The organism is Streptomyces sp. NPDC047042 (genome assembly GCF_040644035.1).
Taxonomy (GTDB): Bacteria; Actinomycetota; Actinomycetes; order Streptomycetales; family Streptomycetaceae; genus Streptomyces.
Genome location: NZ_JBEYVP010000038.1, coordinates 43,544 through 100,687, shown reverse-complemented (window position 1 = coordinate 100,687; position 57,144 = coordinate 43,544). Strand labels below are relative to the sequence as shown.

Annotated in this window: 48 protein-coding genes and 3 pseudogenes (1 of these 51 running past the window's edge); 21 read left to right on the top strand and 30 right to left on the bottom strand. The window is 70.8% G+C overall.

Features of this window, described 5'->3' with window-relative positions; genetic code table 11:
• The 3 genes in view from ABZ855_RS36610 to ABZ855_RS36600 are tightly spaced (at most 51 nt apart) and all read right to left on the bottom strand, a layout consistent with a single transcriptional unit that may run on beyond the window.
• Positions 1-323 carry the 5' portion of an SRPBCC family protein gene (locus ABZ855_RS36610; RefSeq protein WP_360814333.1) on the bottom strand. It extends 169 nt beyond the left edge of the window, so 323 of the gene's 492 nt are visible here — the first part of the coding sequence; it begins with the start codon at positions 321-323; its stop codon lies beyond the left edge, outside the window.
• 51 nt (positions 324-374) lie between these two features.
• Positions 375-1,376 carry a DUF2156 domain-containing protein gene (locus ABZ855_RS36605; RefSeq protein ID WP_360814331.1) on the bottom strand — a complete coding sequence of 334 codons (1,002 nt, stop codon included), beginning with the start codon at positions 1,374-1,376 and terminating at the stop codon, positions 375-377.
• Positions 1,360-1,824, bottom strand: coding sequence for a hypothetical protein (locus ABZ855_RS36600; protein ID WP_360814329.1), 465 nt, complete (start codon positions 1,822-1,824; stop codon positions 1,360-1,362). The genes ABZ855_RS36605 and ABZ855_RS36600 overlap by 17 nt, the downstream gene beginning before the upstream one ends.
• A gap of 131 nt (positions 1,825-1,955) precedes the next feature.
• On the opposite strand from ABZ855_RS36600, the gene ABZ855_RS36595 reads away from it, so the two are divergent.
• Entirely contained in the window at positions 1,956-2,360 is a 405-nt protein-coding gene (locus ABZ855_RS36595) for a type II toxin-antitoxin system PemK/MazF family toxin (RefSeq protein WP_360814327.1), read from the top strand.
• A gap of 9 nt (positions 2,361-2,369) precedes the next feature.
• Here ABZ855_RS36595 and ABZ855_RS36590 read toward each other — a convergent pair.
• Together ABZ855_RS36590 and ABZ855_RS36585 are read right to left on the bottom strand one after the other, a co-directional pair.
• Positions 2,370-2,591: pseudogene (locus tag ABZ855_RS36590) on the bottom strand (DUF397 domain-containing protein).
• 89 nt (positions 2,592-2,680) lie between these two features.
• Positions 2,681-2,908: pseudogene (locus tag ABZ855_RS36585) on the bottom strand (ADP-ribosylglycohydrolase family protein); the annotation flags it as partial.
• 225 nt (positions 2,909-3,133) lie between these two features.
• Here ABZ855_RS36585 and ABZ855_RS36580 point away from each other — a divergent pair.
• Positions 3,134-3,880: a class I SAM-dependent methyltransferase gene (locus tag ABZ855_RS36580; protein WP_360814325.1), complete on the top strand. Its 747-nt coding sequence runs from the start codon at positions 3,134-3,136 to the stop codon at positions 3,878-3,880.
• Positions 3,881-3,964: 84 nt separating this feature from the next.
• A complete protein-coding gene (locus ABZ855_RS36575) occupies positions 3,965-4,612 on the top strand; it encodes a dihydrofolate reductase family protein (protein WP_360814323.1) in 648 nt (215 codons plus the stop codon).
• A 31-nt stretch (positions 4,613-4,643) separates the two neighbouring features.
• Here the strand turns inward: ABZ855_RS36575 and rbsD are convergent, their stop codons facing one another.
• The 5 genes from rbsD to ABZ855_RS36550 form a co-directional block, all read right to left on the bottom strand.
• Positions 4,644-5,039, bottom strand: a complete 396-nt coding sequence (rbsD, locus tag ABZ855_RS36570; RefSeq protein ID WP_360814321.1) for a D-ribose pyranase — start codon at positions 5,037-5,039, stop codon at positions 4,644-4,646.
• Positions 5,036-5,944, bottom strand: a complete 909-nt coding sequence (locus tag ABZ855_RS36565) for a ribokinase (protein WP_360814364.1) — start codon at positions 5,942-5,944, stop codon at positions 5,036-5,038. Before ABZ855_RS36565 ends, rbsD begins: the two co-directional genes overlap by 4 nt.
• A 187-nt stretch (positions 5,945-6,131) precedes the next feature.
• The gene (locus ABZ855_RS36560; protein WP_360814319.1) at positions 6,132-8,087 is read right to left on the bottom strand and encodes a substrate-binding domain-containing protein; all 1,956 of its coding nucleotides are present in this window, start codon (positions 8,085-8,087) and stop codon (positions 6,132-6,134) included.
• Complete coding sequence (locus ABZ855_RS36555; protein ID WP_360814317.1) at positions 8,077-9,618, bottom strand: sugar ABC transporter ATP-binding protein; 1,542 nt, start codon at positions 9,616-9,618, stop codon at positions 8,077-8,079. The genes ABZ855_RS36560 and ABZ855_RS36555 overlap by 11 nt, the downstream gene beginning before the upstream one ends.
• A complete protein-coding gene (locus ABZ855_RS36550) occupies positions 9,615-10,670 on the bottom strand; it encodes a LacI family DNA-binding transcriptional regulator (RefSeq protein WP_360814315.1) in 1,056 nt (351 codons plus the stop codon). The genes ABZ855_RS36555 and ABZ855_RS36550 overlap by 4 nt, the downstream gene beginning before the upstream one ends.
• A gap of 216 nt (positions 10,671-10,886) precedes the next feature.
• Between ABZ855_RS36550 and ABZ855_RS36545 the strand changes: the two genes are divergently transcribed.
• Positions 10,887-13,166, top strand: coding sequence for an ATP-dependent RecD-like DNA helicase (locus ABZ855_RS36545; RefSeq protein WP_360814313.1), 2,280 nt, complete (start codon positions 10,887-10,889; stop codon positions 13,164-13,166).
• 236 nt (positions 13,167-13,402) lie between these two features.
• On the top strand, positions 13,403-14,701 hold the full coding sequence (locus ABZ855_RS36540) for a citrate synthase (RefSeq protein WP_360814310.1): 1,299 nt from the start codon (positions 13,403-13,405) through the stop codon (positions 14,699-14,701).
• 928 nt (positions 14,702-15,629) lie between these two features.
• Here ABZ855_RS36540 and ABZ855_RS36535 read toward each other — a convergent pair.
• Both ABZ855_RS36535 and ABZ855_RS36530 read right to left on the bottom strand, forming a co-directional pair.
• The gene (locus ABZ855_RS36535) at positions 15,630-17,936 is read right to left on the bottom strand and encodes a heavy metal translocating P-type ATPase (protein ID WP_360814308.1); all 2,307 of its coding nucleotides are present in this window, start codon (positions 17,934-17,936) and stop codon (positions 15,630-15,632) included.
• Between the two features lie 20 nt (positions 17,937-17,956).
• Positions 17,957-18,196, bottom strand: coding sequence for a heavy-metal-associated domain-containing protein (locus tag ABZ855_RS36530; RefSeq protein WP_360814306.1), 240 nt, complete (start codon positions 18,194-18,196; stop codon positions 17,957-17,959).
• A 154-nt stretch (positions 18,197-18,350) separates the two neighbouring features.
• Here ABZ855_RS36530 and ABZ855_RS36525 point away from each other — a divergent pair, with 154 nt between their 5' ends.
• Entirely contained in the window at positions 18,351-19,394 is a 1,044-nt protein-coding gene (locus ABZ855_RS36525) for a zinc-dependent alcohol dehydrogenase family protein (RefSeq protein WP_360814304.1), read from the top strand.
• Here the strand turns inward: ABZ855_RS36525 and ABZ855_RS36520 are convergent.
• The 3 genes from ABZ855_RS36520 to ABZ855_RS36510 form a co-directional block, all read right to left on the bottom strand.
• Positions 19,375-19,962, bottom strand: a complete 588-nt coding sequence (locus tag ABZ855_RS36520) for a GNAT family protein (RefSeq protein ID WP_360814302.1) — start codon at positions 19,960-19,962, stop codon at positions 19,375-19,377. The genes ABZ855_RS36525 and ABZ855_RS36520 overlap by 20 nt on opposite strands.
• Before the next feature lie 61 nt (positions 19,963-20,023).
• A complete protein-coding gene (locus tag ABZ855_RS36515) occupies positions 20,024-20,224 on the bottom strand; it encodes a MerR family transcriptional regulator (RefSeq protein ID WP_319207261.1) in 201 nt (66 codons plus the stop codon).
• 341 nt (positions 20,225-20,565) lie between these two features.
• Positions 20,566-21,492, bottom strand: coding sequence for a sugar phosphate isomerase/epimerase (locus ABZ855_RS36510; RefSeq protein ID WP_360814299.1), 927 nt, complete (start codon positions 21,490-21,492; stop codon positions 20,566-20,568).
• A 183-nt stretch (positions 21,493-21,675) separates the two neighbouring features.
• Between ABZ855_RS36510 and iolC the strand changes: the two genes are divergently transcribed.
• The 5 genes and pseudogenes from iolC to mmsA all read left to right on the top strand — a co-directional run bounded on the left by iolC (position 21,676) and on the right by mmsA (position 27,323).
• Positions 21,676-22,626, top strand: a complete 951-nt coding sequence (gene iolC, locus ABZ855_RS36505; protein ID WP_360814297.1) for a 5-dehydro-2-deoxygluconokinase — start codon at positions 21,676-21,678, stop codon at positions 22,624-22,626.
• Positions 22,623-23,606 (top strand): deoxyribose-phosphate aldolase, encoded by a 984-nt coding sequence (locus tag ABZ855_RS36500; protein WP_360814295.1) that lies wholly within the window; start codon positions 22,623-22,625, stop codon positions 23,604-23,606. The genes iolC and ABZ855_RS36500 overlap by 4 nt, the downstream gene beginning before the upstream one ends.
• A gap of 89 nt (positions 23,607-23,695) precedes the next feature.
• Positions 23,696-23,872, top strand: a pseudogene (locus tag ABZ855_RS36495) (5-deoxy-glucuronate isomerase); the annotation flags it as partial.
• A gap of 35 nt (positions 23,873-23,907) precedes the next feature.
• On the top strand, positions 23,908-25,806 hold the full coding sequence (gene iolD, locus ABZ855_RS36490; protein ID WP_360814293.1) for a 3D-(3,5/4)-trihydroxycyclohexane-1,2-dione acylhydrolase (decyclizing): 1,899 nt from the start codon (positions 23,908-23,910) through the stop codon (positions 25,804-25,806).
• A gap of 14 nt (positions 25,807-25,820) precedes the next feature.
• Complete coding sequence (mmsA, locus tag ABZ855_RS36485; protein WP_360814291.1) at positions 25,821-27,323, top strand: CoA-acylating methylmalonate-semialdehyde dehydrogenase; 1,503 nt, start codon at positions 25,821-25,823, stop codon at positions 27,321-27,323.
• Positions 27,324-27,393: 70 nt separating this feature from the next.
• Here mmsA and ABZ855_RS36480 read toward each other — a convergent pair whose 3' ends face one another.
• Positions 27,394-28,170 carry a polysaccharide deacetylase family protein gene (locus ABZ855_RS36480; RefSeq protein WP_360814289.1) on the bottom strand — a complete coding sequence of 259 codons (777 nt, stop codon included), beginning with the start codon at positions 28,168-28,170 and terminating at the stop codon, positions 27,394-27,396.
• Between the two features lie 195 nt (positions 28,171-28,365).
• Between ABZ855_RS36480 and ABZ855_RS36475 the strand changes: the two genes are divergently transcribed.
• From ABZ855_RS36475 to ABZ855_RS36460, 4 genes are all read left to right on the top strand, one after another.
• The gene (locus ABZ855_RS36475; protein ID WP_360814287.1) at positions 28,366-31,032 is read left to right on the top strand and encodes an alpha/beta fold hydrolase; all 2,667 of its coding nucleotides are present in this window, start codon (positions 28,366-28,368) and stop codon (positions 31,030-31,032) included.
• A complete protein-coding gene (locus tag ABZ855_RS36470) occupies positions 31,029-31,910 on the top strand; it encodes an ABC transporter permease (RefSeq protein WP_360814285.1) in 882 nt (293 codons plus the stop codon). Before ABZ855_RS36475 ends, ABZ855_RS36470 begins: the two co-directional genes overlap by 4 nt.
• Positions 31,911-32,067: 157 nt before the next feature.
• Complete coding sequence (locus ABZ855_RS36465; RefSeq protein ID WP_360814283.1) at positions 32,068-33,672, top strand: von Willebrand factor type A domain-containing protein; 1,605 nt, start codon at positions 32,068-32,070, stop codon at positions 33,670-33,672.
• 179 nt (positions 33,673-33,851) lie between these two features.
• Entirely contained in the window at positions 33,852-35,798 is a 1,947-nt protein-coding gene (locus ABZ855_RS36460; RefSeq protein ID WP_360814281.1) for an AMP-dependent synthetase/ligase, read from the top strand.
• Between the two features lie 64 nt (positions 35,799-35,862).
• On the opposite strand, the gene ABZ855_RS36455 is transcribed toward ABZ855_RS36460, so the two are convergent.
• The 3 genes from ABZ855_RS36455 to ABZ855_RS36445 all read right to left on the bottom strand — a co-directional run bounded on the left by ABZ855_RS36455 (position 35,863) and on the right by ABZ855_RS36445 (position 37,975).
• The gene (locus tag ABZ855_RS36455) at positions 35,863-36,270 is read right to left on the bottom strand and encodes a rodlin (RefSeq protein WP_360814279.1); all 408 of its coding nucleotides are present in this window, start codon (positions 36,268-36,270) and stop codon (positions 35,863-35,865) included.
• 122 nt (positions 36,271-36,392) lie between these two features.
• A complete protein-coding gene (locus ABZ855_RS36450; RefSeq protein WP_360814277.1) occupies positions 36,393-37,463 on the bottom strand; it encodes an LCP family protein in 1,071 nt (356 codons plus the stop codon).
• Between the two features lie 113 nt (positions 37,464-37,576).
• The gene (locus ABZ855_RS36445; RefSeq protein ID WP_360814275.1) at positions 37,577-37,975 is read right to left on the bottom strand and encodes a rodlin; all 399 of its coding nucleotides are present in this window, start codon (positions 37,973-37,975) and stop codon (positions 37,577-37,579) included.
• A 261-nt stretch (positions 37,976-38,236) separates the two neighbouring features.
• On the opposite strand from ABZ855_RS36445, the gene ABZ855_RS36440 reads away from it, so the two are divergent.
• The 3 genes from ABZ855_RS36440 (at position 38,237) to ABZ855_RS36430 (ending at position 40,332) form a co-directional block, all read left to right on the top strand.
• Positions 38,237-38,635 carry a rodlin gene (locus tag ABZ855_RS36440; protein ID WP_360814273.1) on the top strand — a complete coding sequence of 133 codons (399 nt, stop codon included), beginning with the start codon at positions 38,237-38,239 and terminating at the stop codon, positions 38,633-38,635.
• Between the two features lie 268 nt (positions 38,636-38,903).
• The gene (gene chpD, locus ABZ855_RS36435) at positions 38,904-39,131 is read left to right on the top strand and encodes a chaplin ChpD (protein ID WP_360814362.1); all 228 of its coding nucleotides are present in this window, start codon (positions 38,904-38,906) and stop codon (positions 39,129-39,131) included.
• Positions 39,132-39,234: 103 nt separating this feature from the next.
• Positions 39,235-40,332, top strand: a complete 1,098-nt coding sequence (locus tag ABZ855_RS36430; RefSeq protein WP_360814271.1) for an LPXTG cell wall anchor domain-containing protein — start codon at positions 39,235-39,237, stop codon at positions 40,330-40,332.
• Between the two features lie 123 nt (positions 40,333-40,455).
• Here the strand turns inward: ABZ855_RS36430 and ABZ855_RS36425 are convergent, their stop codons facing one another.
• Both ABZ855_RS36425 and ABZ855_RS36420 read right to left on the bottom strand, forming a co-directional pair.
• The gene (locus tag ABZ855_RS36425) at positions 40,456-41,742 is read right to left on the bottom strand and encodes an NAD(P)-binding domain-containing protein (RefSeq protein ID WP_360814269.1); all 1,287 of its coding nucleotides are present in this window, start codon (positions 41,740-41,742) and stop codon (positions 40,456-40,458) included.
• Entirely contained in the window at positions 41,742-43,094 is a 1,353-nt protein-coding gene (locus ABZ855_RS36420; RefSeq protein WP_360814267.1) for an ATP-grasp domain-containing protein, read from the bottom strand. The genes ABZ855_RS36425 and ABZ855_RS36420 overlap by 1 nt, the downstream gene beginning before the upstream one ends.
• Before the next feature lie 207 nt (positions 43,095-43,301).
• On the opposite strand from ABZ855_RS36420, the gene ABZ855_RS36415 reads away from it, so the two are divergent.
• Positions 43,302-44,660 (top strand): glycosyl hydrolase, encoded by a 1,359-nt coding sequence (locus tag ABZ855_RS36415; protein ID WP_360814265.1) that lies wholly within the window; start codon positions 43,302-43,304, stop codon positions 44,658-44,660.
• 22 nt (positions 44,661-44,682) lie between these two features.
• Here the strand turns inward: ABZ855_RS36415 and ABZ855_RS36410 are convergent, their stop codons facing one another.
• Genes ABZ855_RS36410 through ABZ855_RS36370 form a run of 9 tightly spaced genes read right to left on the bottom strand, consistent with a single transcriptional unit; the run spans position 44,683 to position 55,477 of the window.
• On the bottom strand, positions 44,683-45,921 hold the full coding sequence (locus tag ABZ855_RS36410) for a GNAT family N-acetyltransferase (protein ID WP_360814263.1): 1,239 nt from the start codon (positions 45,919-45,921) through the stop codon (positions 44,683-44,685).
• Complete coding sequence (locus ABZ855_RS36405; protein WP_360814261.1) at positions 45,918-46,562, bottom strand: lipopolysaccharide biosynthesis protein; 645 nt, start codon at positions 46,560-46,562, stop codon at positions 45,918-45,920. The genes ABZ855_RS36410 and ABZ855_RS36405 overlap by 4 nt, the downstream gene beginning before the upstream one ends.
• On the bottom strand, positions 46,559-47,743 hold the full coding sequence (locus tag ABZ855_RS36400) for a glycosyltransferase (RefSeq protein WP_360814259.1): 1,185 nt from the start codon (positions 47,741-47,743) through the stop codon (positions 46,559-46,561). Before ABZ855_RS36400 ends, ABZ855_RS36405 begins: the two co-directional genes overlap by 4 nt.
• Before the next feature lie 5 nt (positions 47,744-47,748).
• Entirely contained in the window at positions 47,749-48,438 is a 690-nt protein-coding gene (locus ABZ855_RS36395) for a polysaccharide deacetylase family protein (protein WP_360814257.1), read from the bottom strand.
• 58 nt (positions 48,439-48,496) lie between these two features.
• Positions 48,497-50,281, bottom strand: coding sequence for a lipid II flippase MurJ (locus ABZ855_RS36390; RefSeq protein ID WP_360814255.1), 1,785 nt, complete (start codon positions 50,279-50,281; stop codon positions 48,497-48,499).
• A gap of 44 nt (positions 50,282-50,325) precedes the next feature.
• The gene (locus ABZ855_RS36385; RefSeq protein WP_360814360.1) at positions 50,326-51,648 is read right to left on the bottom strand and encodes an O-antigen ligase family protein; all 1,323 of its coding nucleotides are present in this window, start codon (positions 51,646-51,648) and stop codon (positions 50,326-50,328) included.
• 23 nt (positions 51,649-51,671) lie between these two features.
• Complete coding sequence (locus ABZ855_RS36380; protein ID WP_360814253.1) at positions 51,672-53,138, bottom strand: exopolysaccharide biosynthesis polyprenyl glycosylphosphotransferase; 1,467 nt, start codon at positions 53,136-53,138, stop codon at positions 51,672-51,674.
• Positions 53,135-54,316 carry a glycosyltransferase gene (locus tag ABZ855_RS36375; RefSeq protein ID WP_360814251.1) on the bottom strand — a complete coding sequence of 394 codons (1,182 nt, stop codon included), beginning with the start codon at positions 54,314-54,316 and terminating at the stop codon, positions 53,135-53,137. The genes ABZ855_RS36380 and ABZ855_RS36375 overlap by 4 nt, the downstream gene beginning before the upstream one ends.
• Positions 54,317-54,361: 45 nt before the next feature.
• Positions 54,362-55,477, bottom strand: coding sequence for a DUF3344 domain-containing protein (locus tag ABZ855_RS36370; protein ID WP_360814249.1), 1,116 nt, complete (start codon positions 55,475-55,477; stop codon positions 54,362-54,364).
• 252 nt (positions 55,478-55,729) lie between these two features.
• Between ABZ855_RS36370 and chpG the strand changes: the two genes are divergently transcribed.
• A complete protein-coding gene (gene chpG / locus ABZ855_RS36365) occupies positions 55,730-55,969 on the top strand; it encodes a chaplin ChpG (RefSeq protein ID WP_360814247.1) in 240 nt (79 codons plus the stop codon).
• Positions 55,970-56,242: 273 nt separating this feature from the next.
• The gene (locus ABZ855_RS36360) at positions 56,243-57,043 is read left to right on the top strand and encodes a hypothetical protein (RefSeq protein WP_360814245.1); all 801 of its coding nucleotides are present in this window, start codon (positions 56,243-56,245) and stop codon (positions 57,041-57,043) included.
• The last annotated feature ends 101 nt before the right edge of the window (positions 57,044-57,144 follow it).

Below are 57,144 nucleotides of genomic sequence, written 5' to 3'. Positions count from 1 at the left end.
AGAGTGACAGATCCCTCTCCCTCCTCCTCCCGCTCCTCGCACGCCCAGGAGCCGCGGAACACCTCGAAGTCGCCCTTGATCTGCTCGAACTCGACGGTCAGCGTCTCGGGGACGAACCGGTCGAGCTCGCTCCACCGCATCATCCCGTTGCGGAAGATGACACTCCAGTCCGACCGCAGCGACCCGTCGGCTTCCGGCGGATGTACCACGACCTCGTTCACCTTGTCGGTCAGCTCGGGGTAGCGGCGGAAGTCGCAGATCAGGTCGTACGCCTGACGGGCCGTGCGTTCCTCGGCGACCACCTGGACGATTACTTCACGCATGTGCGGTGTACTCCTTTTCCGATGTCTGCTTTTCCGATGTCTGCCGGGATGTCAGAAAGCGTTGGTTTCCCGCCCGAGCCGCCACAACGCGCCCGGCCGGACTCGTTTTCCCTGGAAGGCGATGTACTCGGGCAGCACGACATGTGGAGCCCATTTCTCCTTGTATTCGAGCTGGGCGGCGGCGGGATAGACCCGCTCACCGTGCTGAGAGAGAAAACGCAGGACACGCGCCACGGTTCCACTGGCGCCGGGAACTTCGAGAGCGGGATCGAGCCCGACGAAGGGCGTGAACCCGAAGTGCAGCCATTTGTCACCCTCCCCGGTCATCCGCTCGATCGCCGTCGAGTTGATGAGTTCCATCGTGCCGGGTGGGGCGTCGGTGCGACGCCGACTGAGATCGTGCAGCCACCCCGGACGACAGCCGAAGGCGGGGGAGTAGCAGACGTACCCCACCATGCGCCCGTCGACGGAACCGCAGAAAACACGCTGATGCTTCTGCTCGGGCCCGCCCCGCTCCCCGACGAGAAAGCGAAGCTCTTTCGTGTGCTTCCCTTTCCCACGCAGCCACTCACGATCAATGAGATCGAGCTCACCCGAGCCACCCGAAGCACCCGAAGCACCCGAAGCGCCTGCGGGGTCGACCTCGGCGACCTCGACCCCCGCCCGCCGAGCCCGGGAGATCTTGTTGCGCAGCCGCACGAACGGCGACCCGCGCAACGTGAACCGCGCCAGATCGACGGCGTACGAGGCCCCGATCTGATTCACGGTGAACCCGCGAGACGCGTACAACTGCGCATCAGCAGCCTGCAGTTGTACGGCGATGACGCGCCGTTTCGTAACTGCGGCCCGCTCGAGAAAGGCATCCAGCAGCCCGGCACGGTCGCCGTCGGAGGCGAACGGACCGCCGAGCTGGAGGAGGTGCCGCCCCGCCGGCCGAAAGGCGCAGACGCCGTCATGACGTTCGTCGAGAAAGAACTCGTTGCCGCTGTTGAGGGCGAGAAAGGCACTGGGATTGTCGGCGTGGGCGGACACCAGCTCAAACGCGGACGGCATCGCGCTCCTCCCCCTCGTAGCCCCGCTGGAATGCAGCGAAGGCCGGATGGGCGGCGGGTTCGAAGGACACCCCAAAGGGTTTGAGAGAGTTCCCGAAGAGGGCCCGGTCGCCCATGAGGTGAATAGGCAGCGCGAGCAGCGCCCATTCGAGCCCGACCAGCCAGCTCCACAACCCCGCGAAGGCAGCCCAGGTGACCAGCGAGTGCATGAGGTTGTAGGCGACGTAGTAACCGCGCCCGATGCGCCCGTCAGGACTCCGCCGAAACGCGATGGCCCCCGGTATGTACCCGACGAGATCGATGACGAGAAAAAGAGAAGCGAAAAGCCACCAGCGGATCTCGGAAAGATGAGTCAGAGCGGCAACACCGGAAAAACCGAGCGCGACCGCCCATTCAAGCCGAACGAGTCGGGCCGTGATTCTGGTGTCGAAGAGATTCCTGGCATCCACAAAGGCCCCCGTACGCCCGGAGCGAGACAATGAGCGGGACATTCTCAACTGTCTTACGGCTGGGGGCGGAGCGTCCCTCGGTCTATGCTGTGAACTGCGGCAACCCCGTGATCGTTTGCATCGGAGGGCATGTGCGACGTGGCGAGGTCTGGTGGGTCCAGTTCGACGAGCGGAGGTTGGTCGTACTGCTGTCAGGAGACGACGCGTCCGGGTTCCAGGTGATGCAGGTCGTCGCTCCGGCGGGCCTCGACATCAGCGGTCTGGGCATCGAAGTGACGGTCGGCGCCGCTGAAGGGCTGCCGTTCGAAGGCGTGCTGCGGCTCGCGTTCCGGCGTCCAGGCTTCACCCCGTGCACGTGGCTGACGACCGTGTCCCGGGACGACCTGATGGAGAGGGCGGCCGTCCTGTCGTCCAGCAAGCTCAGCGAGATCGACGATGCCCTCCGACTCGCTGAACATGCACAGGAGCAAACCCCGGCAACGACAGCGAAGCTCAGCGAGATGAGGGCCGCCCTCCGGCGCGGTGAACTCGGGTAGACGGAGACCTCAGACGGCGACGCCACTGTCCTTGACCGCCCCGACGAACGCCGCCCAGCCCCCCACCGAGAACACCAACGCGGGACCGGCGACAGCCTTGCTGTCCCGGACGGGCACAACGGCGTGGCCACGGGCGACCTCAAGGCACTCGCCCTGACTGCCGCCGCTGTAACTGGACTTGAACCACCCGGTGAGGGCGGACGAGTCGGAGACGGTGTGTTCAGTTCAAATGACCGGTGAGGAAGCCTTCGACGTAGGCCACCGGTGCGGAGTCCTCGAAGCCCATGAGTGTGAGGTAGCTCTCCGTGAGTGCGTGTGCCCAGCCCGCCCAGCTCCAGCAGTGACTCCGCGACGGGGACGGCCATCTGCGTGTCGTCAGTGGTCTCGCCGGGGTCCCAGCCACCGCCTCCGCACATCTCGCCACCAGCGCCAGGCGACGGAAACCGCGCGGAGAACGCTCCATGGGGACCGAACTCGAAAGGGCCACCCAGGGCGTCACCCACCGCTGAGCCGACGATCGCGCCGACGGCTCGCTGAATCCGCTGCATTGGCGGAGGCTATCTGTGCCGCGCCGACGGCCACGCGGCCCTGTTCGGGCTGCCGGTGGGAACCACGTGTCGCCGGCCGCCGAAGCAATGGCACCTCGCAAGCAGGCTGGAGCTGTACGCCCGCTGCCGAGCCGGCGTCCGGACGCCCGAAAAGACGCACGCACCGGCGGCCCCACCCATGTGAGGATGCTGGGCATGTCGGTTCGTGCGCTGAGTTTCGGAGTAGTGGCGGAAGCATACGAACGGTTCCGGCCGGGGTATCCCGGCGAGCTGTTCGACATGGTGACGGCCTACGCGGGCCGTACGGTTCGGACCGCCCTCGAGATCGGCGCCGGGACCGGCAAGGCGACCCGTCTGTTCGCTCAGCGGGGGGTCATGGTCACCGCTACCGAGCCTGACGCCTCCATGCTCGCCGAGTTGCGCAAGCACGTGCCGACGGACGTCAGGACGGTGCAAGCCGCGTTCGAGGACCTGCCACCGAATGGTGAGCGTGAGCGGTACGGGCTGGTCTACGCGGCAGCGGCGCTGCACTGGACGAACCCGGAGGGCCGGTGGTCCCGCGTGGCCGAACTGCTGGAGCCGGGTGGAGTGTTCGCCTCGTGCGGCGGGCCGTTCCGGCTGGCCGACCCTGCTGTGGAGGACGCCGTTCGCGCGGCGCGAGCACCGTTCCTGGAGAGCGACGAGATACCGTCCCCGGACGGGACGCCTCCGGACCACGACATGCAGTGGCCGGGTACGGAGCTGCAACGGTCCGAGTGGTTCACCGACGTCCAGCAGTCCGTGATCGAACGGCGCGTGACGGTGAGCGCTCGCGACTACGTCGGTCATCTCTCCACTGTCTCTGCCTATCTCGTCCTGTCAGCCCCGGAGCGGGACCAGGTGTTCCGGCAGATCGCGCGGGTACTGCCGGACACGGTCGACATGACCGCCGACATCACCGTCCATCTCGCGCGTCGACGCCGCGAAGACTGATCCGGGCCCCCTCTCATAGGAAAGAATCAGCGAAGTTCACCCAGCCCCAGCCCCAGCCCCAGCCCGAGCTACGGAGCCCCACCCATGTCACTCGCCCGCGTCCACAACTTCACCATCTCGCTCGACGGCTTCGGCACCGGCGAGGGCCAGTCCCTCGACGCGCCGTTCGGTCACGCCGGTGAGCGGCTGCACCAGTGGATGTTCACCACCCGGTTCTGGCACGAGATGACCGGCTCACCCGGCGGGACCGGTGGCGTCGACGACGCCTTCGCCCAGCAGTTCGCCCCCGGGATCGGTGCCGAGATCATGGGCGCCGGCAAGTTCGGCCCGCCCGGCTGGCACAAGGACCCGGAGTGGAAAGGCTGGTGGGGTCCCAACCCGCCCTTCCACACCCCCACCTTCATCCTCACCCACCACCCGCGCCCCTCGATCGAGATGGAGGGCGGTACGACGTTCCACTTCCTGGACACGTCACCCGCCCAGGCGCTCGAGACGGCCCGCGATGCGGCGGGCGGCCAGGATGTGCGCATCGGCGGCGGCCCCACCGTGGTCCGTGACTTCCTCGCCGCCGGACTGATCGACCACCTGCACACCGTGGTCGTCCCGGTCCTGCTCGGCCGGGGAGTACGCCTCTGGGACGGCCTGGAGGACCTCGAGAAGGACTACCAGGTCGAGGCCACCTCCTCACCCACCGGAGTCACACACGTGACCTTCACCCGCACGGCCGGCTGAACCGGCCCAGGCCCCGGAGAAGAAGACCACCTCAGAAAAAGACCCCGCACCGCAGCAGCACATTCGCGTACGGCCGAGCCTCCCCCGTCCGTACGACCAGCCGTGCCCCCGCCGACAGCTTCTTGAGCCGCTCGTGCGTGACGAGCGTGAGGTCGGGGCCGGGAAAGCGCCCCTCCAGCAGCTTCGCCGCCCCCGGATTCGCCTCCCGTACCTCCGTCGCCGCCGTCGCGCCCTCCACCACCAGCTCGGCCAGCAACCCGTCGAGGACCTCCGCGAAGGACGGCACCCCGGCCCGGAAGGCAAGGTCGACGACGCGCGGCCCGGCCGGGATCGGCATCCCGGCGTCGCACACCAGCACCCCGTCACCGTGGCCCAACTCGGCGAGCGCGCCCGCGAGATGACGGTTCAGGATTCCGCCCCGCTTCACAGCGCGTCGACCTCCTCTGCCGTCGGGAACGACTCCTGGGCGCCCGCGCGCGTCACCGCAGCGGCGCCCACCCGGGCCGCGTACGCCGCCGCCTCGGCCAACGACTCGCCCGCGCCCAGCCGCCAGGCCAGCGCGGCGGTGAACGCGTCGCCCGCCCCCGTCGTGTCCACGGCGTCCACCGGTACCGACGGCACCCGCACCCGCTCCCCGGCCCGTACGGCGATCAGCGCGCCCTCCGCGCCCAGCGTGATGACGACCGAGCGCGGCCCCAGCGCCAGCAGCGTCTTCGCCCAGTCCTCCGGCGAGTCGCCCAGCTCGGCGTCCGCACCGGCGATGACCCGGGCCTCGTGCTCGTTCACGATCAACGGGTCGCAGGCCGCCAGCACTTCACGCGGCAAGGGGCGCGGCGGCGACGGGTTCAGGACGAACCGGCCCTCGGGAGACAGGTTCCGTACGACCTCCACGACCGACTCGAGCGGAATCTCCAGCTGCGCCGAAACCACCCGGGCCGCCTGGAACAGGCTCCCGGCGGCCCGGACGTCCCCGGGGACCAGCCGTGCGTTGGCACCCGGTGACACCACGATGCTGTTGTCGCCGGACGGGTCCACCGTGATCAGCGCGACCCCCGTGGGCGCCCCGCCGACCAGGACACCCACCGTGTCGACGCCGGCGTCCCGCATCGAGTCGAGCAGCAGACGGCCGTGGTCGTCGTTGCCGACCCGGGCGAGGAGGGCCGTACGCGCCCCCAACCGGGCGGCGGCGACCGCCTGGTTGGCTCCCTTGCCCCCCGGGTGGACGACCAGGTCGGACCCGAGCACCGTCTCACCGGCTGCGGGCCGCCGCTCGACCACGGTGACCAGGTCGGCGTTGGCCGAACCCACGACCAGCAGGTCGTAGTCGTACATGAACAGTCTCCCCATACACATCAGTTGTACCGGCTGACGGTCGGTCAGTCGGCCAAACGCCCAGTTCGGTCAAACGCCCAGTTCGGTCGGTCGGCCGGTCCGGCAGCGGACAGGCCGGGCGGCCTCGACAAGAGGCACCGCCCGGCCGTTCCCGCTCTCCCCGCCACCCCTGTCGGGGGCGGCGGGCTCAGCCGCCGAACGCCGCCACGTTCTCCTTCGTGACCACCTTCACCGGCACCATCACCGCCTTCTCGACATCCTTCTTCTCGGCAACTCGCAGCGCGTTCTGCACCGCGATCCTCCCGAGCTCCTTCGGCTGCTGGGCGACCGACGCGTACAGCGAGCCGTCCGCGACCGCCTTCAGCCCGTCGGGTGTGCCGTCGAAGCCGATGACCTGCACCGACTTGCCGGCCTTGCTGCCGAGCGCCTTGATCGCGCCGAGCGCCATCTCGTCGTTCTCGGCGAAGACACCGGTGATGCCGGGGTTGGCCTGGAGGAGGTTGGTCATGACGTCGAGGCCCTTGGTGCGGTCCCAGTCGGCGGGCTGCTTGGCGACGACCTTGATGCCCGGGTAGGCCTTCAGCCCCTCGGTGAAGCCGGCCCCGCGCTCACGGCTGGCGGAAGTGCCCGCCTGGCCCTGGAGGACGATGATCTCGCCCTCGCCGCCCAGCTTCTCGGCGAGCGCCTTCGCGGCCAGCTTGCCGCCGGCCGTGTTGTCGGAGGCGACGAGCGTGGCGGTGTCGGCGTTGTTGACCGACCGGTCGACCGCGACGAGCGGGATACCGGACTTGTTCACGGCCCGTGCGGCCGGACCCGTGGCGTCCGAGTCCACCGGGTTGACGATGATCGCCCCGAGGCCCGAACTGGTGAAGTTCTGCAGCTGGTTGGCCTGCTGGGAGGCATCGTTCTGGGCGTCCGTGACGGTCAGGTCCACGCCCAGCTTCTTGGCCTCGGCCTGCGCACCGGCCCGGATCTGCACAAAGAAGGGGTTGTTGAGCGTAGACAGCGACAGGCCCACCTTCTGACTCGTCGCGGACGACGAGCCGCTGTGCAGCAGCGAGGTCGCACCCACGACGGCCGTCGCGACCACCGCTGCGAGGACGTACGTCAGGGCCTGCTTGCGCCGGTCGCCGCCCCCGGCCGCCCCGGCGGGCGCCGCCGTCGCCCCGCTCTTCCTGCGCACCGTGTCGAGCAGCACCGCCAGCGCGATCACCACACCGATGACGACCTGCTGCCAGAACGCGGACACGGAGAGCAGGTTGAGGCCGTTCCTGAGCACGGCCAGGATCAGCGCGCCGATCAGAGTCCCGGACGCCTTACCGGTACCGCCCGCCAGCGAGGCGCCACCGATGACCACCGCCGCGATGGCGTCCAGCTCGTACCCCTGCGCGGCCTGCGGCTGCGCCGAGGACAGGCGCGACGCGAGGACGATGCCGGCCGCCGCGGCGAACAGCCCGGACAGCGCGTAGATCGCGAGCTTCTGCCGCTTCACCCGCAACCCGGAGAGCCGGGCCGCCTCCTCGTTGCCGCCGATCGCGTACATGGAGCGGCCCAGGTACGTACGGCCGAGCACGAACGCGGTGATCAGCCCCATGGCCACCATCACCAGCACGGGCACCGGCAGCCAGCCGCCCAGCGTGTCACCGAGGTGCGAGACCGAGTCGGGGAACGCGATCGGCGAACCCTGCGAGATCACCAGGGACAGACCGCGCCCCACCGACAGCATGGCGAGCGTCGCGATGAACGGCGGCAGCTTCCCGTACGAGATCAGGAAGCCGTTGACCAGGCCGCACGCGATGCCGGTGAGGACGGCCAGGACGACCGCTATCGCGACCGGTACGCCCTCCGAAGTCGCCGCCCAGGCAAGGACGGTGGCCGACAGGGCGGCGACCGATCCGACCGACAGGTCGATGCCCGCCGAGACGATCACGAAGGTGACGCCGAAGGCGAGAACGGCCGTCACGGCCGCCTGGACGCCCACGTTGAGCAGGTTGTCGGTCGTCAGGAAGTCGCCGGACAGCGCCGACATCGCGATGACGAGGACGATGAGCGCGGTGAGCGCCCCGTTGTCGAGCAGGACGCGGCGCAGGCCGCTCGTGGCGCCACTCGCGCCCGTCGTGCTCTTGAGCGTGTCAGTGGCCACGAGAGCCCTCCACAGCAGTAGTTCCAGTAGTTCCAACGGAGGTGGGTGCGCTGACGGCGAGTGCCATCACGGAGTCCTGGGTGGCCTCGGCGGCCGTGAGTTCACCGGCGATCCGGCCCTGGGCCATCACTAGCACCCGGTCGCTCATGCCGAGCACCTCGGGCAGATCGCTGGAGATCATCAGCACGGCGGCGCCGGCGGCCGTCAGTTCGTTGATCAGCTGGTAGATCTCGACCTTCGCGCCGACGTCGATCCCGCGCGTCGGCTCGTCGAGGATCAGCACCCTGGTGTTCGCGAGCAGCCACTTGCCGATGACGACCTTCTGCTGGTTGCCCCCGGAGAGGGTGCGCACATGCTGGCCGAGCCCGGCCATCCGTACGCCCAGCTGCTCGGCGACCTTCGCGGCGGCGGCCCGCTGCCCCTTGAGGTCGACCAGGCCGCCCCTGGTCGCGGCCCGCAGGGTGACCAGGCCGAGGTTCTCCTCCACGGAGGCGTCGAGCACCAGCCCCTGCCCCTTGCGGTCCTCGGGCACGAGCCCGATCCCGGCGGCCATGGCGGCCCCGACATCGCTTCCGCGCACGGCGGCGCCCGCCACGGACACGGACCCCTGGTCGTAGGGATCGGCGCCGAACACGGCGCGCGCGACCTCCGTACGCCCGGCCCCCACCAGCCCCGCGATGCCGACGACCTCACCGGCCCGCACCTCGAAGCCCACGTCGTGGAAGACACCGTCCCGGGTGAGCCCCTCGACCTTGAGCAGAGCGGCGCCCGTCTCGGGGGCCTCCCTCGGGTACTGCTGTTCGATCGACCGTCCGACCATCAGCCGTACGAGCTCGTCGGCGGGCGTGTCGGCGGGCACCTGTCCGACGCTCCTGCCGTCCCGGATCACCGTCACCCGGTCGCCCAGGGCGGCGATCTCCTCCAGGTGATGGGTGATGAACACGATCCCGACGCCGTCCTCGCGCAGCCTGCGCACGATCGCGAACAGCTTTTCGACCTCCTCGGAGGTGAGCACGGCGGTCGGCTCGTCCATGATCAGGACCCGTGCGTTCAGGCTCAGCGCCTTCGCGATCTCGACCATCTGGAGCCGCGCGATACCGAGTTCACGCACACGCGCGCGTGGAGACACGTTCACACCGACGCGCTCCAGGAGGACGGCGGCCTCGGCCTCCATCCGCTTGCGGTCGATCACCCCGTAGCGACGCGGCTGCCGCCCCAGGAAGATGTTCTCGGCGACCGTCAGATCGGGTACCAGGTTGAACTCCTGGTAGATGGTGGCGATCCCGAGCCGCTCGGAATCCTGCGCCCCGTGGATACGGGTCTCCTCGCCGTCGACGAGGACTCGGCCGGCGTCGGGGCGGTAGGCGCCGGAGAGCATCTTGATGAGGGTGCTCTTGCCCGCGCCGTTCTCCCCGAGCAGTACGTGCACCTCGCCCCGGCGCAGCTCGAAGTCGACGCCGTCGAGCGCGACCACACCGGGGAAGGACTTCCGTATGCCTTCGATGCGCAGCAACTCGTCCTGGTTGCTCACGACTGGCTCCTGTTCGTCACGGGGGGCTGTACGGGCTGTACAGAGGGAGTCGCGGGGGCGGCCGGCTCACCGCAGGACCGCCGTACGACGAGACGCGCGGCCAGCGTCACGGACTGCGGGGGCCGTCCCTCGATCAGGTCGACCAGCGCCCGGACGGCGGCCCGCCCCAGCTCGCCGGTCGGCTGCGCTATGGCCGTGACCGGCGGATCGGTGTGCACGAACCAGGGGATGTCGTCGAAGGCCGCGAGCGCGATGTCCCGCGGAACACGCATCCCACGCGCGCGTACGGCGTCCAAAGCGCCCAGCGCCATCAGGTTGTCGGCGGCGAAGACGACCTCGGGCGGCTCGGCCAGGTCGAGGAAGGCGTCCGTCACCCGGCGCCCGCTCTCGGCCTGGAAGTCGCCCTGCCCGATGTAGGCGTCGGGCAGCGGCAGCCCGTACTCGGCCAGGGCCTCCCGGAAGGCCTCGACGCGCTCGCTGCCGGTGGTGGTGGCCGCCGGGCCCGCGATGATCGCGAGCCGCCGGTGACCGAGCCCGTACAGGTGGGAGACGAGATCCCGGACCGCCGAGCGCCCGTCCGCCCGTACGACCGGCACGTCCACGCCCGGGATCCAGCGGTCCACGAAGACCATCGGGGTGCCCCCGCGCGCGGTGTCGAGCATCAACGGGGAGCCGCCGTCGGTGGGGGAGACGAGGAGGCCGTCGATACGGCGGTCGAGCAGCGTCCGTACGTGGTGGTCCTGGAGGTCGGGGCGTTCGTCGGCGTTGCCGATGATCACGCTGTAGCCGAGGGCGCGCGCCTCCTCCTCGACCGAGCGGGCCAGGGTCGCGAAGTAGGGGTTCAGCACATCACTGATGACCAGGCCGAGGGTGCGGGTCTGATCGGTGCGCAGGGAACGGGCGAGGGTGTTCGGGCGGTAGCCCAGCGTCTCGACGGCGGCCAGCACGCGCGTGCGTGCGTCCTCGCTGACCGACGGATGGTCGTTCAGGACCCGCGACACCGTGGCGACGGACACGCCCGCCTCGGCGGCGACGTCCTTGATGCTCGCCATCGCCGGACCACCTCCTTGTGGTTCCGCAGCCGCGTGGAATCGATTACACGGCTGTCTGGAGACCGATGGAATCGATTACAAACAAATAAATCAAGCCCCTGGCCGATTCTCGATACCGGATCGTGACGCGGGGTGCTCCCGGCTCGGCCATGGAGACCCGGGTGGTTTGTCCACAGGCCCCGGCCGACTGTCGGTGCCGGGCGGTAGCGTCGGATCATGTCGAATCAGGCGGGCGGTCCGAAGCAGGCGGGGCGGGGGGAACGGCAACTGGCCGTCCTCGAAGGCGTCCTGGAGCGGATCACGTACGCCAACGAGGACAACGGGTACACGGTCGCCCGGGTCGACACCGGCCGCGGCGGCGGCGACCTCCTCACCGTCGTGGGCGCGCTGCTCGGCGCCCAGGTCGGCGAGTCGCTGCGCATGGAGGGCCGCTGGGGCTCCCACCAGCAGTACGGCAAGCAGTTCACCGTCGAGAACTACACGACCGTCCTGCCCGCCACCGTCCAGGGCATCCGCCGCTACCTCGGCTCCGGCCTGGTCAAGGGCATCGGACCGGTCTTCGCCGACCGGATCACCCAACACTTCGGCCTGGACACCCTCCGGATCATCGAGGAGGAGCCCAAGCGGCTCATCGAGGTGCCCGGTCTCGGCCCCAAGCGCACCGGGAAGATCGCCGACGCCTGGGAGGAGCAGAAGGCGATCAAGGAGGTCATGCTCTTCCTCCAGACCGTCGAGGTCTCCACCTCCATCGCCGTGCGCATCTACAAGAAGTACGGCGACGCCTCGATCTCCGTCGTCAAGAACCAGCCCTACCGCCTCGCGTCCGACGTCTGGGGCATCGGCTTCCTCACCGCCGACAAGATCGCCCAGTCCGTCGGCATCCCGCACGACAGCCCCGAGCGCGTCAAGGCGGGCCTCCAGTACGCCCTTTCGCAGGCCACCGACCAGGGCAACTGCTACCTCCCCGAGGAACGGCTGATCGCGGACGCGGTCAAACTCCTCCAGGTCGACACGGGCCTTGTCATCGAGTGCCTCGCCGAACTCGCGGCGCCCCCGGAGGAGGAGGGCGAGGACCCCGGAGTCGTACGGGAGAAGGTCCCCGGCCCGGACGGGGACTCGGAGCCCGTCACGGCCGTCTACCTGGTCCCTTTCCACCGCGCCGAACTCTCCCTCTCCGCCCAGCTGTTGCGCCTTCTGCGCACCGGTGAGGACCGGATGCCCGTCTTCCACGACGTGGCCTGGGACAAGGCGCTGGCCTGGCTCCGGGGCCGTACGGGGGCCGAGCTCGCCCCCGAGCAGGAGGCGGCCGTCCGGCTCGCGCTGACGCAGAAGGTCGCCGTCCTCACCGGCGGACCGGGCTGCGGCAAGTCCTTCACGGTCCGCTCGATCGTGGAGCTGGCCCGCGCCAAGAAGGCCAAGGTCGTCCTCGCCGCCCCGACGGGCCGCGCCGCCAAACGCCTCGCCGAACTCACCGGCGCCGAGGCGTCCACCGTCCACCGCCTCCTCGAACTGAAACCCGGCGGCGACGCGGCCTACGACAGGGACCGCCCGCTCGACGCCGACCTGGTGGTGGTCGACGAGGCCTCGATGCTGGACCTGCTGCTCGCCAACAAGCTGGTGAAGGCGGTGGCCCCGGGGGCACATCTGCTGTTCGTCGGGGACGTGGACCAACTCCCCAGTGTCGGCGCGGGGGAGGTCCTGCGGGACCTGCTCGCCGAGGGCAGCCCGGTCCCCGCGGTCCGGCTCACCAAGGTCTTCCGGCAGGCCCAGCAGTCGGGCGTCGTGACGAACGCGCACCGGATCAACTCCGGGCAGCATCCGCTCACCGACGGCATGAAGGACTTCTTCCTCTTCGTCGAGGACGACACGGAGGAGGCCGGCCGGCTCACCGTCGATGTGGCTGCACGACGAATTCCGGCCAAGTTCGGCCTCGACCCCCGACGGGACGTCCAGGTGCTCGCCCCGATGCACCGGGGCCCGGCGGGCGCCGGCAACCTCAACGGGCTGCTCCAGCAGGCGATCACCCCGGGACGCCCCGGCCTCCCCGAGAAGCGGTTCGGCGGCCGGGTCTTCCGGATCGGCGACAAAGTCACCCAGATCCGCAACAACTACGACAAGGGCGAGAACGGCGTCTTCAACGGCACCGTCGGCGTCGTCACCGCCCTCGACGAGGTCGAACAGCGCCTCACCGTACTGACGGACGAGGACGAGGAGGTGCCGTACGACTTCGATGAGCTGGACGAACTCGCCCACGCGTACGCCGTGACCATCCACCGCTCCCAGGGCAGCGAGTACCCGGCGGTGGTCATCCCGGTCACCACGGGCGCGTGGATGATGCTCCAGCGCAACCTTTTGTATACGGCCGTCACGCGCGCGAAGAAGCTGGTGGTGCTGGTCGGTTCCCGCAAGGCGATAGGCCAGGCGGTCCGCACGGTGTCGGCCGGACGGCGCTGCACCGCACTGGACTTCAGGCTGAAGTCCTCACCGAAGTCATAGCCGTTACGGGCCGAAGTCGCGACGATCGCCAAAAATGATCGATCAAATGAGTCACAAAGGTCACAGAGCACTTCCGGAACCAGGTCGAAGGGGGGCAGGATGAGTTAGTTGGCGGCACTGAGTGCCGCCAATAGGCCCAATGGTCGACCCCGAGTGCACTCTCCTGCGCCAAATGGGGGATGGTAGAGACAGTCAGGGCACCTCGAAGAAGAGGCACAACGTCGGTGAGGGATGACGTGAGCGAGCACACCAACAACGCTGTAGTACTGCGGTTCGGCGACGGCGAGTACACCTACCCGGTGATCGACAGCACCGTCGGCGACAAGGGCTTCGACATCGGGAAGCTCCGCGCTCAGACCGGTCTGGTGACGCTGGACAGCGGCTACGGCAACACCGCCGCCTATAAATCCGCGATCACCTACCTCGACGGTGAGGAGGGCATCCTCCGGTACCGCGGGTACCCCATCGAGCAGCTCGCCGAGCGGTCCACCTTCCTCGAGGTGGCGTTCCTGCTGATCAACGGTGAGCTTCCGACCGTCGACGAGCTCTCCGTGTTCAAGAACGAGATCACGCAGCACACCCTGCTGCACGAGGACGTCAAGAACTTCTACCGCGGCTTCCCGCGCGACGCGCACCCGATGGCCATGCTGTCGTCGGTCGTCTCCGCGCTGTCGACGTTCTACCAGGACAGCCACAACCCGTTCGACGAGAAGCAGCGCAACCTCTCGACGATCCGGCTGCTCGCCAAGCTTCCGACCATCGCCGCGTACGCGTACAAGAAGTCGATCGGTCACCCCTTCGTCTACCCGCGCAACGACCTCGGTTACGTCGAGAACTTCCTGCGCATGACGTTCTCGGTGCCGGCGCAGGAGTACGACCTCGACCCGGTCGTCGTCTCCGCCCTCGACAAGCTGCTGATCCTGCACGCCGACCACGAGCAGAACTGTTCGACGTCGACGGTCCGCCTGGTCGGCTCCTCCCAGGCCAACATGTTCGCGTCGATCTCGGCGGGCATCTCCGCGCTCTGGGGCCCGCTGCACGGCGGCGCCAACCAGTCCGTGCTGGAGATGCTCACGGGCATCCAGGCCAACGGCGGCGACGTCGACTCCTTCATCCGCAAGGTGAAGAACAAGGAGGACGGCGTCCGCCTGATGGGCTTCGGCCACCGGGTGTACAAGTCCTTCGACCCGCGCGCGAAGATCATCAAGGCCGCCGCGCACGACGTCCTCTCGGCCCTCGGCAAGTCCGACGAGCTGCTGGACATCGCGCTGAAGCTGGAGGAGCACGCGCTCTCCGACGACTACTTCGTCTCGCGCAACCTCTACCCGAACGTCGACTTCTACACGGGCCTCATCTACCGCGCGATGGGCTTCCCGACGGAGATGTTCACGGTCCTGTTCGCCCTCGGCCGCCTCCCGGGCTGGATCGCCCAGTGGCACGAGATGATCAAGGAGCCCGGCTCCCGCATCGGGCGCCCGCGCCAGATCTACACGGGAGTGGTGGAACGGGACTTCGTCCCGGTCGAACAGCGCTAGTCGCTCCGCGAGGGGTGCGGTAGTTGGGCTGCGGGTCCGTTGTGGCTGGTCGCGCAGTTCCCCGCGCCCCTCAGGGGCGCGGGGCCGCATCGCTCTCGCGGCCCCACCGCAGAACGCGACCAGCCCCCACCGGCCCTGCTTTTAGGGGCGCGGGGAACTGCGCGACCAACCCCCACCGCCCCGCAGCCGAGGCCGCAGGCGGGGCGGGTTTTTAGGGGCGCGGGGAACTGCGCGACCAGCCCCCACCGGCCGTGGTTCTAGGGGCGCGGGGAACTGCGCGATCCGCCCCCACCGGCCGACAGCCGACAACGCACCAGCAGGACCCCGCAAAAGCGGAAGGCGCCCTGTCGACGGTCCCCCCACGGGCCGGCGTACAGGGCGCCTTCCCATGTCCCGGTGCGGATTCCCCCCACGGGATCCGGCCGGGCGTTTCGGAGGACAGCGCCTGAATTCGCTATCACTGGTGTGCAGGCTGCCGGGGCAACCGTTGTTGTGCCTACCGTCATAGTGACGGCTGTTGAGCAAAACGAGCAAAACTCGCCGTACTCATGCTGTGTGCGGTCTGCCGGGACGCGCACGCTGGGGTGGGCCGCTCAAGCTTCCCGGTGTACGTGTCCCGGCAACGCATTTCCGAGGACGTCCCCCAAGACATCCTCAGACGTCAGCCTGCGCCCCCCAAGACGCTGGTCTGACATCGCCAACTTAGACCTTCGAAGCCCTTCGATGGTTACCTTCACAGCAGTGTGATCTGCGTCTCTCGCAGCGTCCTCGGATACGTCGGATCCCGGTTGTCGCGACCGGGGCCCAAGCGTAAGGATGATGCGGGAGCCTTGTGAAGAGCTTATGTGAGGCTGTCGCCGGACTCCATAGGGGCTAGGGCACCGACTTGTGCGTACTGCCGGTAACTTCGGCAGGTCCGCGGCCGATCTCAGCGGAACGTGCGCAGTCGGAGGCTGTTCGTAACCACGAACAGCGAGGAGAAGGCCATCGCCGCCCCCGCGATCATCGGATTGAGCAGTCCGGCGGCGGCCAGCGGCAGCGCGGCCACGTTGTAGCCGAAGGCCCACACCAGGTTGCCCTTGATGGTCGAGAGCGTCTTCCGTGCCAGCCGGATGGCGTCGGCGGCCACCCGCAGGTCCCCGCGCACCAGCGTGAGATCGCTCGCCTCGATCGCCGCGTCCGTGCCCGTGCCCATCGCCAGGCCCAGATCGGCGGTGGCCAGCGCCGCCGCGTCGTTGACCCCGTCGCCGACCATCGCGACGGTCCGCCCCTCGTCCCGAAGTCGCCGTACGACGTCGACCTTCTCCTCGGGCAGGACCTCCGCGAACACCTGGTCGATACCGACCGACTTCGCCACCGCCTCCGCGACAGCCCGGTTGTCCCCGGTCAGCAGCACCGGCGTGAGCCCGAGCGAGCGCAGCTCGCGCACGGCCTCGGCGCTGGTCTCCTTGACCGCGTCGGCGACGGTGAGGACACCGCGCGCCTGCCCGTCCCAGGCGACCACGACGGCCGTACGTCCGCTGCTCTCGGCCTCCGCCTTCGCGCGGGCCAGCGACGCCGGGAGCGGCCCCGACAGCCCGTCCACGAGCCGTCCGACGGCCACCTCGTGCCCGTCCACCCGCCCGCGTACGCCCCTGCCGGGCACGTTCTCGAAGGCCTCGGCCGCCGGCAGCTCCCCGACCCGTTCCTCCGCCCCGGCGGCGATCGCCCGTGCGACCGGATGCTCGGAGGCGTGTTCGAGGGCGCCCGCGAGCCGCAGCACCTGCCCCTCGTCCTCGCCCTCGGCGACGTACACCTCCTGGAGGGTCATCCGGCCGGTGGTGACCGTGCCCGTCTTGTCCAGGACGATCGTGTCGACGCGGCGCGTGGACTCCAGGACCTCCGGGCCCTTGATGAGGATGCCGAGCTGCGCCCCGCGCCCGGTGCCGACCATCAGCGCGGTCGGCGTGGCGAGGCCCAGCGCGCACGGGCACGCGATGATCAGGACGGCGACGGCGGCGGTGAACGCGGCGGCCGTGTCACCCGTGACGCCGAGCCAGACCCCGAACGTACCGAGCGCGAGCAGCAGCACCACCGGTACGAAGATCGCGGAGATCCGGTCGGCCAGCCGCTGCACCTCGGCCTTGCCGTTCTGCGCGTCCTCCACCAGCCGGGCCATCCGCGCGAGCTGGGTGTCCGTACCGACCCGGGTGGCCTCGACGACCAGCCGGCCCCCGGCGTTCACGGTCGCGCCCGTGACGGTGTCCCCCGCGCCCACGTCGACCGGCACGGACTCGCCGGTCAGCATCGACGCGTCGACCGCCGAGACACCCTCGACGACCGTACCGTCCGTGGCGATCTTCTCCCCGGGCCGTACGACGAACCGGTCCCCGATCGCCAACTCGCTCACCGGGACGCGCACTTCACGCCCGCCGCGCAGCACGGAGACGTCCTTCGCCCCCAGTTCCATCAGGGCCCGCAGCGCCGCGCCCGAGCGCCGCTTGGCGCGGGCCTCGAGGTAACGCCCGAGCAGGATGAACGCGATGACCCCGGCGGCGACCTCGAGATAGATCTGCGAGGTGCCGCCGCCGCGGGAGGCGGTGAACGAGAAGCTCTCCCGTATCCCCATGCCGTCCATGCCGTCCATGCCGTCCATCCCCGGGATGGCGGGCTTGCCCGCGTCGCCCCAGAACAGCGCCCACAGGGACCAGCCGTACGCGGCGAGCGTGCCGACCGACACCAGGGTGTCCATGGTGGCCGCGCCGTGGCGGGCGTTGGTGAACGCGGCCCGGTGGAACGGCAGTCCGCCCCAGACGACGACCGGTGAGGCGAGCGTCAGCGCGAGCCAGTGCCAGTTGTCGAACTGGAGTGCGGGAATCATGGACATCAGGACGACGGGTACGGCGAGCAGCACGGTGACGACGAGCCGCTGCCGCAGACCGGCCAGCTCGGGGTCGTCGTCCCGCTCGTCCGTGGGCGCCTCCGCCTCCGTCACCGCCGGCGGGGGCGGCTCCTCGGCCGTGTACCCCGTCTTCACGACGGTGGCGATGAGGTCGTCGACCCCGACCCCCTCGCCGTACGAGACCTTCGCCTTCTCCGTCGCGTAGTTGACCGTGGCGAAGACGCCGTCCATGCGGTTGAGCTTCTTCTCGACGCGGGCCGCGCAGCTGGCACACGTCATCCCGCCGATGGTCAGCTCGACCTCGTGGGGCGTGGCTATCGGGGTCTTCTCGGTGCTGGTACTGGTGCTGGTCATGGTCACCGCGTCCCTACGGGTCAGACCCGGCCGGCGAGCTCGAAGCCCGCCTCGTCCACCGCGGCGCGGACGGCGGCCTCGTCGAGCGGGGTCTCGGACACCACGGTGACCTCGCCGGTGGCGGCGACGGCCTTCACCGAGGTGACCCCGGCGAGCTCGGAGATCTCGGCCGAGACCGAGCCCTCGCAGTGCCCGCAGCTCATGCCGGTCACCTGGTAGACGGCGGTGACGGAACCGGGGGTGTCGGTCTGGGCGGTCATGTCGTTGCTCCTCTTCGAGGTGTGGCTCACGAGCCTTGTGAGTCTCACCCTACTATACCCCTAGGGGGTACCTGCCTCGCGACAGTGGCAAGATCTCCGGTACGACGGACGGCGACGGACGACGACGGCGACGTGAAGGTGAGGACGAGGGCGTATGCGCGCGGTGGTGTTCGAGCGGTACGGGGAGCCGGCCGAGGTACGGGAGGTGCCGGACCCGGTGCCCGCGCCGCACGGCGTCGTGGTGCGCGTCGAGGCCACCGGGCTGTGCCGCAGCGACTGGCACGGCTGGATGGGCCACGACCCCGACATCGAGCTGCCGCACGTGCCCGGCCATGAACTCGCCGGGGTCGTCGAGGCGGTCGGCGCGGGTGTGAGCGGCTGGCGGTCCGGGGACCGGGTGACAGTCCCCTTCGTGTGCGCGTGCGGGAGCTGCCCGTCCTGCGCGGCCGGGAATCAGCAGGTGTGCGAACGGCAGACGCAGCCGGGCTTCACGCACTGGGGTTCGTTCGCGGAGTTCGTGGCGCTGGACCACGCCGACGTTAACCTCGTCGCCGTACCGGAGGGGATGTCCTTCGGGACGGCGGCCTCGCTGGGCTGCCGGTTCGCGACGGCGTACCGGGCGGTCGTGCAGCAGGGCCGGGTGGCGGCGGGGGAGTGGGTCGCCGTGCACGGGTGCGGGGGTGTGGGCCTGTCCGCGGTGATGATCGCGGCGGCCGCCGGCGCCAGGGTCGTCGCGGTCGACGTGTCACCCGGAGCACTGGAACTGGCGCGGAAGTTCGGCGCGGTGGAGTGCGTGAACGCGGCCACGACCGACGACACGGCGGCGGCCGTACGTGAACTGACCGGCGGCGGCGCCCAGTTGTCGCTGGACGCGCTCGGCTCACCGGTGACCTGCGCGGCGTCGGTGAACGGCCTGCGCCGCAGAGGCCGCCATGTCCAGGTGGGCCTGCTCCCGTCAACGACGGGCACAACACCGGTCCCGATGGCCCGCGCGATCGGCCTGGAACTGGAACTCCTGGGCAGCCACGGCATGGCGGCCCACACCTACCCGCCGATGCTGGAACTGGTACGCGCGGGCGTACTACGACCGGACCTGCTGGTCACATCCACCATCCCACTCCCCGAAGCCCCGACCGCCCTGGCGCAGATGAACACGACCCCGGGCACGGGCGTGACGGTCATCGAGCCGTGGCGCTGACGCCGATCCCGGCCGCCCACTCGTGGTCGAGGATCGCCATCAGCACCTCGTCGGCCCACTCGCCGTCCCGCAACTGGACCTCCCGGCGGGTCCCTTCCACCACGAAGCCGACCTTCTCGTAGACGCGCAGGGCCCGGTGGTTGTGGGCCCAGGCCGCCAACTCGATGCGGTGCAGCCCGAGTTGCTCGAAGCCGTACGCCACGATGAGCCGGGTCGCTTCAGTGCCGAGGCCGCGGCCACGGCCCTTCGGGCCCAGCAGGGTACGGAAGTTGCAGCTGCGGGTGGCCGGATCCCACTCGTTCAGCACGACCTCGCCCACGAGTTCACCGGTAACACGGTCGGTGACGGCGAGGTCGAGGCGGTCGGTCTGGGCCGACCGCGAGCCGTACCAGGAACGCAGGCGCTCGAGGGTGATCTCGCTGGTCGGATCGAAGGTGAAGCGGATCACCTCGGGGTCCTCGACGATCTCGGCGATCGCCTCGGCGTCGGTCTCGGTGAACGGCCGCAGTACGGCCTTGTCCCCGGTGAGGACGGGCTTGACGGAGAAGTCCACAGGAGCGGTGTTCATGTGGCGCACTGTGCCCCACTCGAGAGCGGGGCACAGGTGAATATTCGTCAGCCGTTGGCTGTCAGTCGTCTCTTCGGCCCCGGTTGCCCGGCCGGGAGGCGACCCAGGCCCGGACCGTGTCCGCGTACCAGTAGGGCTTGCCGCTCTCCACGTGGTCGGGCGCCGGCAGCAGACCGTGTTTGCGGTACGAGCGCACGGTGTCCGGCTGGACGCGGATGTGTGCGGCGATCTCTTTGTACGACCAGAGCCGTCGGTCGGTCATCGGTGCACCTCCCTGCGCGCGCGTCACGGGGGCGGCCAGGGTCGGCCGTCGGGGGAACCGGACGCTGCGCTTGGCGATCACAAAGCCATTGCCCGTTGAACGACCTGTCGTGACCCTGAGTCAGCGCCTGTTGACACGCCGCAACCGACAACCCGCGTACACGCAACATGCGTGACGCAAGCAACACTTTTGTGACCCAAACGCCACAAAGGCGCACGAGGGCGCATCGCCGGTAGGGGGTGCGGGGGAGCGCGGAACGCGCCCCCGCACCAGGGGCGCGGGGAACTGCGCGACAAGCCCCCACCGAACCCGCAGACAGCCAAACCGCCCAACCTGCGGAGCTACGCCCCGCAGGACCGCAAGAACGCCCGAGTCCGCTGAGCGATAGGCAGCGGCTTGTCCGGCTCGCACGGATACATGTCCTGCTCGACAATCGCGAACAGATCAACATCCAGCTTCTGCGCGGCAGCCAGCACCGGCCCCAACTCCGGCACACCGGACGGCGGTTCACACATCACCCCACGCGCCACCGCCGGCCCGAACGGAACCTCGTTCGCCCGTACGTCCGCGAGGATCTCGGGGTCGACCTGCTTGAGGTGCAGATAGCCGATCCGCTCACCGTAGGTCTCGATCAGCTTGACGCTGTCGCCGCCGCAGTAGGCGTAGTGACCCGTGTCGAGGCACAGCGACACGAGCGACGAGTCCGTACCGTCCAGGAAGCGTGTGACGTTCGCCTCGCTGTCGATGTGGGTGTCGGCGTGCGGGTGGACGACGATCTGGAGGCCGTACCGCTCCCGCACCTCGTGTCCGAGCCGCTCGGTCAGCGTGGTCAGGTTGCGCCACTGCTCGGGCGTCAGGGTGTCCGGCTCGAGCACCACGCCGGTCTTGTCGTCCCGCCAGAAGGACGGGATGACCACCAGGTGGGACGCGCCCATGGCCTGGGCCAGCACCGCGTTGTCCGCGACGTGCGCCCAGGTCTTCTCCCAGACGGATTCGCCGTGGTGAAGCCCGGTGAACACCGTGCCGGCGGACACCTTCAGGCCGCGCTTGGCGGTCTCCTCGGTGAGGACGGCGGGGTCGGTCGGCAGGTACCCGTACGGGCCCAGCTCGATCCACTCGTACCCGGACTGCGAGACCTCGTCGAGGAAGCGCTGCCAGGGAACCTGCTGCGGGTCGTCCGGGAACCACACGCCCCAGGAGTCGGGCGCCGAGCCGACCCGGATGCGCGACAAAGCGGAACCCGAAGGGGAGGAAGGGGACGTAGTCATGAGCGTCAGCTTCAGCCGACGCCCGGACGCGTGTCAAGGTCTGGTCCGAATGTCCGGACAAAGTATTGACAGGGCTCAGTGAGGCGGGCTAGACCTGAGGGCGAGCCGCTGCGCCGATCGGCGCGCCGACCCATGTGCGAGCCGCGCGAGCCGCGTCAGCCGAAGAAACGCGAAGGGAAGTCGATGGCGTACGACCTGATCACCATGGGGCGGATCGGAGTGGACCTCTATCCACTGCAGACCGGTGTGCCGCTCGCCCAGGTGACGTCCTTCGGAAAGTTCCTCGGCGGCTCGGCGACCAACGTCGCGGTCGCCGCGTCCCGCCTCGGGCGGAGCACCGCCGTGATCACGCGGACCGGTGACGACGCCTTCGGGCGCTATCTGCACGACGCCCTGCGCGACTTCGGCGTGGACGACCGCTGGGTCACCTCGGTCGCCGGCCTCAACACCCCGGTCACCTTCTGCGAGGTGTTCCCGCCGGACGACTTCCCCCTGTACTTCTACCGGCAGCCCAAGGCGCCGGATCTTGAGATCGACGCCCACGAACTGGACCTGGACGCGGTCCGCGAGGCGCGGATCTTCTGGGTCACGGGCACCGGCCTGAGCGAGGAGCCCAGTCGCACGGCGACCCTGGCCGCCCTCGCCCACCGCGCCAAGTCCGGTACGACGGTCTTCGACCTCGACTGGCGCCCCATGTTCTGGAAGGACCCGGAGTCGGCGCGCCCCTTCTACACGGAGGCCCTGCGCCACACCACGGTCGCCGTCGGCAACCTCGACGAGGTGGAGGTGGCGACCGGCGTACGCGAGCCGCACGCCGCCGCCCGCGCCCTTCTGGACGCCGGAGTCGAACTGGCGGTCGTCAAGCAGGGTCCGAAGGGCGTCCTCGCCGTCAACAGCAAGGGCGAGAGCGCCGAGGTGCCCCCGCTCCCGGTGAACGTCCTCAACGGCCTCGGCGCCGGTGACGCCTTCGGCGGCTCCCTCTGCCACGGCCTGCTCGAAGGCTGGGACCTGGAGCGCATCATGCGGCACGCCAACGCGGCCGGCGCGATCGTCGCGTCCCGCCTCGAGTGCTCGTCGGCGATGCCCACCCCGGCCGAGGTCGAGGCGGCGCTCGCGGCGGGAGCGGTGCGATGACCTCCACGACGACCTCCACCGAGTCCATCGACAACGGCACAAGCGCAGACGCAGTCACCAGCCCAGGCACGGGCACCGGCATAGGTGCCGGCCCCCTCGCCCCGGTGGACATCGCCGCCCTCGCCACCACCCGAGCCCGGCACCCCGAGGCCATCGCGGAAGCCGCCGCCCGGCGCACGCGCCGCCCCCTCCTCGGGGACTCCGGTCGGCTGATGATCGTCGCCGCCGACCACCCGGCCCGCGGCGCCCTCGGGGTCGGCAACCGCAAGCTGGCCATGGCCAACCGCGCCGACCTGCTCGAACGCCTGTGCCTTGCCCTGTCCCGCCCCGGCGTCGACGGTGTCCTCGCGACCGCCGACATCCTGGACGACCTGCTCCTCCTCGGCGCCCTGGACGGCAAGGTCGTCATGGGGTCGATGAACCGAGGCGGCCTCTCCGGCGCCGGCTTCGAACTCGACGACCGCTTCACCGGCCACCGCCCCGAGGACATGGTCCGCCTCGGGTTCGACGCCGGGAAGCTGCTCGTGCGCATCGACTACGACGACCCGGGCTCCCTCAACACCCTGGAGTCCACGGCCCACGCGATCGACGCGATGGCCGAGCGGCAACTCCCGCTCTTCGTCGAGCCGTTCATCAGCAAGCGCGGGCCCGACGGCAAGGTCCGCAACGACCTGTCCGCCGAGGCGGTCACCAAGTCGATCGCCATCGCGTCGGGCCTGGGCGGCAGTTCGGCGTACACCTGGCTGAAGCTGCCCGTCACCGAGAACCCGGACGACATGGCCGAGGTCATGCAGACCTCCACCCTGCCCGCCGTGCTGCTCGGCGGCGAGGTCGGGGACGACCAGGAGGGCGCGTACGAGAAGTGGCGCGGCGCGCTCCAACTCCCCACCGTCCAGGGCCTGGTGGTCGGCCGCTCGCTGCTGTACCCGGCGGACGGCGATGTGTCCGCGGCCGTGGACACCGCCGTCGGACTGCTGTGAGGCGCGCGATGACCAAGGTGCGCGAGGCCTGTACCGTGCGGGCGACGTACGACAGGCAAAACTACTGCGGGCAGTACGGCACGGCGCACGACGAGTTCCAACTCCTGGGCGGGGAAAGCGTGTTCGCGTCGGTCACCGACCGCGCCTCGCACGCGTCCCGCGCCGCCCGGGCACTGATCGCCTCCGGCGCGGGAGGCCGCTTCGCCCTGGCAGGAGCGAGGTGCGGGCGACGACTCCCCGCTCGCTACGGCCCCGCGCCGGAGGTCCACTTGACCCACGTACACCGGACGGGGGAACACCGATGACCCCGCCGGTCTCCGCCTCCACCACGAGACTCACGGTCGCGCAGGCCCTCGTACGCTTCCTGGCCGCCCAGTACAGCGAGCGGGACGGCGTCCGCCGTCGCCTGATCGAGGCCACCTGGGGCATCTTCGGCCATGGGAACGTCGCCGGGCTCGGCCAGGCGCTCGTCGAGTACGCGGACGACATGCCGTTCCACCAGGGCCGCAACGAACAGTCCATGGTGCACGCGGCAGTCGGCTTCGCCCGTCAGTCCAACCGCCTCTCCACCCACGCCGTGACGACGTCGATCGGCCCGGGCGCGACCAACCTCGTCACCGGTGCCGCGCTCGCCACGATCAACCATCTCCCGGTCCTGCTCCTCCCCGGCGACATCTTCGCGACGCGCCCGGCGGACCCGGTCCTCCAGCAGCTCGAAGTCCCGTACGCCGGTGATGTGTCCGTCAACGACTGTCTGCGCCCGGTGTCGAGGTACTTCGACCGGGTCACGCGCCCCGAGGCGCTGATCCCGGCGGCGCTGCAGGCGATGCGGGTGCTCACCGACCCCGTCGAGACCGGTGCCGTAACTCTCGCTCTCCCGCAGGACGTTCAGGCCGAGGCGTACGACTGGCCGGACGAGTTCTTCGCCGAGCGCGTGTGGCACGTACGCCGCCCGGTCGCCGACCCCGCCGAACTGACGGAAGCGGTACGGCTGATCCGTACCGCCCGCCGGCCCCTGATCGTCGCGGGCGGCGGAGTCCACCACAGCCGGGCCGAGGAGGCGCTGGCCGAGTTCGCCTCGGCGACCGGCATCCCCGTCGCCTCCACCCAGGCCGGCAAGGGCTCCCTGCGCCACGACCACCCCCAGGACGTGGGCGGCATCGGCCACACGGGAACGGCGACGGCCGACGAACTCGCGCGCCTCGCAGACCTGGTGATCGGCGTCGGCACCCGCTATACGGACTTCACCACGGCCTCGAACACCCTGTTCGCGGCGCCGGACGTCCGCTTCCTGAACCTCAACATCGCCCCGTACGACGGCCACAAGCTGTCCGCCTCCCCGCTGATCGCGGACGCCCGCAGCGCCCTGCGGCAGCTGACGGAGGCACTGGCGCTCCACGGCCACCGGGTCCCGGACACCTACGCGTCCGAATACACCGAGGACAAGGAACGCTGGGAACAGCGCGTCGACGCCGCCTACGAGGCCGAGGAACCGGACGTACGTCCGACACAGCCGCAGGTGCTGGGCGCACTGGACGCGATCGCCGACGAGTCGGACGTCATCATCAACGCGGCGGGTTCGCTCCCCGGCGACCTGCACAAGCTGTGGCGCGCCCGGTCGTACGACCAGTACCACCTCGAATACGGCTATTCCTGCATGGGATACGAGATACCGGCCGCGATCGGTGTGAAACTGGCGGCGCCCGAGCGTCCCGTATGGGCGCTGGTGGGCGACGGCACGTATCTGATGATGCCGACGGAGATCGTGACGGCCGTACAGGAGGGGATCGCGATCAAGCTCCTCCTGATCCAGAACCACGGCTACGCGTCCATCGGCGGTCTGTCGGAGTCGGTGGGCGGCGAGCGCTTCGGCACCGCCTACCGCTACCAGGCGGACGACGGTACGTACACGGGTGCTCCGCTGCCCGTGGACCTGGCCGCCAACGTGGCGAGCCTGGGCATGCGCGTCCTGCGCGCGAAGACGGTACGGGAGCTGCGGGCCGCGCTCGCCGAGGCCCGTGCCGCCGACACTCCCACTTGTGTCTACGTCGAGACGGAAACGGCAGACACAGTGTCGGGCGCGCCTCCGGCGCAGGCCTGGTGGGATGTTCCTGTGGCCGAGACCGCGACCCGCCCGTCTGCGGTCAAGGCCCGTGAGCTGTACGAACGGCACGTCTCTACCCGACGCCGCCATCTGTGAAGGAGAAACTGGGCATGACGAAGATCGTCAACCACTGGATCGGCGGCAAGACCGTCGAGGGCGCGTCGGGCACGTACGGGCCGGTCACCGACCCCGCGACCGGCGCGGTCACCACCAACGTCGCCTTCGCGACCGTCGACGAGGTCGACGCCGCTGTGGCGGCCGCCAAGGACGCGTACGCGACCTGGGGCAAGTCCTCGCTCGCGAAGAGGAGCACCATCCTCTTCAAGTTCCGCGCGCTGCTGGACGCCAACCGCGACGCGATCGCCGAGCTGATCACGGCCGAGCACGGCAAGGTGCACAGCGACGCGCTGGGCGAGGTCGCCCGAGGCCTGGAGATCGTCGAGCTGGCGTGTGGCATCACCGTGCAGCTGAAGGGCGAGCTGTCGACGGAGGTGGCGAGCCGCGTGGACGTCTCCTCCATCCGCCAGCCGCTCGGCGTCGTAGCGGGCATCACGCCGTTCAACTTCCCGGCGATGGTGCCGATGTGGATGTTCCCCATCGCCATCGCGTGCGGCAACACCTTCGTGCTGAAGCCGTCCGAGAAGGACCCGTCGGCCGCGATGAAGCTCGCCGAACTGCTGGCCGAGGCGGGCCTGCCCGACGGCGTCTTCAACGTCGTCCACGGCGACAAGGTGGCCGTCGACCGCCTCCTGGAGCACCCGGACGTCAAGGCCGTCTCCTTCGTCGGCTCGACCCCGATCGCCCGCTACATCCACACCACGGCCTCGGCGAACGGCAAGCGCGTCCAGGCGCTCGGCGGCGCCAAGAACCACATGCTGGTCCTCCCGGACGCGGACCTGGACGCGGCGGCCGACGCCGCAGTCTCCGCCGCCTACGGCTCGGCGGGCGAGCGCTGCATGGCGATCTCGGCGGTCGTGGCGGTGGGCGCGATCGGCGACGAGCTCGTGGAGAAGATCCGCGAGCGCGCCGAGAAGATCAAGATCGGCCCCGGCAACGACCCCACCTCCGAGATGGGCCCGCTGATCACCGCCGCACACCGCGACAAGGTGGCCTCGTACGTCACCGGCGCGGCGGCGGAAGGCTCCGAGGTGATCCTCGACGGCAGCGGCTTCACGGTCGATGGCTTCGAGGACGGCCACTGGATCGGCATCTCCCTCCTCGACAAGGTCCCGACGACGGCCAAGGCCTACCAGGACGAGATCTTCGGCCCGGTCCTGACGGTCCTGCGCGTGGACACGTACGAGGAGGGCCTGGCCCTCATCAACGCCTCCCCCTTCGGCAACGGCACCGCGATCTTCACCCGCGACGGCGGCGCCGCCCGCCGCTTCCAGCTCGAGGTCGAGGCCGGCATGGTCGGCGTCAACGTCCCGATCCCGGTCCCGGTGGGCTACCACTCCTTCGGCGGCTGGAAGGACTCCCTCTTCGGAGACCACCACATCTACGGCAACGACGGCACCCACTTCTACACCCGGGGCAAGGTCGTCACGACCCGCTGGCCGGACCCGGCGGACGGCCCGTCAGCAGTGGACCTGGGCTTCCCGCGCAACCACTGAGCAACCCGCAGAAATGCCCGCTGACCGGGATTTTCCTGGTCGGTGGGCAGCTGCGTTCCGGGGCAGGCGGTCACCTGTAGATCTTGCCGGGCTCGGCCTTGGCCGGAGCGAGGAGCTGGGTGACGGTCACGAAGGTGTAGCCCTGCTCGCTGAGCGCCTTCAGGATGGCGGGCATGGCGGGCACGGTGCCTTTGTGCAGCGGGTGGAGCAGGATGATTCCGTCGCGGCCGGCGCCATCGAGGACGCGCTGGGTGATCAGCGCGGAGTCATCCGTCTCGTAGTCCTTCGCAGTCACCGTCCACAGGACCTGCGCCAAGCCCAGCTCCTTGGCGATCTTGGATACGCGGTCGTCGGTGGCACCCCCGGGCGGACGCATCAGCGTCGGCTTACTGCCGGTGAGGTCGGTGATCGCCCGTTCCGTGCGCTCCAGCTCGACTCGGATCCGCGCATCGGAGACATCCTTCAGCACGGGGTGCGTCCAGGTGTGGTTCCCGATCTCATGACCGTCCACGGCGATCCGCCGCACCACGTCCGGGAACTTGTGGATGCGCCGGCCCTCGAGAAAGAACGTCGACGGCGCCTTGTACTCCTTCAAAAGGTCCAGCAGCCGGAGGACGGGTTCACCCGGGTTGCCGTCGAAGGTGAGCGCGATGCACTTCGCCTTCTCACAGTCCACCTGCCCCGACGGGACGCCTGCTCCGGACGCGGCCCGGTCGCGTTCCGCGCGCGGGGAAAGCGTCTCCATCCTGTACGCCTGGATGACCATGACGACGGTCACCATCACAGCCACCGGCACGAGCAGGGTCAGGAGTATGAGCAGGCGAGTCCGTCTCTTCAGGAATTTCACAGCCGAGGAGAGGATCTTCAGTGCCGGAGGGGTTGCCTGGCCGCCTCGATTGTGAGGCGGCACACGTGAGATCCCCAAGGGCCCGTTCGTACCACGGCTGGAGTACGTCGGCCCCCTGCCGTACGCCCGCAGGATGGCGGGAGGTTCCGACCGGTGGTTGGCCCGGATGTCAGTGGTGGCCCGTACCGTTGACGCATGGATCTTCGAATGCCCGGACTGCGGGGAGCGCGGCCCCGGCGGCCACGACGGCTGATCGCCGTCGTGGCCGCCGCCGTCGTCCTCCTCGCCGGCGCCGGTACGTGGACGGCCGTCGCCTCGGACGACGCGCCCGCGGTGCACCGCGCCGACCGGGTCATGGATGTCGGAGGCGGGGTGCGTATCGACACCTCGTACTTCACGGCGGGGCCGGACACGTCCCGCCGCCCCGCCGTCCTGCTCGCGCACGGCTTCGGCGGCAGCAAGGACGACATGCGCGCCCAGGCCCAGGACCTCGCCCGCGACGGCTACGCGGTACTGACCTGGTCCGCCCGGGGCTTCGGCCGCTCGACCGGGAAGATCGGGCTGAACGACCCGAAGGCCGAGGTCGCCGACGTCTCGAAGCTGATCGACTGGCTCGCGAAGCGCCCCGAGGTCCAGCTCGACAAGAGCGGCGACCCGCGCGTGGGCATGGCCGGCGGAAGCTACGGCGGCGCCATCTCCCTGCTCGCCGCCGGGTACGACGACCGGGTCGACGCCATCGCGCCCGCCATCACCTACTGGAACCTCGCGGACGCCCTCTTCCCGAACGGCGTCTTCAAGAAGCAGTGGGCCGGCATCTTCATCAACACCGGCGGCGGCTGCGAGAAGTTCGAGGCCACGCTCTGCCGGATGTACGACCGGGTCGCCGAGGCCGGCAAACCGGACGCGGCGGCCACCGAACTCCTCACCGAACGCTCGCCCTCCGCCGTCGGCGACCGCATCAAGGTCCCCACTCTGCTGATCCAGGGCCAGACCGACTCTCTCTTTCCCCTCGGCCAGGCCGACGCCGCCGCGAAGGCGATCCGCGCCAATGGCGCCCCCGTGGACGTCGACTGGATCGCGGGCGGCCATGATGGCGGCGACCTGGAGACCAGCCGCGTCGAGTCCCGGGTCACCTCCTGGTTCGACCGGTATCTGAAGGGCGACAAGGGCACCGACACCGGCCCCGCCTTCCGCGTCACCCGCACCGGGGGCATCGACTCCACCGACGGCGCGGCGACCCTGCGCGGCGCCACCTCGGCCACGTACCCGGGCCTGGAGAGTGGACAGCGCGCGTACCCCCTGACCGGCAAGGAACAGACGTTCGACAACCCCGCCGGCGCGGCACCCCCCTCCGTCTCCTCCCTGCCCGGCCTCGGCGCGGCGGGCGGCCTCTCCCAGCTCTCCTCTCTCGGAGTCGGCCTCTCCCTCGACTTCCCCGGCCAGAACGCCCGCTTCGAATCGGCGCCCGTCACCGACGACGTACGCATCACCGGTTCCCCCACGGTCACCGTCCACGTCAAGTCGACCAGCGAGGACGCCGTCCTCTTCGCCAAGGTGTACGACGTCTCCGCAGGCGGCAGGCAGCAGGTGCTGCCCGGCCAGCTCGTCACCCCCCTCCGGGTCGAGGGCGCCAAGCAGGGCAAGGACGTCACGATCACCCTCCCGGCCATCGACCACGAGGTCGAACAGGGCCACCGCCTGCGCCTGGTCCTCGCCTCCACGGACCTCGGCTACGCATCACCGGCCGCCCCCGCCACGTACACCGTCTCCGTAAAGAGCGACCTGAGGATCCCCACCGCCCCCGGCGTCACCACGGCCTCGGCCGGGCTGCCCGCCTGGGTGTGGTGGCTGCCCCTCGCGGGCGCCGCGATCGCCCTCGCCCTGCTCCTCTCGGGGCGTCGGCGTACGGCGGCACCCTCCGCCCCGGACCCCGACCTCGCCGAAGTCCCCCTCCAGATCACCGACTTGAGCAAGCGGTACGCCAAGTCGGCGGACCGGTACGCCGTACGGGACCTGTCGTTCCGCGTCGAGAAGGGCCAGGTCCTCGGACTCCTCGGCCCCAACGGCGCCGGCAAGACCACCACCCTGCGCATGCTGATGGGCCTCATCAAGCCGGACGGCGGCGAGATCCGCGTCTTCGGGCACGCCATCCGCCCCGGCGCCCCCGTCCTCTCCCGCGTCGGCGCCTTCGTCGAGGGCGCCGGCTTCCTCCCGCACCTCTCCGGCCGCGAGAACCTGGAGCTGTACTGGCAGGCCACCGGCCGCCCGGTCGAGGACGCCCACATGGAGGAGGCCCTGGAGATCGCGGGCCTCGGCGACGCCCTCGCGCGCGCTGTCCGCACGTACTCCCAGGGCATGCGCCAGCGCCTCGCCATCGCCCAGGCCATGCTCGGCCTGCCCGACCTCCTCATCCTCGACGAACCGACCAACGGCCTCGACCCGCCCCAGATCCGCGAGATGCGCGAGGTGATGATCCGGTACGCGGAGGCCGGCCGCACGGTCATCGTCTCCAGCCATCTGCTGGCCGAGGTCGAGCAGTCCTGCACCCACCTCGTCGTCATGGACCGCGGCAAGCTGGTCCAGGCGGGCCCGGTCAGCGAGATCATCGGCTCCGGCGACACCCTGCTCGTCGGCACCGCCGGCCCCGTGGAGGAGCCGGTCGTCGAGAAGGTCGCCGCCCTGCCGGGCATCGTCTCCGCCGTACGGACCGACGACGGCCTCCTGGTCCGCCTCGCCCCCGAGGACGGCAGCGCCCAGCGCCTGGTCGTCGAACTCGTCCGCCTCGAAGTACCCGTGGAGTCCGTGGGCCCCCACCGCCGCCTCGAGGACGCCTTCCTCACCCTGATCGGAGGCTCCGCATGAGCACGACGAACACGCCGAGCGCGCTCGTGGAGCGGGCCGAGACAGCCGACGGCTACCGAGCCCGGCGGACGCTCCCCCTGCGCGTCGAGCTGGTCCGCCAGCTCAAGCGCCGCCGTACGCTCGTCATGGGCGGCATCCTCGCCGCGCTGCCGTTCATCCTCGTCGCCGCGTTCGCGATCGGCGGCGAGCCCGGCGGCCGCAACGGCCAGGTCACCCTGATGGACACGGCCACCGCGTCCGGCGCCAACTTCGTCGCCGTCAACCTCTTCGTCTCCGCGGGCTTCCTGCTCGTCATCCCCGTGGCCCTGTTCTGCGGGGACACGGTCGCCTCGGAGGCGAGCTGGTCCTCCCTGCGCTATCTGCTCGCGGCCCCCGTGCCACGCGCCCGCCTCCTGTGGTCCAAGCTCGCCGTCGCCCTCGGCATGAGCCTCGGCGCGATGATCCTGCTGCCGGTGGTGGCGCTCGCGGTCGGCACGGCGGCCTATGGCTGGGGACCGCTGGAGATCCCCACCGGCGGCTCGCTCGCCGCGGGCACGGCGGCGCAGCGCCTCGTGGTGGTCGTGGGATACCTGTTCGTGTCCCAACTGGTCACCGCAGGGCTGGCGTTCTGGCTGTCGACGAAGACGGACGCACCCCTGGGGGCGGTCGGCGGTGCGGTCGGCCTGACCATCGTGGGCAACGTCCTGGACGCCGTGACGGCTCTCGGCGACTGGCGCGACTTCCTGCCGGCGCACTGGCAGTTCGCCTGGGCCGACGCCATCCAGCCCCGCCCGGAGTGGGGCGGCATGATCCAGGGCACAGCCGTGTCGATAACGTACGCCCTCATCCTGTTCGCCCTGGCCTTCCGGGGTTTCGCCCGCAAGGACGTCGTCTCCTAGGTCACCGGAGGATCACCTACCGGTCTCGACGGCCGCCTCTCGTGGCCACTTCGAGATTCATCCGCAACACCCCGTACCGCACATTCCGGCCCCCTCCGCCGTCACAGTCACAGGAGTTGGCGTCGCCAGACGTCAACGGACGGAGGGGGCACGGAAGATGGAGCGAACCCGGATCCACCGAACACGACGACGCCTGCGCGGCACCCTGGTCGCACTCACGGCAGCGAGCGGTCTCCTGCTCGCAGGATGCAGCGGCGACAGCGGTGACAGCAGCGGGAGCAGCAAGGCGGACGGCCTGCAGAACTCAGGCGGCGGCTCGGGTTACGCACCCGGCCCCGCACCCGCGCCCGCGCCCGCCGACGGCGACGGCTCCGGCGAACAACGGGACGGCAACCGGAGCGAAGGCGAACAGGACGACACGGAAGGCGAGTTCGCCCCGTCCCCCGACTACCTCTCCACCTTCGCCCTGGACGTGGACACCGCCTCGTACGGCTACGCGCGCCGCACCCTCGCCGACGGCCACCGCCCGGACCCCTCGACGGTCCGCCCGGAGGAGTTCGTCAACAGCTTCCGTCAGGACTACGAACGCCCCGACGGCAACGGCTTCTCGGTCACCGTCGACGGCGCCCGCACCGACCGCGAGAACTGGTCCCTGGTCCGCGTGGGCCTCGCCACCCGCACCGCCGAACAGAAGGGCGAACGCCCACCGGCCGCCCTCACCTTCGTCATCGACATCTCGGGCTCCATGGCCGAACCCGGCCGCCTCGACCTCGCCAAGGACTCCCTCGGCGTGATGACCGACCGACTGCGCGACGACGACTCGGTGGCGATCGTCACCTTCAGCGACGAGGCCGAGACCGTCCTGCCGATGACCCGCCTCGACGACCACCGCGACCGCGTCCACCATGCCATCGACGCCCTGGAACCCACCGAGTCGACCAACCTCGGCGCAGGCGTACGCACCGGCTACGCCACCGCCGTCGAAGGCCTGCGCGAGGGCGCCACCAACCGGGTAGTCCTGGTCTCGGACGCGCTGGCCAACACGGGCGACACCGACGCCGACTCGATCCTCGACCGCATCTCCGACGCCCGCCGCGAACACGGCATCACCCTCTTCGGCGTCGGCGTCGGCAGCGACTACGGCGACGCCCTGATGGAGAACCTCGCCGACAAGGGCGACGGCAACACCACCTACGTCTCGAACGAGACCGACGCCCGCAAGGTGTTCTGCGAGCAGCTCCCGCGCAACCTCGACCTCACGGCCCGTGACGCGAAGGCCCAGGTCGCCTTCGACCCGGAGACCGTCGCCGAGTTCCGCCTGATCGGCTACGACAACCGCCGGGTGGCCGACGACGACTTCCGCAACGACCGGGTGGACGGGGGAGAGGTGGGCCCCGGCCACACGGTCACCGCCCTGTACGCGGTCCGCACCAAACAGTCCACCTCGGGCCACCTGGCAACGGCGACGGTCCGCTGGCTGGACCCCGAAACCCGCGAACCACACGAGGAATCAGGCCAGTTGGAGTCAAGCGCGGTGGCCAAGCCACTCTGGGACGCTGCACCCCGCCTCCAGGTAACCGCAGTGGCCGCCTACTTCGCCGACGCCCTACGCAGGGGCGACAGTGACTGGACCAACTTGCCGGGCGCCCCCACCCTCAACGAACTGGCCAACAAGGCAGAAGACCTGGCCGACACCACAGAGGACAAGGCAGTAACCCAACTGGCAGAGGCAATAACCCAGGCAAGCAGCTACAACGACTGACGGCCACATCGAAACCGACGCTGCGATCAACAGGGGCTGTTTTAGGGGCGCGGGGAACTGCGCGACCAGCCCCCACCGCCCCGCACCCAACAAACGCGCGACCCATTGAACTTCCGCTACGCGCCGGTAATTTGACTAGGGATCAGTAGCACGACCAGGCCACCCGGGAGCGAGGCGTCATGGGCGTACACAAGGATCTGAAGCAGGCAAAGCGTCGCACCGATCTGGCGGCCCGCCACCAAATCAAGCTGATCCGCGACGAGCACACCGGCACTGTCCGCGAGGCCCGCGCCGCGTCCCTGGCGCCGAGCCCCACCACGGGCAGCATCGCGGACCTGCCCTACACCAACGCGGCCGAGGCCCCCGACGCCGTGATCCTGCGCCGCCGCGCGGACGACGGCACCTGGAGCCCGGTCACCGCGTCCGCGTTCGCCGCCGAAGTCACCGCCGTCGCCAAGGGGTTGATGGCGGCCGGCCTCGAACAGGGCGGCCGGGTCGCCGTGATGTCCCGTACCCGCTACGAGTGGACGGTCCTGGACTTCGCGATCTGGGCGGCCGGCGGCCAGACCGTCCCCGTCTACGCGACCTCGTCGGCGGCCCAAGTCGACTGGATAGTAAGGGACTCGGGGGTCCACCTGGTGGTCACGGAAACGCCGGACAACACGGCCACCGTCACCGCCGGCACGGCCGCCCACCCACAACCCCCGCGCGTCCTCACCCTGGATGACAACGCGATAGTCGAACTCATCGACCTGGGCCGGGAGTTGGTGGACGAGGAGGTGACCAAGCGGCGCGCCACCCTCACCCCCGAGACCACCGCGACGATCTGCTACACCTCGGGCACCACCGGACAGCCGAAGGGCTGCGTCCTCACCCACGCCAACCTGCACGCCGAGGCCGCGAACGTCGTAGAGCTGCTGCACCCGATCTTCAAGGAGGTCACCGGTCAGACCGCCTCGACCCTCCTCTTCCTGCCCCTCGCCCACATCATGGGCCGGGCCCTTCAGATCGGCTGTCTGATGGCCCGTATCGAGATCGGCCACTTCCCCAGCATCAAGCCCGACGAACTCCGCCCGGTACTCAAGGAGTTCAGGCCGACCTTCCTGGTCGGCGTCCCGTACCTCTTCGAGCGGATCCACGCCGCCGGCCGCGCGACCGCCGAGAAGATGGGCCGCGCCGCCTCCTTCGACCGCGCCCACCGCATCGGCGTCCGCTTCGCCGAGGCCTACCTCGAGAAGTTCCTCGCCACCGGCGCCCCAGGCGCGAGCGCCGCCAAGGGCCCCGGCCCCGCCCTCTACGCCGCCTGGGCGCTGTACGACCTGCTCGTGTACCGCCGTATCCGCAACGAACTGGGCGGGCGCATGCGGTACGCGATCAGCGGCGGCTCCCCGCTCGACCGCGACCTCAGCCTCTTCTTCTACGCCGCCGGAATCATCGTCTACGAGGGCTACGGCCTGACCGAGACGACCTCCGCCGCCACCATCGTCCCGCCGCTGGCCCCGCGCCCCGGCACGGTCGGCCTGCCCGTCCCCGGCACCGCCGTCCGGATCGCCGACGACGGGGAGGTCCTCCTCAAGGGCGCGGTCGTCTTCGGCGGCTACTGGAACAACCCGGAGGCGACCGACGCGGTACTGACCGACGACTGGTTCGCGACCGGCGACCTCGGCGCCCTCGACGACGACGGCTACCTCACCATCACCGGCCGCAAGAAGGACATCATCGTCACGTCCGGCGGCAAGAACGTGGCCCCGGCCGTCCTGGAGGACCGGCTGCGCAGCCGGGCGCCGATCGGCCAGTGCATGGTCGTCGGCGACAACCGCCCCTTCGTCGCCGCCCTGATCACCCTCGCCCCCGATTCCGTCGCCCACTGGCTGTCGGTCCGGGGGATGCCGGCCGACACCCCGATGTCCGATGTGATCCGGGACCCCCGGATGCGTGCCGACGTCCAGCGGGCCGTGGACCATGCCAACGCGGCGGTCTCCCGGGCCGAGTCGATCCGCGCCTTCACCCTGGTCGAGGGCGAGTTCACCGAGGACAACGGCCAGCTGACCCCGTCCCTCAAGGTCAAGCGGCACGCGGTGACGGCGGCGTACGGCGAGGAGATCGAGGCGATCTACCGCACGTGACATGCGAAACGGCGGGTCACCGGAGGAACCGGTGACCCGCCGTCGCGGTACGTCAGAGTGTGGCTCAGCCGTTGCCGACGCCGTTGCCCGCGAGGACCGAGATGTCGTCCAGGATGTGCGACAGCGGCTCGTCGCCCTTCGCCTGGGTGCTGTTCTCGACACACTGCTGGTTCTGCGGGGAGGACAGGACGTTGATGTCCTGGACGTTGATCGGGACAGCGCCGACAAGGCCCTGCACGTTCAGCTTGGCGGGCAGGCCCACACACGGCTTGTTCAGTGAACCCTGGACCAGCGAGAGCTGCGGGCTCATGTCGCCGAACGTGGCCGAGTTGCCGAACTCCTGCGAGGCGTGGTTGCCGCTGAACGACGTGGTGCCGCTGTCGTCACCGATGGCAAGCGCCTGGGGGGCAGCCGCAGCCGCGATACCGGCGACGGAGGCGGCGACAGCCGCAGTTGCCCACAGCTTCTTCATGTGTTCATTCCCTTCGAAAAGCACTCCGGTGAGGAGCTGCGTGATCGTCAACGGTGTCGCCCCGGCCGGGGTTGCGCTGAATGCCCCGTTCGGCCCAGTGGTTGAGGTGTACGAGCGCAGAATTACGGGCATCCCAGCCGGTTACCGCGCACCGGCACGTCCTTCCCGAACACCGGCGGGTCGCCGGGCTTGGGGTCCGACCCCGCCGCGATCAGCGGCCGGTCCTCGCCCACCTTGGTGAACATCGCCTTGGCCTTCTTGGCGTCCCAGCGCAGAGTCGAACCGATGCCCGTCTTCGGCGGGTTGAACCCGGCGATCGGTACGGTGGCGAACTCCGTCCGCGTGACCGGCACCTTGCTCAGCGCCGAGGCGAGAGAGACCAGCGCCTTCACGCCGTCCTTCCCGAAGCCCTGCTGGACCTTGGCCGGACCGAGCAGTGTCCTGGCCACCCGGCCCATGGCCACCGGGTCGCCGAGCACCTTCTGGGCGGTCAGCTGCTCGAGCGCCGAGACCAGGAACCGCTGCTGCCGCTGGATCCGCCCGAGGTCGGCGCTGGTGTCGACATGCCGTGAGCGGACGTACTGCAGGGACTGCCCGCCCTTGAGCAGATGCCGCCCCGGCGCCAGGTTCAGCTTGGTCTTGGAGTCCTTGAGCCGCCGCTTCGTGCACACCTCGACCCCGCCGACCTGGTCGACGGCGTCGATGAACCGCCGGAAGTCGAGCTGGAGGTACTGCTCGACACTCACCCCGGTCACCGCCTCCACCGTCCGCTCGACAAGCGCCGCACCGCCCTCCGCGTACGCGCCGTTGAGCTTCGCGGCGTGCGCCGGGCGCAGCTTCGCGGACGGGGTGGGTCTGTACGCCGGAATGGTGGCGAGGGAGTCGCGCGGCAGGCCGATCACGCTGACGCGGTCGCGCTTGGCGGACACATGGACGAGCATCATCACGTCCGCGCAGTTGCAGGGAATGCCGCCCGCGTGGAACTTGCGGCGCTCCTTCTCGGTGATGGTGCTGCGGCCGTCCGTGCCCAGCAGCAGGATGTCGGTGCCCTTGGTGGGTGCGGAGCCGCCCGTGGGTCTCAGCGGCGGCTCCTGGGGCACGCCGCAGCCGATCGCGGTCGTCGCGCACAGCAGCACGATCCCGCTCAGCCGGGCAAGGCGGGAATACCGGAACAAAGGGTGTCTCGTCGTCACCCGACGCAACGTAGGCCAGCGGGCCGCCGAGAATTCGGCGGCCCGCTGGTGAAGGCTCGAAGAGAGCCCGGACGTACGACCGGCTCAGCTTGGCCGGTGGTGCTGCGAAGCGGTCAGTGGTTGCCCGCGCCGTTGCCCGCGAGGACCGAGATGTCGTCCAGGATGTGCGACAGCGGCTCGTCGCCCTTGGCCTGGGTGGAGTTCTCGACACACTGCTGGTTCTGCGGGGAGGACAGGACGTTGATGTCCTGGACGTTGATCGGGACAGCGCCGAGCAGGCCCTGCACGTTCCCCTTGACCGGCAGGCCGATGCACGGCTTGTTCAGCGAGCCCTGGATGAGGGCCATCTGCGGGCTCATGTCGCCGTACGTGGCCGAGTTGCCGAACGACTGGTGCGCGCCGTTGCCGCTGAACGAGGTGGTGCCGTGGTCGTTGCCGATGGCCATGGCGGGGGAGGCGACTCCTGCGACGGAGGCGGCGACCGCGGCGGATGCCAGAACCTTCTTGATCACTTGTCAGTCCTTATTTCTGTCGAAACCCCGTCCACCGGAGCGCACTGGTCAACTGCCCCCGGGCCCGGTTGGTTGCTCCTCTTCACTCCGATGGCCCAGTGAAAAGGGCGACCGCGGTGTGGGTGGAAGTCCGGCGAATCCGTGAATTCCGCGGGGGTCGGCAACCTGATCGGGTGAAGTGTCGCAACCAAACTCCACAGAGCTGGTTGATGCGGTGGCAGGAGCGTGCGTCTTGGTGATGCACCCAGGAAAGGAACTCAAATGCTGAAGAAGGCAATGGCCGCCGCGGCTGTCGCTGCGTCCGTCGTTGGTGTCGCGTCGCCGGCCATGGCCATTGGGGACGACAACGGCACCACATCGTTCAGCGGCAACGGTGCCCACTCGGCGTTCGGCAACTCGATCACCAAGGGGAACATGAGCCCGCAGGCCACCCTGGTCCAGGGCTCCCTCAACAAGCTCTGCGTCGGCCTGCCGGTCAAGGGGAACGTGCAGTCCATCCTCGGCGCTGTCCCGATCGACGTCCAGGACATCAACGTCCTGTCCTCCCCGCAGAACCAGCAGTGCGCCGAGAACAGCACCCAGGCCAAGGGCGACGAGCCGCTGTCGCACATCCTGGACGACATCTCGGTCCTCGCGGGCAACGGCGTCGGCAACGGCTGACCGTACGAGCAGCTCGGACAGCCCCCGCACCCACGGTGCGGGGGCTGCTCGGGTTTTCTGTGTCCCCGATTGTCTTCCCCCTTATGGGTGATCTGTGTTTCCGGTCGATTCGGGGCGTTCGAGTGAATTACCCGTAGGGCCGCGTTCCGTAGTTTCTTCGGCTGTCTATTCCTCGTTTTACAACTGCCGGTCATGGTGCGAGCCGTTCATGTTGCGCTCGCTCGGCCTTCGGCCGATACAGGGCATGACCGCAGAGAAGGGAAACTTCATGAAGAAGAGCGTTGCTGTCATCGCCGGCGCGATCATGGCGCTCGGAATGGCCGCCCCGGCCTTCGCGGACGCCGAGGCCGAGGGCGTCGCCGTCGGCTCCCCGGGTGTGCTCTCCGGCAACGTCGTCCAGGTTCCCGTCCACATTCCGATCAACGTGTGCGGTAACTCGATCAACGTCATCGCGCTGCTGAACCCGGCGTTCGGCAACACCTGCGTCAACGACTGAGGTAGTCGCACCAGCCGTTCGGCGGGTGTCTGGGCCGGTCTTGGAGACCTTCAGGTGCCAAGGCCGGCTTTTTCTCACCTCCACGATTAGAAAGATAATCGGAATGCGACGACAGACTCTGAGCAGGGGGATAGTCGTGGCGGCCGCCGCGACGAGTCTCCTGTCCCTGTACGGCATCAGCGCCCTCGCGGACGCGGCCGGAGCCACCAGGAGCTCGCCGGGCGCGGTATCGGCCGCCACAGCGCACGCACCGGCGCACGCGCCGGGCCCAAAGGGAACCCCGCACGACGACCCCGGCCATGGCCATGAGCACGGCCACGGCCAAGGCAACGACCACGAAGGCAACAACGGCTACGGCGACGAGGGCAACAACGGCTACGGCTACGGCGACGAGGGCAACAGCGGTTACGGCGACTCGGACCCCCCTGGCGCCGGCTACGGGGACACCCCGCCGACGAAGCCGCCGACGAAGCCTCCGACGAAGCCGCCGACCAAGCCGCCGACGAAGCCCCCGACCAAGCCTCCGACTAAGCCCCCGACCAAGCCTCCGACGAAGCCGCCGACCAAGCCTCCGACGAAGCCCCCGACCAAGCCTCCGACCAAGCCTCCGACGAAGCCGCCGACCAAGCCGCCAACCAAGCCCCCGACCAAGCCCCCCACCAAGCCGCCGACCAAGCCCCCCACCAAGCCCCCCACCAAGCCGCCGACCAAGCCTCCGACTAAGCCTCCGACTAAGCCCCCGACCAAGCCGCCGACGAAGCCTCCGACTAAGCCCCCGACCAAGCCCCCGACCAAGCCGCCGACGAAGCCGCCGACCAAGCCTCCGACCAAGCCTCCGACGAAGCCGCCAACCAAGCCTCCGACGAAGCCGCCAACCAAGCCCCCGACGAAGCCGCCCACGAAGCCTCCGACGAAGCCGCCAACCAAGCCTCCGACGAAGCCGCCAACCAAGCCCCCGACGAAGCCGCCCACGAAGCCCCCGACGAAGCCCCCGACGAAACCCCCCACCAAACCCCCGACAACGACCGCGCCCCCGCCCATCCACCCGCCCGTCCACCCGCCCGCGAAGCCGCCGCATCTGCCGTCGACCGGTAGTAGCGAGGAGTTGTTCGCGGCCTCTGCTGTCAGCGTGGTGATGATCGCCGGTGGCGTCGTCCTGTACCGGCGTGGTCGCCGCGGGCAGCCCGGCGCCCACGAGTGAGGCACGGGTAGCGCTCCAAGGAAACGAGCCACGCGCCCCGCAAGGGGCGCGTGGCTCGTTCCTCAGGGGCGCGGGGAACTGCGCGACCAGCCCCCACCGGCCCGCAGCGAACAAACCGCCAACTCAGCGAAGCGCCCCCGCTTCGCGCCGCCTGGGCGCAGGCACCACCACCGCCTCGCCGCCCGCTCTCGCCCCCGCCCGCAGCCGACGCCGTACGCCCCGCACGAGCGTCTCCGCCGTGAACGTCGCGCCGTGCACGAAGCGCATCGCCGGGCCGAAGCCGGACGCCGTCACCAGTCCGGCCAGGAACAGGCCGGGGTACGTGGACTCGAAGTGCCGTCCGACCGCAGGCGAACCGTCCCCCAACGCGCCCAGACGACTGCCGAGTTGGGGGTCGAGGAGACTCAGGCGGTCACAGGTCGCCCTGAACCCCGTCGCCGCGATGACGTGCTCGGTCTCCAGGGAGCGCCGCTCGCCGACCCGGGTGACCGTGTCCAGCCGTACGCGTACGCCTCCATTGCCGCCACCACCTCCCCCCAACTCCCGTGCATCGGTGACCTCTTGGCCCAGAAGCACCTCCACCGCCGGTTCCACGCGGTCGCGTACCCACCAGGCGCCCGCCGGGCCCAGGGCGGTGGCGGCGATCCGGGCGCGGGTCGGTTCCGGGAGGCGGTGGAAGAGGCCGGGGCGTTCCGAGTAGAACCAGTTGCGCCAGCCGCAGCCCAGACCGCTGTGCGGGGCGCGGGCCGAGCGCCACCAGGGACGCTCCCACGGCGGCGGCACGTCGTTCCAGTTCAGCTGCTCCGCGCGGGCCAACACCCGCACCGCGCTGCCCTGTTCGGCGAGCAGGGCAGCCGTTTCCAGGGCTGCCTGGCCGCCGCCGATCACCGTGACGTCCTTGCCGCGGAAACGGTCGAGGTCGCCGTGGTGGCTGCTGTGCGAGACCAGGTCGGGGCCGAGGCCGCGCAGCGCGGCGGGGATCTCGACGAAGGGGAGCACACCGACGGCCAGGGCGACGGTCCGGGCGCGTACCGTCTCGCCGTCCTCCGTCACCGCCTCGAAGCCCCCGGCGACGGGCGTCACCCGCGTCACCATGCGCTCGTCGACCTCGGGCACGGCGTTGCGGGCGAACCACTGGCCGTAGGAGGCGAACATCTCCAGCGGGATCGGCCTGCCGTGCCGGGCCTCGACACCCTGGCCCGCGCAGTACGTGTCCAGGCGCCAGCGGCCGTCGGGGTCGGACAGGTTCGACGCCCAGGGTTCCGACTTGAGGTACATGCCCTTGGGCATGTGGTCGCGCCAGGAGGCCATGGGCCGGCCCAGGACGCGCAGCCGGAGCCCGGCGCCGGCGGCGTGGGAGGCGATGGACAGGCCGTAGGGGCCCGCGCCCACCACCAGCAGGTCGTACATCAGCAGCTGTTCGCTTTCTCGTCGTCGGTGAGTGAGTTGTCGATCTCGGGCGGGAGGGATCCCGTCGCCTGCCGCACCACGCGCGCCTGGGCACCGGCCTGTTCGACCCGCTCGGTCCGTTCGGTCCGTTCGGTCCGTTCGGCCCGTTCGCTCCGTTCGGGCCGTACGCACATTCGGCGCAGCCGGGTCGGCAGGCGGCGGGCGGCGTGCCGGGCCCACAGGGCCCACATCGTCCAGCCGGGAACGAGGTCGTCGGGGGCGTGCCAGGCCAGTTCGCGGCCGGCCGGCGCCGGGCGCAGTGCGCTGAGCGGTGCGTAGTTCTCGACCACGAACGCCCGCCCGGGCCGGTGCGCCCCCTCCGGCAGCGGACGGTGGGTCAGGTCGAGGTGCTGGGCGCGTACGACATCCAGCCCGGCGGTGTCGGTGAAGAGCCGGAACTGGGCGCCGGGGCGCGGGTTGAAGTCGAGCAGGTGGTAGGCGCCGGTGGTGGCGCAGCGGCGGAAGTCGAGGTCGAAGATCCCCCGGTAGCCCAGTTCGCCGACGAGGAGTTCGGCGAGCGCGCGCACCGGCGCGTTGGGCGTCCAGTGGCCCACGGCGGTGAGTCCGGCGCCGCGCGGCCAGGCGTGGAGTTTGCGGCCGGGGCCGCCGCCGCGCACGGTCCCGGTGCGGTCGGCGTACCCGTGGCAGAACCAGTCGAGGTCGGGTCCGGGCGGCAGGAACGCCTGGAGGAGCAGCCGGCTGCCCGCCTCCTCCGTGCGCAGGAACAGCTCCCTGGCCTGGCGCGCCGAGCGTACGACGACCGTGCTGCGCAGGTCGCTGTTCGTCGGGAGCAGCCAGGGCCGGCTCCATTTCGCCACCGTCGGCAGGCCCAGTCGCCAGGCCGCGGCGGCGGCCTCGGTCGCGCTGTCCGGGATCAGGGTCAGCGGGTGCGGGATGCCCACGGTCGCGCAGACGGCGGCCAGTTCGGCCTTGTCGGCCACCCGTTCGGCCAGCGCGCCGGGCTGCTGAGGCAGCAGATAGGCGGGCGCCAGCTCGGCCCGGGCCCCGGCCACGGCGACGGCGCTCGCGTCGTCCAGCGGGATCAGTACGGCGGGCCGCGCGACCTGGGCGGCAACCCGCAGCAGGGCGCGGGCGATGTCGGCGGGGGCGGCGCCCGGCAGCGGTGGCGGATGGAGTTGGCGTACGAACCGGGATCTGCGTACGGGACTTCCGGCGACGTCGGCGACCAGGTGGACGTCGACGCCCGCCCGGCCGAGTGAGCGTACGGCGCCCAGGGTTCCGTGGTGAAAGGGATTTCGGTCGGTCCGCACGAGGACGGCGGGGACGCGGGTGTCGAGCAGTGACGCGGACATGTGTTTTTCGGGTTTCCTTCGGGTCGGTTCACTCGTGCGGGCGAGTGTTAATACTCGAAAGTCCTAAGCGCGGTGGCGGTATTCATACTCATATGACTGAGTGTCAGTAGGTGGAAAAGCAGGACGACAACAGGCAGTGCGACAACAGGCAGTGCGAGAACAAGCAGTGTGAGAACAGGGAGTACGCGCGTGGAGGAAGGAGCAGGCATGGCCCCACACAGGCGACGGGCCCGCACCGGACGGCTGGCGTTCCTGGCGGCGGCGGTCGCCGCGTCGGCCGTCCTGGCGACGGGGCCGGGACACGCCGTGGGCGCGGGGGTGGCCGATCCTCCCGTGCCCGTACCGGACGCGGTCACCCAGCCGACACCACCGCTCACCGGGGTCGTGGCGCCGGTCGCGCCCGTGACCCCCGAACCCCCGGTCGCTCCCGAACCCCCCAGCCCGGAGCCACCGGAACCTCCGGAGCCCCCGGAGCCGCCACAGACGCCCAAGCTGCCGGCCTTCGGCGCGTACGTCGACTACGACGGCGCCCGGGGCACGGCCAGGATCGCCGAGCTCAGCCGCTGGCTGGGCGACGCCGATCTCAAGGTCGGGCACACCTACCTGCCGGGTGACCGGTGGAGCAACATCGAGGGCCTGCCCGGGTTCCTCGACGTGTGGGCGGACTGGCGGCGGGCCGAGGAGGACCGGCTGTTCGTCCTCAACGTGCCCATGGCGGAGCGCAACGAGGAGGGGCTCTCCGACCGCCGGGTCCAGGTGCAGCTCAGGCGCGGTGCGGCCGGTCTCTACGATCACCACTTCCGTGCCCTGGCAGAGCGGCTGGTCGCGCTGAACATCCCGGACACGGTCATCGTGCTCGGCTGGGAGATGAACGGCATCACGTACACCCATCGCTGCGGGCCGGACCCGGAGGCCTGGAAGAGATACTGGAACAGGATCGTCACCACCATGCGGTCGGTGCCGGGCCAGAAATTCCGGTTCGATTTCAATCCGACCCGGGGCAAGGACGCCATTCCGTGGCCGCAGTGCTATCCGGGGGACGACACGGTCGACATCATCGGGATGGACGCCTATGACCAGCCCCGGGGACTGTCATTCGACGAGCAGGTGAGCGAGCCCTACGGACTTCAGGCGCATGTGGATTTCGCCAAGGCGCACGGAAAGCCCATTTCCTATCCGGAATGGGGACTGTTCCGCAACGGCGACAACCCGGAGTACATGCGGCGCATGCTCGCGTGGATGGACGAGCACAAGCCGCTGTACAACACGCTGACCGACTACTGTCCGCACGGCGTGTGGCAGTGCGGCAGCAACCCGAAGGCGTCCGAGGTGTACCGCCAGATCCTGACGGGCCGTAAGGACACCGAGCCGACCGTGCCGACGCCGGTGCCCCCGGTCCCGACACCCGTCCCGACGCCCGAACCGCCCAAGCCCACGGACCCGGTCACCCCGCCGGTGCCGCTGCCCCCGCCCAACTGCTCGCCGCTGGATCTGGGCGACTGGGTGGAGTACTGGATGGGCGGGAAGCTGTGTCTGCGCTTCGACTGGTGGTCGCGCAACCGGTGATCGCCCGGTGGCGGCGGGTCGCTCACGATCCGCCGCCACCGTCACCGTCACCGTTGCCGCCACCGCCACCGCCACCGCCACCGCCACCGCCACCGCCACCGCCACCGCCACCGCCACCGCCACCGCCACCACTACCGTTGCCGTTGCCGCCGCCGCTGCCGCGTTCGCGCAGCCGGCGCAGGAGTTCCTTGCCCCGGCTGCGCACGGCGACATCGCACACGACCGCCGACATCAGCGGCGCGGTCAACCGCCGGGCCAGCAAAAGCCGTTGGTTGACGACGGGTTCGGGGCGCCAGTGGTGCTTGTACGGCTCGTCACCGCGCAGCAGGCTCAGCGTGCCGTGCCCGCCCGTCCCCGTGTGCTGGGCGCAGGCGTCGAGCAGCATCACGGCGACGTCCGCCTTCCGTTTGCGCAGGCCCGGATGGGCGCCGTACAGATAACCGCCCGCGAGGCGGCCCGACAGCAGCGTCAGATCGACGGCCACCACGCTGTCGTCGAGTCGGAACTCGGTGACCACGGCGTCCCCCGAGCGCACCATCGGACCCACCGACCTGGCGAGGTGTTCACGGAACCGGGGCTGGAGGTGTTCCGACGTCACCTTCCGCCCCTGCCACTGGAGTTGGTGCAGCTCGAGCAGCCGGACCAGGGCCGTGTCGACCTCGTCGGGGCGGACCACGCGCCGTTCGACGCCGAGCGCGGTCAGCTTGCGCAGCTTGGCGCGCACCCGCTGCGCCTTCGAGGAGGGGAGACGGGAGACCAGCCCGTCCATCGACACGGCGGGGAGTTCCAGACACACGGAGTCCCTGACCTGCCGGCGCGGGCCACGCCAGCGCTCGTACACGCGTTCCGCCGCACCGCCCGGCCGGACCTCGCGCAGGTCGATCAGGGCGGTGCGGGCGGCCTCGGCGAGCCCCTCGGCGAGCGCGTCGGCGGCCTCGTCGGCCATGGCGTCGTCGAGGAGGACGTCACCGTAGTCGGAGATCGCACCGCCGAGCGGCACCAGGGCGGGCAGTGGGCGGTGTACGCGCATCAGCGGGGCGGCGGCGAGGAGTTCGCCCTCCGGATCGCGGACCACGACGATCCGCAGCCGGCCCGCGACGCCGTACGACAGCCACCATGAGTGCAGCCAAGCATGGCTCTGGAACGGAGTCGCCGCGCCGCACCGCCGGTACAACCGGCCCCAGGCCGGGGCGAGTTCGGCGAACTCGGCTTCGTCGCTGACGACTTCGGTGCGCAGGGCGCCCGTGGTCGTGACCGTCACAGCTGTCCATGGACGTCGGCGGCCGTGGCCGGGGCCGGTACGGAGGCGGCGGGTGCCGATTCCTCCGTACGCCGCCGGGGCCGCACCAGCAGCACCAGGCCGCCGAGCAGCCCGCCGGCGCTCGCGCCGACCAGCCCGGTCACCGTGGGCGGGGCCGACGACGGCTCGGCGGGCTTGACCGCGCGCGAGAACTGGAGGAGCTCCACGTGGGTGGAGTCCTGGGTGTCGTTGGCGTGCCGGGTGAGGGAGCGGGCCACGGCGTTGGCCATGTCGGCGGCGAGGTCGCGGCGCGTGGAGGTGGCCGAGACGGCGACCATGGGCGCGTCCGGCGAGGTGGCTGTCTGCACGCTGGACCGCAGTGTCGACACCGGTACGCCCGCCCACACCTGGGCGTCCCCGAGCACCGCGACCTGCGTGGCGACCCGCCCGTACGCCTGCGCGAAACCGAGCGCTGATGCCGGGTCGGACTTCTCGGTCGGGACGGCGACGACATAGCTCGTGGCCGTGTAGGTGGGCGGCTTGAAGGTGCCGTACGCGCCGCCGAGGAGGCCGCCGAGTACGGCGCCGGCCGCGAGGAGGGTCCATGGGGGGAGGGTGCGGGTGCGGGCGGTGGGGCGAGGGTTTCTGGCGTTCTCGGTCATGAGGATGGGGCTCCCTGGGATGACGGGGACGGAGACGGGGAGGGTGTCGTGGAGAGGGTGGTGGAGGGGGTGGAGAGGGCCGCCGTGTACACGTCCATGAGCTGGGCGGCGCTGCGCGTGATGTCGTAGTGGTGGGCGGCGGCGGGGGGTGTGCGGTCCTGCGGGCCCAGCGCGCGGGCCTCGGCGAGGGCGCGCGCGAAGGAGTCCGCGCCGCCGGGGACGCGTCGGGCGCCCTCGGCGGTCTCCGGGGGGAGGTCCTCGACGGCCGGGCAGGAGACGTACCGGACGGGCAGCCCGGCGGCCAGCGCCTCCACGACCGCGAGGCCGAAGGCCTCCTCCGGGGACGGGGAGGCGAGCAGGTCCATCGCGGAGGTGAGGGAGGGCAGGTCGGGGCCCGGGGTGCCGTCCGCGACGTAGGGCCGCTCGCCGGTGAACAGCACCCGGTCGGCCACGCCCGCCTCGCTCGCGGTGCGCCGCAGGACCTGCTCCTCGGGTCCGCCTCCGACCAGCAAAAGCCAGTAGTCGTCGGGGAGTTGGGCCAGAGCGTCGATGAGGTCGACGAAGCGCTTGCCCGGCGCGAGCCGGCCGATGCCGCCGACGACGTACGCCCCCTCGGGCAGCCCGAGCCGCTCGCGGGTGCGGCGGCGGGCGTCCGGGTCGAAGCGGAAGCGGGCCAGGTCGATGCCGTTGGGGACGACCTCGATGCGGGGCGCGGGCACTCCCCAGCGGCACAGCCGGTCGGCGACCGTGGGGGACACGGCGACGGTGGTGCGGCCGAGCCGTTCACCGGCGAGATACAGCGCGCGGACCCCGGTGGTCAGCCGCCGCCCCTCCATCTGCGAGTCGCCCAGGGAGTGCTCGGTGGCGACGATCGCCCGAACGCCCGCGAGCCGCGCGGCGATCCTGCCGTACACGCAGGCCCGGTAGAGGTGGGTGTGCACGAGGTCGTAGCGGCCGGCGCGGATGACGTTGACCAGCCGGGGCAGGGCGGCGAGATCCCGGTTGCCGGCCATGCCGAGGTGCACGACCCGGACGCCGTCGGCGATCAGACCGTCGGCGACCGAGCCCGGGTTGGTGAGCGTCACGACATCGCAGTCGACCGGCAAGTGCCGCAGCAGCAGCCGGAGTTGCTGCTCGGCGCCACCGACCCCGAGGCCGGTGATGATGTGCAGGGCCTTCATCGCCGTCACACCCCCTGGACCGGCCGGCGCCGCAGCCGGTGCAGCCGGTACTTGAGATGCAGGCGTACGGCGGTGTCGTCCTCGCCGATGTGCACCCGGGGCAGGACATGGACGCCGTTCAGCTGTCCGGGGTCGATCGCGCAGCCGTAGCCGTAGCCGGCCGCCCGCACGGCGTCGGCGGCCCGCTGGTCGACGGTTCCGTACGGGTAGCAGAACCCGTCGACCGGAGCACCGCTCAACTCCGAGAGCAGTGCTCTGCTTCCGGCGACCTCGGCGCGCAGCAGCTCGTCGTCCGCCTTCGTCAGGTCCACGTGCGTCAGCCCGTGCGACCCGATCTCGATCCCGGCCGCGGCGACGGCACGGATGCCGTCCGCGGTGAGCAGCGGCCTGCGCGGCCCCAGCGGATCCCAGGCGTTCTCCCCGCCGAGCCGCCCCGGCAGCACGAACAGGGTCGCCCCGCAGCCCCAACGCTCCAACAGAGGAAGGGCGTTGGTGAGGAAGTCGGCGTACCCGTCGTCGAAGGTGAGCCCGACCAGCCCGCGCCCCTCCCCCCGGGCACGGGCGGCGAGCAGTTCGGCCACACCCACGCCCCGCAGCCCGCGCCGGTCAAGCCACCGCAGCTGCGCGTCGAGGCGCTCGGGCGTGACCGTGATCCGGTACGGGTCGTCCGTGCTGTCGCCCACGGAGTGGTACATCGCCACCCAGGGGACGGACCCCCCTCGGGCGGCTCTTCGGGCCGCTCTCGGGGCACGGTCAACGGACCCGGTCGCGGCGGCGGGGACGGGTGCGGGCATGGGAGCGGACGCGCTTGCGGGCATGCGAGAGCCTTCGGGTCATGGAGCGTGCGGAACGGAGTGCGAGTACGAAGCTCTGCACGGCCTGGGCCCCCATGAGCCGGCCGAGCAGGAAGTAGACGACGGTGACGGCCGCCGTACCGGCGGCGAGCCCCGCCACCGGTCCGTCGATCCGGTTGGTCACGAACGCCCCCGCGGCCGTCGCGCACACCGCCGCGCGCACCGGCTTGCTCAGTTCGACGACCACCTGCCGGGTCCGGATCGGCACACTGCGCGGACCCATCCCGTACAGCAGCAGCGCGGCCGACAGCGTGATGCCGGCCGCGTTGGCCACGGCGATCCCGCACACCCCCCACGGGCCCACCGTCCACGCGCCGATCCAGGACGTCGCGACGATGCCCGCGGTCATCGAGGCCAGCGGATACCAGGTCGGCCGGTTCGAGGAGAAGTACGAGCGGACGAGCGCGCCGACCAGTGTGTGCCCGAGCAGCCCCAGCGCGTACACCCGCATCACGGTGGCTGTCGCCTCGGTGTCCGCAGCGGTGAACGCCCCCCGCTGGAAAAGGAGTTCGATGATCTGCGGCGCGCAGGCGACCACCGAGGCCGCGCCGAGCAGCACCACCCACGCGGCCAGCGCGATGTCCCGCTCCACCCGGCTGCGGGCCCGCTCGGTGTCACCCTCCGCGATGGCCTGCGCGACCACCGGGAAGGTGACCGTGCACAGCATCAGCGACAGCGTCATCGGGATCTGCGCGACCTTCTGCGCGTAGTTGAGGTGCGAGATCGCCCCGGCGGGCAACGTGGAGGCGAGGAACCGCTCGATCAGCACCTGCGACTGCCGGGTCAGCGCGAACAGCAGCACCGGCGCGACGAGCGCGAACGCCATCGGCGCCCCGGACGTCTCCTCCACCACGATCTCGTCCGCCGCAGCCGACTTCCGCCGCCGCAACTGCCGCAGCACAGAGGGCAGTTGGGTTACGACCATCAGCGCGCCGCCCACCGCGACCCCGACCGCCGCCGAGCGCACCCCCCAACGCCCGCCCAGCACGAACATCGCCGTGATGATGCCGGTGTTGTAGGCGACGTAGATCGCCGCCGGTGCCAGATACCGCCGGTGCGCGCGCAGGGCCGCGCTGCAGTACCCGGCGAGCCCGAAGCTGAGGACGCAGGTGGCGGTGAGGCGGGTGCAGTCCACGGCGAGCGACGGGTCGGGCAGGCCGGGGGCGAGCGCCTCGACCAGGTAGGGAGCGGTGGCGATCAGCAGCCCGCCGACCGCCGTGAACGCCAGCGCCAGCCGGGGCAGCGTCGTCGCGACCAGCGCCCGCACCGGGTCGCCCGGGGCACCCTGGGCGCGCCGGGCCAGCGCCATGCTGAACGCCGGGATCAGGACGAAGGCCAGCCCGTCCTCGATGAGCAGCGTCGCCGCGAACTCCGGCACGGTCCACGCGACCAGGAAGGCGTCGGTGTCACTGCCGGCCCCGAACAGCCGGGCCAGCGACTGGTCCCGGACCAGCCCGAGCAGAGCGCCCGCGACCGACAGGACGGCCGTGATGAGCGTGGCCTTGGCCAGGAACCCCCGGGAAACAGGGGCCAGTTGGATGGATTCGTCGCCGGAGCCACCGTCACCGCCGTCACCGCCGGCGTTGCCGTCGCGTCCCTCACGCCCAGCCTCGACTTCCCCTTCCCCTTCCTCTCCCTTTCCCTTCGCGGCCTCCGATGCGGACCGTGCCGCCGGCAGCGTCACCCTGGTCTCTCTCGTCTCTCCCTCGGCCCGAGGCGGCGGCGCGGTCATCGCGCCGAGGCCTCGGGCAGGTCGTCGCCACCGACGAGGGCCCACCAGGCGACGAACCCGAAAGCGACGGCGGTCAGCACGGTCGCGGGCCCGCCGATGTCGGCGTACAGGAAGTCGATCAACTGCCAGATCAGCAGCCCGCAGGCGGCGAGCGCACAGTCGAGCCCGTCGCCGGACGCCGATCGCCGGGCCCGCACCAGGCCGCGCAGAGCGCACACCAGCAGTGCCAGCCAGCTGCCACCGAGGGCCAGCAGTCCGATGAGACCCTGTTCGCTGAGCACCAGCAGATACATGTTGTGGGGGGACAGCAGCGGCTGCTTGCGGTACGCGGCCCCCGCGCCCTCCGTGTCGCTGCCCGAGGACAGGGCCAACGAGGCGTGTCCGTCCCGGTGTTCGGGGAAGCCCTTCAACCCGACGCCGGTGAGCGGGTGTTCGCTCCACATGTCGGTCGCCGCCGCCCACATCGTGTACCGGTCGGTGACCGACTGGTCGGGGGCGTCCGCGACTTGGCCGATGCTGCTGATCCGCTCCTGCAGCATCGCCGTACCGATGCCGAGGCCGCCGACCAGGATCACCGCCGAGGCGGCCACCACCGCGCCCACCTTCAGCGCGCGCCGCATCCCCGCCAGCACCAGCTGCAGGGTGCAGGCGGCCGCCGTGGCGATCCAGGCGCCCCGGCTGAAGGAGACGGCGAGCGGCGCGAGGAGCGCCAGGGCGCAGCCGGCGGCAACGGCCCGCTGCCGGGCGGCAGTCGCGCCCAGGGCCAGCCCCACCGCGCACATCAGCCCGAAGGCCACCACGGTCGCCATGCCCATCACGTCGGCGGGCCCGAAGGTGCCCACCGCCCGGATCTCCTCGCCCTGGTAGGAGGCGCCGGTCCCGGTCGCGTACTGGTGCACCCCGACCGCCCCCTGGAACAGGGCGAAGGCGACGAACGCCCAGGCCAGCACCCGGAAGTCGCGCCGGTCGCGGACCAGCAGCACCACGGACGCCGGGACCAGCACGAAGATCTGGAGGTAGCGCCCCAGGCCCCCGATCCCGGCGGCGGGCGACGACGCGCCCACGGCCGCGACCGCGAGCCCGACCACCGGCAGCCCGAGCACCACGGCGGCCGTACGGGACAGCGGACGCCGCCGCTCCCGTACGAGCCGGATCGCGCAGTACAGGACCACCAGCCCGGACACCGCGTCGGCCGGGGTCGCCCCGCCGTCGGCGCCCTGCGCGGCCGGCAGCGCGAGCAGGGCGATCACCAGGATCACGGGCAGGAGCGGAGCGAAGGACGCGGCCTTCGAGAGGGGCACTCGGCGCGGCAACGCCAACGCGGGGCTGTGGCTCACTGCGCTCAGCTTCCTGTCGGTCGGACGAGCGTGGCGGCGGTGCGCAGCAGGATGCAGATGTCCTGCCACAGCGACCAGTTGTCGATGTACGCGTTGTCGAACCGGCAGCGGTCCTCGATCGAGGTGTCACCGCGCAGTCCGTGGATCTGGGCGAGCCCGGTGATCCCGGTCTGCATCCGGTGGCGGGCCGCGTAGCCGGGGTAGGTCTGGCTGAACTTGGCGACGAAGTAAGGGCGTTCGGGCCGGGGGCCGACCAGGCTCATGTCGCCCCAGAAGACGTTCCACAGCTGGAGGAGCTCGTCCATCGAGGTACGGCGCAGCAGTCGGCAGAACCAGTTCATGCGCCGCTCGTCGGCGACGCTCCACCGGGTCGCCGACTCCATCTCGTCGACCGGGCGGTGGGTGCGGAACTTGAGGAGGGTGAAGGGCCGCCCGTCCTTGCCGATGCGCTCCTGCTTGAAGACGACACCGCGCCCGCCGGTCAGCCGCAGCACCACCGCGAACAGCAGCAGCAGCGGCGAGATCAGCAGCAGCAGCGTCCCGGAGACGGTCACGTCGAGCAGCCGCTTGCCGAGGCTGCCCGGCCGGTCCGGTCCCATGGCGAGCCGCCGGCAGGAGAACCCGGCGAGCCGCTCGGCGTTCTCGTACGAGGGCGACTCGGCGTCGATCTCCCACACCGTGCAGCCCGACTCGGCCAACGCCCGCAGCAGCGGCCCCTGTTCGGCCCGTACGGAGGGATGGACGGCGAGTACGGCGCGGACCCCGTTCTGGATCAGCGCCCGCTGGACCTCCTCGCCGGTGGTCAGCACGGGCAGGCCCGCCACGCCGTCCGGGTGGTCGGTGACCAGGCCCACCGGGCGTACCCCGCACGCCGGGTGGCGCAGGAACGCGGTGGCCACGCGCCGGGCGGTGCCGGCCGGGCCGATCACGAGGGCGGTGTGCGGGCGGCGCAGCAGTGCCCGGCGCCGCCGCCAGTGGATGGCCGCGCGGCCCGCCGCACTCGCCGCCGCCTGCACCGAGCAGCCCAGCACAAGGGTGTGCGCGGACAGCGCGTCGCCGGGCTCGATCGCCCCGACCAGCGCCGCGAGCGACAGCCAGCCCAGCGCGATCCGGCCGCAGACGGCGGGCAGTTCGTCGAGGAACGCCGGCACGGACTCGGGCCGGTACAGCGAGGCCCGCGCGTTCAGCGCGACCACACCGATCAGCAGCACACCGACGAGCACGGGGTGACGCTGGGGCCCGGAGAGCGCCAGGACGCCGAGCATGGCGGCGACGCCGTCCGCGGCGAGCAGCGGCAGCGGGGAGGCCGGACGGAGCGCGGGGCGCCGGCCGGCCGGGAATCTGAAGTCGCCGACGGACCCGCGGGGCGGGATGACCGAGACGGCCGACATGGCCGACACGGCGGACACGGTCGAGAATCCGTGTTCCCGCGGCCCACCGCCGGGGGAGGGGACGGTACTTTCCGCAGTCACGAGTGGATGGACTCCCTGTACTCGGCGCGCACGGGCCGCACGGCGTGCGCGGTGATCAGCTCGCGGTACACGTCCGCGACGGCCTCGGCGGTGTGCCGTACGTCGTGCGCGGACAGGACGTGCCGGCGCCCCAGTTGCCCCAGCGACTCACGCAGCGGCGGGTCGAGCAGCAGTTCGGAGACGGTCCCGGCCAGCGTGGCGGGGTCCTCGGCCGGCACCAGACAGCGCGGTGCGAGAGCGGCGGGCAGACTCTCGCGCCCGCCGTCCACATCGGTGACGACCACCGGACGCCCGCAGGCCATCGCCTCCAGCGGCGCCAGCGCCATGCCCTCCCACCGCGAGGGCAGGACGACCAGATCGGCGGCCCGGTACCAGGGGACGGCATCGTCGACGGCCCCCGCGAACAGCACGGAGCCGGGGGCGAGAGCACGAAGCCGCCGGGCGTCCGGCCCGTCACCGACGAGCACGAGCCGCGCGCCCGGCACCCGCTCCGCGACCTCGCCCCACGCCCGGAGCAGCACGTCCTGCCCCTTCTGCCGGCACAGCCGCCCCACGCACACGACCAGCGGGGCGGCCGGATCGACCTCGGCGAGCAGCGGAAGGCCGGCCCGTACCGGGGCCCGGCCCGCCGGGTGGAAGCGCTCGGTGTCGATCCCGTTCGGAATCACCCGCCACTGCCCGGCGATCCCGGCCCGCACCCCGGTCGCCCGTTCGGCGTCGCTCACACACACCACCCGGGAGGCCCAACGCGCTCCCCACCGCTCCCACTTGAGCGCCAGCGTCGCGGTGGGCCCGCCGACCGCCTCGAACGACCACGCGTGCGGCTGGAACACCGTCGCCACCCGCCCGCGAACCGCCAGCCGGGCGGCGAGCCCCGCCTTCGCGCTGTGCGCGTGCACCACGTCCGGCCGCACCGCCCCGACCAGCCGCCGAAGCCGCCGCGCCTCCCCGACGACCGACGGCCCTGGCGCGCGGGTCGCGTGCCAGGGGCGTACGTCGGCGCCGAGCGCCCGCAGACGCGCGGGGAGGTCGCCGCCGTCCGGGCAGGCGACCGCGACGTGCAGACCGGCGGCGAGCTGGGCCCGCGCCAGATCCGTCACGACCCGGGCCACCCCGCCGTCCACCGGCTGGGTGATGTGCAGGACCCGTGGCCGGGGGTCGGGTGCGATCAGTTGCATGCGCGGTTTCCTCGCTCACGGGTGGCGGCGTCGGACGCGCCTCGGCTACTGCCGGGCGTCGACGGCCACGAAAAGTGCGCCGGCCCACGCCGCGTCCCGCTGGGAAACGAGCCGGAAGGCCAGCTGGTCACCACCGCTCCGCAGCGCCGTACCCAGTTCGAACACGTCGGAGTCGTAGCCGAGGGTGTTCGCGTACGCCGGAACGCGCTCCGAGACGGCCCCGTCGATCGTGGAGTTCAGCACGTCGTCGACGGGGTTGACCGCGTCTGTGAGCGCGGTCGCGCGCCCCGCGACGGACACCGTCAGGGAGTCGCCGACGCTGCCGCGGTCCCCGTTGTAGGCGACGAGCCCCGCGCGCCCGTTCGCGCCCGCCGGGAACGGCAGTTCGGCCAACCGGACCAATGAACCGTCACCCTTCCGGTCGCCCAGCGCCTCGAACCCGTCCCACACGACGAGGTGCCGCAGCGGCTCCGCCGCGTTCTCGTACGCCACCACCAGCGTCCAGCCGCCCCACGCCCCGGCAGCCGACCTCCCCATCGCCACATTCACCTGCGCGACCGTGTAGAGCCCCGAACCGCTGTCCCGGACCAGCGAGGTGACATCGGCGGAGGCCTGGAACGCGTCGGCGCCGTGCGCCACCCGGTGCCCGACGACCGAGTCCGCGAGCAGCTCCTTGTACTGGCCGCCGGGCTCGGCGATCAGCACCCGCCCGTTGTCCTTGGGCGGTTTCTGCTCACCGACCCTGAGGTTGCCGCCCCAGTACAGCCGCGCGTACGTGACCCTGCCGCCCTTCGGCACCCGGACCTCGGCCCGGCTGGAGTTGTAGGTGTTCGGGTCGCTGTCGACGTCGACGTAGAACATGTCGAGGTCACCGTTGGCCGCGGCCCTGGTGCCACCGGTCGCGGTCACGAGGTTCTGGCCCTGGCGGATGTCCGCGCAGGTCCCGAGGGTGGTGCGGCAGCTGATGGACGCGTTGGCCGCGCGGACGATCCCGCCGTGCTGGAGCGCGCGGTACCGCTGGGCGAACGCGAGGCGCTCCGACTCCTTCGCCGGGTCGGCGGGGGGCCCGGCGGTCGCCGTCCCTCCCGGGGTCCAGATCGCGGCGAGGGCAAAGACGCCCACCATCGCACGGCGCAGCAGGGGACCCGGGGAAATACGCATGACCGGCGTTGCCCTTTCGGGAAATGGTCGTGGGCGGCCTTTTGGGTGGCTCTGGGGCGGTCGGGGAAGGTGCGTCACTCTAGCCGCTATGCGTATTTATTGGTGATTCATCCCGACTGTGTCGGAATCGAGCAGCCGCGCGATTCGAGAGATCACCCCTTTGGCGGCACAACCCGGGCGCCTGCCAAGCGTTGACACTGCGTCGGGCACCCCCGCCCGGATGTTGTGACAACTTCCAAGGAGCACTTCTCCATGTCGCGTATCGCGAAGGGCCTCGCCCTTTCCACCGTTGCCGTCGCCGCCGTGGCGGGTACCGCCGGTGTCGCCGCTGCCGACAGCGACGCGCACGCTGTCGCTGCTCACTCCCCGGGCGTCCTGTCGGGCAACGTTCTGCAGGTCCCGATCCACATTCCGGTCAACGTCTGCGGCAACACCATCAACGTCATCGGTCTGCTGAACCCGGCGTTCGGCAACACCTGCGTCAACGACTGATCAGTCGACGCGGACCCTTCTGCCGGCCGCTCTCCCCTCGGGGGAGGGCGGCCGGTTCGCGTTTCCGGCGTTTGCCCCGAATGGCGGGCCGGACCGCCAACTCGCCCGACACTCCTTGACACAGGGCCTCACCAGCGACGACGTACGGGACCTGGCAGACGGGTCGTCACTTTGCGCGCGTGACCGGTTGCAGACGGCAACGGTGGATCTGACGGTGGATCCGACAGCGGACACACGTCCGGCACACCCACCGCACCACCGAAAGGAACTTCCATGCGTGCTCTGCCCGCACGGCGTATCGCGTCCACCGCACTCTGCGCCACCCTCCTGCTCGGAATAGGCGCACCGACCGCCCTGGCGGCCGACGGCGACGCGGCCCGCGAGCGCGGCCACGCGGCTTCCCACGCTCCCGTCCCCAACGCCGACGCGCTTCTTTCGCAGGTCAAGTCGCTGGGCGACATGGGTGGCGTGCTGAAACCCGTCAACGATCTGTTGACCGCCGTACTCAAGGCGGACAACGGCCAACTGCCGCTGGACGAGGCGACCAAGCTGACCGACGAAGTGAAGGCGGCCATCACCGCCGCCTCGGCGGCGGCCCCGGCCCCGGCCACACCACCGGTCTCCCTCCCGGCGACGCCGACGACCCCGGCAACCCCGACGGCCCCAGCGGCACCCGCACTCCCCACGACCCCGGCCCTGCCGACCACCCCCGCCCTCCCGGCGAAGCCGGCCCTGCCGGCCGTCTCCACGCTTCCGGCGCCCCTCAAGGACGCGACGGACGCCAAGGAGGCCAAGGGGGTCAAGGGCCCGCTCGACCTCAAGGCCGACGCGCTCGACGCGCTGCAGCAGTCGGTCGACGCGCTGCTCGAGGCGGTCACCTCCGGCGATGGCGCCAAGGTCGCCCCGGCCGTCAACGACGTACTGACGAACCTCGTCGGCCTCGTCGCGGCCACCCTGCTCGGCGGCGGGCTGCCGGCGCCGGAACTGGCGGGGCTGCCGGCGCTGCCCAAGCTGCCGGGCGAGGCGCCGAAGCTGCCCATCCCGGCGTCGACGCTGCCGCTGCCGACCCGATAACGCCCTGGCCGTGGGGGGGGGGGGGGGGGGGCCCGCCCCCCCCCCCCCCGGGGGGGGCGGCCCCCCGGGAGGATGGGGTTGGGGGGGCGGGGAAATAAGGG

Coding starts and splice junctions, on each gene's coding strand:
- ABZ855_RS36605 (WP_360814331.1), bottom strand. CDS start 1,376: ATGCCGTCCGCGTTTGAGCTGGTGTCCGCCCACGCCGACAATCCCAGT.
- ABZ855_RS36575 (WP_360814323.1), top strand. CDS start 3,965: ATGTCACTCGCCCGCGTCCACAACTTCACCATCTCGCTCGACGGCTTC.
- ABZ855_RS36565 (WP_360814364.1), bottom strand. CDS start 5,944: ATGTACGACTACGACCTGCTGGTCGTGGGTTCGGCCAACGCCGACCTG.
- ABZ855_RS36550 (WP_360814315.1), bottom strand. CDS start 10,670: ATGGCGAGCATCAAGGACGTCGCCGCCGAGGCGGGCGTGTCCGTCGCC.
- ABZ855_RS36545 (WP_360814313.1), top strand. CDS start 10,887: ATGTCGAATCAGGCGGGCGGTCCGAAGCAGGCGGGGCGGGGGGAACGG.
- ABZ855_RS36535 (WP_360814308.1), bottom strand. CDS start 17,936: ATGACCAGCACCAGTACCAGCACCGAGAAGACCCCGATAGCCACGCCC.
- ABZ855_RS36530 (WP_360814306.1), bottom strand. CDS start 18,196: ATGACCGCCCAGACCGACACCCCCGGTTCCGTCACCGCCGTCTACCAG.
- ABZ855_RS36525 (WP_360814304.1), top strand. CDS start 18,351: ATGCGCGCGGTGGTGTTCGAGCGGTACGGGGAGCCGGCCGAGGTACGG.
- ABZ855_RS36520 (WP_360814302.1), bottom strand. CDS start 19,962: ATGAACACCGCTCCTGTGGACTTCTCCGTCAAGCCCGTCCTCACCGGG.
- ABZ855_RS36515 (WP_319207261.1), bottom strand. CDS start 20,224: ATGACCGACCGACGGCTCTGGTCGTACAAAGAGATCGCCGCACACATC.
- ABZ855_RS36510 (WP_360814299.1), bottom strand. CDS start 21,492: ATGACTACGTCCCCTTCCTCCCCTTCGGGTTCCGCTTTGTCGCGCATC.
- iolC (WP_360814297.1), top strand. CDS start 21,676: ATGGCGTACGACCTGATCACCATGGGGCGGATCGGAGTGGACCTCTAT.
- ABZ855_RS36500 (WP_360814295.1), top strand. CDS start 22,623: ATGACCTCCACGACGACCTCCACCGAGTCCATCGACAACGGCACAAGC.
- iolD (WP_360814293.1), top strand. CDS start 23,908: ATGACCCCGCCGGTCTCCGCCTCCACCACGAGACTCACGGTCGCGCAG.
- mmsA (WP_360814291.1), top strand. CDS start 25,821: ATGACGAAGATCGTCAACCACTGGATCGGCGGCAAGACCGTCGAGGGC.
- ABZ855_RS36475 (WP_360814287.1), top strand. CDS start 28,366: ATGGATCTTCGAATGCCCGGACTGCGGGGAGCGCGGCCCCGGCGGCCA.
- ABZ855_RS36470 (WP_360814285.1), top strand. CDS start 31,029: ATGAGCACGACGAACACGCCGAGCGCGCTCGTGGAGCGGGCCGAGACA.
- ABZ855_RS36465 (WP_360814283.1), top strand. CDS start 32,068: ATGGAGCGAACCCGGATCCACCGAACACGACGACGCCTGCGCGGCACC.
- ABZ855_RS36460 (WP_360814281.1), top strand. CDS start 33,852: ATGGGCGTACACAAGGATCTGAAGCAGGCAAAGCGTCGCACCGATCTG.
- ABZ855_RS36455 (WP_360814279.1), bottom strand. CDS start 36,270: ATGAAGAAGCTGTGGGCAACTGCGGCTGTCGCCGCCTCCGTCGCCGGT.
- ABZ855_RS36440 (WP_360814273.1), top strand. CDS start 38,237: ATGCTGAAGAAGGCAATGGCCGCCGCGGCTGTCGCTGCGTCCGTCGTT.
- chpD (WP_360814362.1), top strand. CDS start 38,904: ATGAAGAAGAGCGTTGCTGTCATCGCCGGCGCGATCATGGCGCTCGGA.
- ABZ855_RS36430 (WP_360814271.1), top strand. CDS start 39,235: ATGCGACGACAGACTCTGAGCAGGGGGATAGTCGTGGCGGCCGCCGCG.
- ABZ855_RS36425 (WP_360814269.1), bottom strand. CDS start 41,742: ATGTACGACCTGCTGGTGGTGGGCGCGGGCCCCTACGGCCTGTCCATC.
- ABZ855_RS36420 (WP_360814267.1), bottom strand. CDS start 43,094: ATGTCCGCGTCACTGCTCGACACCCGCGTCCCCGCCGTCCTCGTGCGG.
- ABZ855_RS36415 (WP_360814265.1), top strand. CDS start 43,302: ATGGCCCCACACAGGCGACGGGCCCGCACCGGACGGCTGGCGTTCCTG.
- ABZ855_RS36405 (WP_360814261.1), bottom strand. CDS start 46,562: ATGACCGAGAACGCCAGAAACCCTCGCCCCACCGCCCGCACCCGCACC.
- ABZ855_RS36400 (WP_360814259.1), bottom strand. CDS start 47,743: ATGAAGGCCCTGCACATCATCACCGGCCTCGGGGTCGGTGGCGCCGAG.
- ABZ855_RS36395 (WP_360814257.1), bottom strand. CDS start 48,438: ATGTACCACTCCGTGGGCGACAGCACGGACGACCCGTACCGGATCACG.
- ABZ855_RS36375 (WP_360814251.1), bottom strand. CDS start 54,316: ATGCAACTGATCGCACCCGACCCCCGGCCACGGGTCCTGCACATCACC.
- ABZ855_RS36370 (WP_360814249.1), bottom strand. CDS start 55,477: ATGCGTATTTCCCCGGGTCCCCTGCTGCGCCGTGCGATGGTGGGCGTC.
- chpG (WP_360814247.1), top strand. CDS start 55,730: ATGTCGCGTATCGCGAAGGGCCTCGCCCTTTCCACCGTTGCCGTCGCC.
- ABZ855_RS36360 (WP_360814245.1), top strand. CDS start 56,243: ATGCGTGCTCTGCCCGCACGGCGTATCGCGTCCACCGCACTCTGCGCC.